Source organism: Candidatus Thiodiazotropha endoloripes (assembly GCF_001708965.1).
In the GTDB taxonomy this organism is placed as follows: domain Bacteria; phylum Pseudomonadota; class Gammaproteobacteria; order Chromatiales; family Chromatiaceae; genus Thiodiazotropha; species Thiodiazotropha endoloripes.
In genome coordinates this window covers 1094618-1152288 of sequence record NZ_LVJW01000003.1, presented here as the reverse complement: position 1 = coordinate 1152288, position 57671 = coordinate 1094618, and the positions used below count along the sequence as shown (strand labels likewise).

Genomic DNA, 57671 nt, shown 5'->3' with positions numbered 1-57671 from the left:
GCTTGAAAGCGCTGATTTGTGAAGTAAACAATACCTTTAAGGAGCACCATTTTTATCTGATTCATAATCAGGGAGACAAACTCAGCTGGCCGGTGAATGCCACCAAAAAGAAGCAGTTTCACGTATCCCCTCTGATCAGTATGAATGGTGAATACCATTTTTCTTTTCATAAACCGGGCAAACGTATTGGTGTGGTAATTCGTGAATATCAAAATGATCGCTTGATGCTTACCGCAAGCCAGGCTGGCTACTCATACCCCTTGATAGACAGTCGATTGCTATATGCATTGGTTAGAACCCCACTGATGACCTTTAAAGTCGTGCTTGCCATCCACTGGCAGGCATTGAAGATTTGGCTTCGTGGAGCAAAATTTTTTCCAAAGCCCAAACCGCCGAAGGAGCAAATATCCATATGAGCACACTTCAGACTCAAAGCATAGAGCGCTTAAATCTCTACAAAGGCGTACTCGATGATTTTCTCAGTCGACTGGATTGCCTCGAACAGGGAACATTGGAAATTGAGACCAACGGGCATCTGTTTATCCTGAATGGCAAAGTGCCAGGCAATACCGCACGGATCAATATTCGGAATTTTACCGCGTTTATCAAACGACTCTACACCAAAGGGGATCTTGGTTTTGCGGAATCCTATATGGCTGAAGAGTGGGATACGCCGGATCTGACCACGCTGTTGGTGCTACTGGGTGAAAACAGACATCGTTTCACCAGGCTGCGCAGAGCCTCACGACTCTCCAATCTGGCAAACCGGATCCATCACTGGTCAAACCGTAATACCCGCCAGGGAAGCAGCAGGAACATCGAGGCTCACTATGATCTGGGTAATGAGTTCTACCGGCTCTGGCTTGATACGGGGATGACCTACTCCTGTGGTCTGTTTCACAGTGAACAAGACACACTTGAGCAGGCACAACAGCATAAATACCAAAGGATACTGGATCTTATACAACCTAAAGTCGGCGCCTCTGTGCTGGAGATCGGTTGCGGCTGGGGTGGATTTGCCGAAATGGCAGCGGCAAACCAGATCAAAGTGGATGGTGTCAGTCTTTCACCAGCGCAACTTGAATGGGCCAATCGTCGTATCCAGCGTCAGGGTCTGGCTGAATCAGTTGAATTGAAACTGACAGACTATCGTGACCTCAGCGGTCAATATGACCATGTCGTATCAATCGAAATGTTCGAAGCGGTTGGCGAAGCTTACTGGGACGAGTACTTCGGCAAACTCAGTACGCTCCTGAAGACAAACGGAACTGCTGCTTTACAAGTCATTACCATTAGTGAAGAGGCTTACACCAGTTACCGAAAGAAACCTGACTTCATACAGCGATACATCTTTCCAGGCGGTATGTTACCAGCGGTCTCGCGATTAAAATCACTTGCGGAGAAACACCGGTTCGAATTGGTAGAAGATGACAGTTTTGGACTCGACTATGCGAAAACCCTGGAAAAATGGCAGCTCAACTTCAATCAGGCTAAAGATAAAGTGTTCGCTCAAGGTTTTGATCCACAATTCATCAGAATGTGGCAATACTACCTAAGTTACTGTGAAGCGGGTTTTTTAATAAAACGACTAAACCTGCACCAGATTTTACTACGCAAACTCCTCTAATGCGATGAAGTTCAGAGGCAAGCAAATATACCTGTATGGCCTACCTGGATTGCCGTTGGCATTTCTCGGATTGCCTCTGGTTGTATTTCTGCCACCGATTTACGCAGAAGAGTTCGGTCTTGGGCTGACTGCGGTAGGTCTTCTGTTGATGATCTCCCGCTTTTGGGATCTTTTTTCGGATCCGATTGCAGGATATCTCGGTGACAGGATTCTGACCAGGCCGGGACGCAGGCGATTGATGATCTACAGTGGATCCCCATTACTACTGGTTTCATGCTACATGCTGTTCATTCCCAACGCTACACCTGGCGGCCTCTATTTGCTGGTTTGGTCGGCTCTACTCTATACAGGATGGTCGTGGGTGGTCATACCTTATAATGCATGGGGCGCAGAACTCTCAACGGACTACCATCGAAGATCACAAATCACATCCGTGCGGGAAATATACGTTCTTGCAGGCACAATTACGGTTGTATCTTTACCCTTTCTACTCAATACCCTGAAGGATAGCGAGATACTCGCATTGATCGGTCTGGTTTTCATCACCTTATTCATAATCTCCATGCCAGGACTTATGTTGGTTCCAGACTTAACATCAACAATGAGAAGAACCGGATTCAAGGAAGGTTACAATCTACTAGCTAAAAACAAACCCTTAAAAAAACTGCTGATTGCCTACCTGTTGAACGGAATTGCCAATGCGATACCGGCATCTCTTTTCTTACTCTATGTCGAGTATGTCCTTCAGGTGGATGAAAGCCGATGGATATTGCTTGGTATCTACTTCGCCTCCGGGGTAATAGGGCTATTGATTTGGTTACCACTTGCCAGGCATGTGCAAAAACATATCGCCTGGTCTGTTGCCATGCTTTTCTCTTGTTCAGTTTTCATATGGGTACCCTGGCTGACACCCGGGGACTTCTACCTTTTTGCATTGATCTGCCTGTTAACCGGACTCAGTTTGGGCATTGATATGTCAATACCAGCCGCGATCCAGGCCGATGTGATCGATATCGACCGGGCTGGTGGAGGCGGTGAACGGGCAGGTCTTTTTTTCGGTCTATGGGGAATGGCAACCAAACTCTCTTTGGCTTTGGCCATTGGCCTTGTCTATCCATTGGTTCAGTTAAGTGGTTTTGATCCGGCCCTACCCTCTACAATGGGCATCACAGTCCTCGCCTTGGCTTACGGTCTTCTACCGATACCATTCAAACTTACTGCCGCCTGGCTGGTTTGGCATTTTCCATTAGACAGTCGCCAACTCTCGATCATACAAAGGAGCGAAGCAGGCAATGAATCTGAAAAACGTCTGGCTGGCAAGCCTTATGTTACTGATAACCCTGGGTTGTTCAAACATGAAACCGGTTGATTACGCAGATACACTACCTGAATTCGATCTATTTGACTTTTTCGAGGGAGAACAGCAGGCCTGGGGAGTTTTTATCGATCGTTTCGGCAAGCTTCGCAAACGATTCCAGGTCACGATTATCGGTACAATAGAAAATGACCAGTTAAAACTTGAGGAGTCATTTAACTATGATGACGGAACCACTGAACATCGAACCTGGATCATAACACGTATCGACAAACACCAGTATACCGGGAGTGCAAATGACATCATTGGCATGGCACATGGAGAGGCTTATGGCAGCGCACTCCAGTGGCAGTACCAGATGGACTTGACAATTGGTAGCAGTGATTGGCGCGTGCACTTCAATGACTGGATGTTCCTGCTCGACCGAAACACGATGATGAATAAAGCGGTAGTAACAAAATTAGGTTTCAAACTTGGTGAAGTCATTCTCTTTTTCAGAAAGGAGTAGATCATGAATCGACGCAACACTTTAACATCAATCTCAATATACACATTGCTGATCTCGGCATTCATCCTCACTGGTAGTGCCAATGCAAAACAAGGCATCCAGATCAAAGATATCTACTTTCCACAGAGTCATACTTTTGAGAACCACCAGTTCGAACTCTCAGGAGCCGGTATATTGACCTGGGGAATCCTGGTTGATCTCTACGCAGCCGCTCTCTATACCTCTCGACAGGAGAAACGAGAGGATCAGAGATTGGTGATTCACTACCTAATACCCATTAAAGCAACTAAGATCAAGCAGGTGGCAGAGTCATTCATCCGTAGACAACAAGGACCAGAGAAACTTGAGCGTATGCGTCCTGCCCTGGATCAACTGCACAATGCAATGCAGGATGTTAAACCGGGTGACCGATACGTTTTGACCCTGAAGGATAACAACCGTCTGGTATTGGAGTTTAATGATTCAGAAGTCATCACACTCAATGACCCACTGCTCGCTGAGGCCTATCTGAACATCTGGCTGGGTAAGGACCCCATTGATAAATCCTTAAAAATTAGCCTGTTAGGACAAACTTGATTCATTAACCCGGTATTCACCGATTATGTCGGGATCCCCGGTAAGAACAAAGGGATTCCGATATGAATGATCGCAGAAATTGAACTAAACCCACATTCTGTAAGACTAAATCAAACGATCCGGTTGCCCTCTATTGGCAACATCTGGTGCCGGCTCCAGTGGTTTGCCTGAAAATAGAGTTTGAATCAAACAACCCCATCAACCAGATACGACCAACAAACTCATATTGGTTCAGACAAATTATTCCCTTGCATGCTGATTAACCCCTTCAATCAACCCAATGGTTGTCGTAGAATCAGATGTAAAGGGCGCTGTATCATACTGATACAGGCTTGAAAACCAGAAAGCATAAGACTGTTGGGATCGAACAATATGAAGCATTTACCAATCAGTTTGCAACTGCTCAAGCAAGCTATAGATACTGCGAATGATGGCTTGGTGATCGCTGAACGCGAGGGTGATGATACCATTCTTCTCTATGTCAATGAGGCTTTTGAAAGACTCACCGGCTATGCAGAAGAGGAGATTCTCTACCAGGATTGCCGTTTCCTTCAGGGCGACGACCGGGACCAACGGGCTCGTCAGTCGATTCGCGAGGCCATAGAGAGCAATCAGCCTTCACGAACAAGGTTGCGAAATTACCACAAAGATGGTTCGCTTTTTTGGAATGAACTGAGCATCACTCCGATCATTAATGAAGAAGACGGCCTGACTTACTATATTGGTGTACAAAAGGATGTTACCCGGGAAGTTGAAATAGAGCTTCAGCTTGAGCAAGCCCAACTAGAGATTCAGAGACTGCGTAATCAACTCTCAGAATAGTAGTGGATCAAAATATGTGATCACGCTGCTGCATCAGTCCAAGCTATTGTATCGCGACAGTTTGGTGCACAATTTTGCTTCCCTTGGGAATCGCTGACAGCTGGGTGATCAGCTCCTGGGACACTCTATTCTCATAGACAAAACCATCCAGTTGTCCCGACACTATTTACCAAATCAAATAACACTTCTCAACCGGCAGGTATCGCGTGAATTCATATTTTGGGCTGATAGTGATTGGCGATGAAATTTTGTATGGTGACCGAGCGGATCGTCACCATGACCATTTTCGCTCATTGCTTAAAAAATATGGCAAATTACTCCACAGGTGCTGGTTCATTCCTGATCAGCATGAGAGTCTGATCAGACATTTGCAATTCTCTATATCTGAGCAGTTACCCGTATTCGTCTGCGGTGGCATCGGAGCCACCCCCGATGACCTAACTCGCAGCTGTGCTGCTGAGGCATTCGATACCCCGCTTCAACGACACCCTGAAGCGAAACTGTTGATCGAATCCCAGTTTGGCGAGGCGGCCTACCCTACCCGCATCAAAATGGCCGATCTGCCAATGGGCTGTGAACTGATCCCTAATCCGTACAATCAAATTCCTGGTTTTTCCATCAATTATCACCATTTCCTCCCCGGGTTCCCGGAGATGGCGTGGCCCATGGCAGAGTGGGTATTGAGGCAAAAATATCCACAACAGGAGAGCCGTTTTAAACAAAGATCACTGTTGGTACTGAATACTCCGGAAAGTGCTTTAGTCCCGCTGATGGAGCTTATCAACCGTGAATATCAGGATCTCAAAATGTATAGCCTGCCCAAGTTTGGCACTCAGGGCCGCGTAGAACTCGGCTTGCGCGGAGATGGGGATATCGATGGTGCTTTTGAACATTTACAACAGCAACTCACCAAGCAGAAAATAACCTTTCAAATATCTACCTAACAGATTATCAGTCTGCCATTAATTGCTGAATCTTTTCATGGATAAACCGTCCATGACCTTTGGCTTGTACACCTCTGTAGATTGCTGCAATTTCACCCTGAGGATTGATGATGAAGCTGTCTCTTTTTGCGATTTTGACAGGTCCCAGCCTGAATAGTGATTCATAAGCCGATGCAACCTTTCCCTGCTGATCCGATAAAAGAGGAAATTTCAATTGATGTTTTTGAGCAAACCTCTGATGACTTCGACGACTGTCCGTGCTGATACCGAAAAGCTTTACCCCCAAAACCAGTAAGCGGTCATATTCGCTATTGAAATCACAGACTTCAGCTGTACACCCAGGCGTATTATCCTTGGGATAAAAAAACAGAACCACCCAGGCACCCAGACTATCACTCAATCGATACAAATTATCCGATTGATCGTAAAGCTCAAACGCGGGTGCGGACTTGCCAATTTCCATCACACTTATTTTTCTCGATTCGCTAAGAAGTTAATTGATTGGAGTGTACCATTTTTTGCAAAAGCCAGCTAAATACAGAGCCGATAGTTACCACATTTTCACCATGCTCTCTTGAGCCGGTTTTGCTATAAAAACCGGGACATTTCACACGGATCGACTGTCTTATGAATAGGCCGACATTCAACTCCGGAGAGGACAATGAAAATTGCTATTTTGGGTGGCACTGGATTTGTTGGGCAGTATTTGGTAAGTGAGCTTTTAAAGCAGGCAGACAGCCCCAGTCTTCTGATCAGAAACACCTCAGACAACCGTCATGAAAACAGTGAAAAGATTACCTGGTACGCCGGAAGCCTGGACGATACAAACAGTCTTAAGGCGATGCTTGAGGGTAAGGATGCTGTAATCTACAACATCGGAATTCTCAGGGCATACCCAGCTCAAGGCATCACTTTTGAAAATCTGCAATACAAGGGGGTTGTAACAACCGCCGCATTGGCCCAGGAGATGGGAGTCAAGCGCTTCATACTGATGAGCGCCAATGGGGTGGATCTTAAACTAACCCCCTACCAGTTGAGCAAAGCGGCGGCAGAAGATCACATTAAACAGTCCGATCTTGACTGGACCATATTCAGACCATCCGTGATTTTCGGTAATCCCCTAGGGCGTAATGAATTTGCATCAATGCTGAAGCGAGACATTCTCGATCCACCACTCCCCGCACCATTGTTTTTTGAAGGCATCAATCCTCAACACGCTGGAGAATTTCAGCTTTCACCTGTACATGTAGAGGATGTGGCTAAGGCTTTTGTTCAGGCCCTGCATCTACCTGAAACAATAGGCAAAACTTATACCCTGGGAGGTCCGGAGAATTTGAGCTGGCAGGAAATCCTAAAACGGATTGCTCAGGTTAATGGCAAAACAAAGGTCATGCTACCGGTACCGGTGATTGCTCCAAGCATGGCGGCAATGTTGTTTGACCGATATAGCTGGTTCCCAATCAGCCGGGATCAGATACGCATGCTGACCAAAGGAAATACCTGTCGTGGCGATGAGATTTTTAATCTTTGTGGTATCCAGCCCAAATCGTTCAGTCCGGACCATCTTCAATACCTGCTCAATAAACGTAGCACAGGAGAGGATAAAACAGCATCTGCTTACTAGGGGCTGTTAAAACGAGTCATGGCACAAGAATCAAACTACAAAACCACCCAGAGTCATCTGCCTGAGAGCCGAACCAGCCGTCTACTCAAGTTGGGTCAACTTGCGAGTAGTGTTGCTGGCGGCGCAGTGACGGAAGGATTTAAAAGGATTCTATCCGGTCGGGATAAGAGTGCACCAAGTCTTCTTCTGATCCCGGAGAATGCCAATCGACTTGCAGAGCATCTCGCGGAACTGCGCGGTGCAGCCATGAAACTGGGACAGATGATCTCCATGGAATCCGGCGATCTGCTGCCTGCAGAGTTCAGTAAAATACTCGAACGTCTGCGCGAGGACGCTCACCATATGCCATTAGGGCAGGTAGCAATGGTGTTGGATAGCAATTGGGGAAAATTATGGGAACGACAATTCAAACGCTTTCACTTCACCCCCATTGCAGCGGCTTCCATAGGTCAGGTCCATGAAGCAACAACCAAGCAAGGGGAGCACCTTGCGATCAAGATTCAATACCCTGGCATTCGAAACAGCATTGACAGCGATGTTGACAATGTAGCTACATTGCTGAGACTGTTTAGATTGATTCCTAAGGAACTGGATCTAAGCACACTGCTAGCGGAAACCAAAATTCAACTGCATAAGGAGGCTGACTACTTAAACGAGGCCGCCAATACAATTGAGTTTAAAAAACGGATTAAATCCATAAAAGGTTTTCGAATACCCTCCACCGACCTGGACCGTTCCACTCACGAAGTATTGGTAATGGAGTACCTACCTGGAAGGCCGTTGGATCAGCTGGCTTCTGACCCTGAACTGGTACGTAGAAGCGTTGCTGAACGATTGGTGAGGTTGGCACTACACGAGACATTCTGTTGGGGTACAGTCCAAACCGATCCGAATTTCGCCAACTATCGCTATGATAGTCAGAGCGACCTGCTTGGACTGCTCGACTTCGGTGCAATCCAGTTTTATGAACAACATCGTACTCAGGCTTTCAATCACCTGTTACAGGCAGCACTTGAAGGAGATACCAAACAGATGGAACTGGCTGCCGTGGATGTGGGCTACCTGGACGAACAGGCGCCAGATCGATACAAAACCGCGGTGATTGAATTACTGAAGTGTGTTACCGAGCCTATCAGAATCTCTGGTGAGTATGATTTCGCCAACTCGGATTTGATGAATCGGATGAGCGAACAGGCCATTGAACTGCGATTGAATCAAAAATACTGGCATCTGCCACCCCATGATGTGCTGCTACTGCATCGTAAGCTCGCAGGCCTCTACCTTGCCTGTGTAAGACTCAAAACCAAGCTCAATGTGAGAGCACTGGCAGTTGAACTGACGATCTAGGGCCTGTTAACACTAATCCAATAGGCCCTAGTGGGCCTTAATATTCTTATCAGTTGATGGGTTAAACCATTTGAGAAGCAAAAGCCCAACGACCGCGGACAACCCCGATCCCAACAGAATACCAAGCCTGTCCCCAATTATCAGGGCATCCTCCCCAGTCTGTTCAAATGCCAGGGAAGCGATAAACAGACTCATGGTAAAACCAATACCGCAGAGAACGGAAGTCGCGAACAAACCAAACCAGTTGGCTCTTGTAGGCAGTTTTGCAAAACCCAACAGAATTGCACCGCCGCAAAACAGCATAATACCGAGTGGCTTACCAATAAACAGACCTGCGGCAATGCCCAGGGGGACTGGATCCATCAGATCTCCGATACTCAGGCCGGACAGTGATACGCCTGCATTGGCAAAGGCAAAAATCGGCAGGATCAGAAATGCGACCCATTGATGCAAGCCATGCTCCACATCCCGCAAAGGGGACCGAGTCTCATCTTTCGGATCACTGATCGGAATCATCAATCCCAGAACCACACCGGCCAGGGTGGCATGTACGCCAGACTTCAACACGGCAATCCAAAGTATGATCCCGACAATCACGTAGGCAGACAGGCGTGTTACATGCATGACATTGAGGATTACAAGTGTGGCAATCATTGTGAACGCCAACACCAGACTGTAAAAAGAGAGATCCGCCGTGTAAAAGATTGCGATGATGATGATCGCACCCAGATCATCAAAAATAGCCAACGCCATTAAAAAGACGCGCAAAGAGACCGGCACCCGACTACCCGCCAGGCTGAGAATGCCTAGCGCAAAGGCGATATCGGTAGCAGCCGGGATAGCCCAACCATTCAGTGCCAGCGGATCATCAGCATTCAACGCATAGTAGATAGCAGCCGGTACCAACATACCACCGATCGCACCTAAACCAGGGAGGACGATCTGATCAGCTCTGGACAACTCCCCTTCAAGGAATTCCCGTTTGACCTCCAAGCCGATCAGCATAAAAAAAACAGCCATCAAGCCATCATTGATCCACAACAGTAACGGCTTAGCCAGTTGCAGCCCACCAATGCGTATCTCTACAGGTGTACTGAGAAGTCCGTCATAGACCCAGCTCAGCGGAGAGTTCACCATCAGTAATGCAAGTAGTGCAGCGAATATCAGAATAATGCCACTGGCAGAATCCTGACGCATAAAATCCTGAATCCACTTGGAAAAATCATCCGCGTATATATATTTATTTTTCATCGTTTTGTATTTCAAATGTATCTCTTGTGGTCAAAGCCTTGGATTCACCGCGATTCCAGTGAAATCCAAGCAGCATCAAATAGCAAAAACCCCATCACAGCTGATCTCAATACTATTCTCAGACATGAATGCCCAGACAGTCTCCACGGAGATTGTCAGGAATACCCAATTTCATTCAATACCCGAAACCCTTTTTTTAACCTGAGATTCTCTAATGTATTGAATCGGTTGACTTCGCGAATAAGTAATTACTCTGCCCATTATGGACAAAATCTAGGCTGGTGACATCCATTAAACCGGTATACAACTAGACGATGAAATAGTAGGAGAATTTGATGTGATTGGTAATGAGCCAATTAAAGTTTCAGCCACCGGTCTCAATACCCTTGCAAGCCACTACGATTTCATCAAACAGGGCACTCATCTGGTTAAAAGCAAATTCCGGATCAATGCTTTTTTCGAACCACGGGCATGCAATATCCAGTGGCCGAATCCGTGTTAGGAAGCATTTGCCGATCAAACCCTCAAAGGAAATCTTTTATTGCGTTGACCAGTTCCTGGCTTTGCGGCTTTATTCGACTTGGGAAACTACCCACCAACTCGCCTTCACGGTTAAGCAGGTATTTATGAAAATTCCAGGCAGGATACTCACCAGCCTTTCGAGCAAGCACCTCATATAAGGGATCAGCATTGCCCTTACGTACCCTGGTCTTTTCAAACATGGGAAATTCGATACTGTAGGTGTTACGGCAGAAGGATTGAATCTGTTTTTCACTACCAGGTTCCTGTGCACCGAAATCGTTGCTTGGAAAACCCAACACAACCAGCCCCTGCTCCTGATACTCCCTGTAGAGCTTTTCCAATCCCTCATATTGGGGCGTATATCCGCATTTACTTGCACTGTTAACGATCAGAACCACCTGACCAAGATAGGCCTCACAAAGATTTATCCGCTTTTCACCAGCGAGCTGCCGTTTGTTGAAATTCAGTGTCTCCGGGCAGTTGCTTTGTGCTGAAACCTGTGCAGCAAGTACCATCAGACCGATAAAAAGTATCCTGATCATATCAGCAAACCCTGCCTGGTATGGGCAAAACCCTGCTGCAGAGTGATCCAGTCAGGGTACTTTAGTAGAGGCTTGTTGGTCTTGAGCAGCGCGGAAGGCTCTACCCTTTCGAACAACTCGGGACGCAACTGTTGCAGGTAGCTCAGCGCTTGTTTGAGTGACATCACCACACTGCGGGAAGTCACTGTGGCGCCAGTTATCTGATCAAACAAACCACCATCCCGCTTGACACCCCACTGATCCTCAGCGGGTGAATTCAATGAACGCCCTTCAAACTGCTCCAGCCAATCTGAACGTCGTGATTCGATTTTGTCTCCTAAACCAGGCGTCTCGCGATGGCTTACAACTTCCACACCCGACAGGGTTCCGTTGGCAAGTATCCCCAACATCAGGGTGATACTACCGTTATAGCCCTTCTGAGCGTCGATACTGAGGAGAGTTGCAACGGGTTGTCCATCTCTTTTGGCCGTATAGATGGTGATCGGTTCTCCACCATTGAGCCAGTCCACCGCAGCCAGCTGGGTAGGATGATCCAGTGGTCGATTGTCGTACGCCTCTCCCCCTAGCACGCGATCAAACGCCCGATAGGTCTCTTGAAGCTGATTTTCGGCAATCTGCTTGGCGGTTTTTACATGCACCAGAGCAACCATTGAGATTCCGAATGCCGTGAATAGACCCAGGACCAGCCCAGCAGCAACCAGTTTGTACCAACGCTGAAATGCACGCTTCATGACAGTTCACCATTTAATCCCGTATCGCCTCTACCCAACCCGCATGGGACGCTAATCAAACCTAGTCGATCCCCTCATCAACCAAATTAAGGAAAATTTCATCCAGTCGACTGCCTGTTTAAGGTCAATCTCTTCGATTTCATCCTTCAGAGGGTCATAAAAACACAATCTCAAGAGCCGGCCTCATAGATCTGCCGGTATCAACCCCATTAATTGCATAGCTTTTATACTATTAAATTGTACATTATGTACAACTCATAGATTAGCTCTCCAGGACAAATAATCCAGATGAGAATGCCATGTAAAAAACAGGGAACATCGTATTCTGACAATAAGGTCCAAACGGCACTACCTTCACAGCCAGATTTCTGAGAACAACCAGTCGTTTTGTCTGACTTTTTACTGAGGCAAAAAAAAGGGGTGCCTGGCGGCACCCCGAAAGAAACCGGTAGAGACTACCGGCGGAGGATCATTTGGTTGAAACTATTTTGTGCGCTCGTCCAGCCACTTACCGATTGAAGGCGGAACCTCTTTCTGCGCTTTTCCGCTGACATAGATACCGATATGTCCGCCAGGGAAAGAGAGCTCGGTGTAGTCCTTACTGCTGGTCAGCCCGCGAAGTGCTCTGGAAGCATCCGGTGGTACCAGATGATCTTGTTCGGCATAGATGTTCAGCACCGGACAGGTGATGTTCTTCAGGTCGACCTGACGATCACCGATCTTCACACCGCCTTCGAGAAAGCCATTCTGCTGATAGAAATCCTTAGTGAACTGACGGAAAGTCTCACCGGCCTGATCCGGGCTGTCGAAGATCCATTTTTCCATGCGCAGGAAATTCTTCAGTTTGTCTTCGTCTTCCAGGACATCGACCATACTCAGGTATTTCTGACCCGTAAGACTGAAAGGTTTCAGCGAGAGAAATGTCCAGTTGAGCAACTCGCCTGGCACATTGCCCAAGGTGTCGATAAGCAGATCGACATCCATGTGCTGCACCCAGGCAGAGAGCATGTTGTCGGGGGTTTTGAAATCGACCGGAGTCACCATGGTGACCAGGTTTTTCACCTTTTCAGGGTGCATCGATGAATAGCATAGGCTGAATGCACCACCCTGGCAGATACCCAGGATGTTGATTTTATCCAGCTTGTGGCGCTTACGAATAACATCGACACAACGATCCAGATAGCCGTTGATGTAATCATCCATGGTCAAGGCGCGATCCGCCTCATCCGGATATCCCCAGTCCACCAGATAGACATCCTGACCTGCAGCCAGCAGATTCCTGACGGTCGAGCGATTCTCCTGCAGGTCGGTCATGTATGGGCGGTTGACCAACGCATAGACAATCAGCGTGGGTACTGAGCTCTGCACCACATCCGCCGGGGACTCATACCGATAGAGGCGCAGTTTGTCTTCACTGTAGACCTCCACTTTCGGCGTTACACCGGCATCAATCTTGTCTGCATTCAGTAGGTTTTCAACACCTTTGCCCAGCTTGCGGCTGTAGTCGAGCATCTCTTCGGCCAATTGATCGGGCCGCATGTTAAATGGTTGCACGTCTATTCTCCTCAATTCCTATCACTTGATGTGTACAGCGATAACCTTAGGATGCATCAGCTTTAGGCTGTGCTTTCTTGGTTGCGGCCTTCTTTTTTGCGCTGGCTTTCTTCTTTGCCGTCGCTTTCGGCTTGGCAGCGGTTTCTGCTGCAGCCGGCTTTGCTTGGCTAGTGGCCAATGAGCGCATCTCGATCATCTGCTCTTTCAGCAGTTCAATCTCGGCTTTCATCGCTTTAGACTCACGACGGGACTCCTGCAGACGATCCTGCAGGGTGCGAAGCTCGCGTCGGGTAGGCATATTCAGACCACCCAGTGCTTCGTCCACAACATGGCCCAGACGCTGCTTCAGATTCATCAGGCTATTAACCAGTGATCCATGAATCTTGGCGTACTCAGGGGTCATAACCTGCTCACCGTACACCTCTTCGCTGCTGCTGACCCAAAGGTCGTAGAGCCCGCGGGCACTGTCGATCTGCTTGCCACTCTCAGCAACATCCTGAACCTTGTCTTTCATGCGATTCGCAGCGAGCAGGCCGAGGTTTGAGAAGAACTTCATGTACTCACCAAGATTGCGCTGATAGTTGACCACCGCATGGGTCAGTTTTTTGTACTGTCCCTCTTCCTCACGCATGTAACCCAGCCCGGGGGCACTCAGAAATCGTTCCAGCCCATCCTGATGAGGCATATTGCGCAACAGGTCACCAGGCATCAGCGACAGGGAGGAGACCATGCGCTGCCAGTTGTCCATGGGCATCTCCCAGAACGCCATCATCTTGTGCATGGCATCGTCACCGGCGGTCTCCGTGCCGTTGTAAACACTCTCCAGACTGTTGCTGAACATGCTCTGCATATCACTCACAGTGCGGTTCGCCGCATCCAGCCAGTTATTGCTGTCCGAGGCATTACCGTAGTAACCCTCTGCCAGACGAAAGTAGCTCTTGGTCTGCTCCATCATCTTGCCCATGAAATCACGTGACATATCACTGGCTGATGGAGAGACGGCCTGCCACCAGTGGTCCATGGCATTCTCCAGTGGGGACTTGGGAGGCTCCATGCCCATCGCCTTGCGGCTCATATCGCTCCAGTTCTCCCAATAACTCTGCTGGATTTTCATCCAGTCTTCGTTCCAAAAAGCTGATTCACTCATGGTATGGTCTCTTGTTTATGTCTCAATAGTTCTTTAGGTGTTTCGTCAGGGTTGGACTGCATTAAGCCAGGACAGGTTGTCGTACAGAAGACAAAAGACTATAAAACCCAGCAGAGAACACTCATGCCCAATAAGCTAACAATAAAATTTGTGCGCTGCAACATTTTTTGTTAAAACATACACCAAGGTTGGCCAATTCATCATGCAGTTCGAGTGTTTCAGCCACCACATATCGATCTTTCAAGCAGACAGATCTCTACAAACAATATAATGTGAGGATTAACCAACGTGAGCGAAAACATAGTCATCGTAGGGGCAGCCCGCAGTGCCATCGGCACCTTTGGCGGCAGTCTGGCAAAAATTCCCGGACATGAGCTAGGCGCAACTGTCATCAAGGGCCTGTTGGAGCGTGCTGGCGTCAAGCCCGACCAGGTTGATGAAGTGATTCTCGGTCAGGTACTGACCGCCGGTACCGGCCAGAACCCGGCTCGTCAGGCCAGTCTGGCAGCGGGTCTGCCGGTCGAGACCCCGGCTCTGACCATCAACAAGGTATGCGGCAGCGGACTGAAAGCCGTACACCTGGCGATGCAGGCCGTTGCCTGTGGTGACGCGGAAATCGTCGTCGCCGGTGGTCAGGAGAACATGAGCCTGGCGCCCCATGTCCTGCCCAACTCCCGTAACGGCAGTAAGATGGGCGATTGGAAAATGGTCGATACCATGATCAAGGATGGCTTGTGGGATGCCTTCAACAACTATCACATGGGCACCACCGCTGAGAACATTGCGCAGAAATTTGGTTTCACCCGTGAGGCCCAGGATGAGTTTGCCGCTGCTTCCCAGCAAAAAACCGAGGCTGCGCTGAACGATCAGGTATTCAGTGACGAAATCGTGCCGATCGAAATCCCTCAGCGTAGAGGCGATCCAGTGGTTTTCGACCGGGATGAATTCCCACGGGCCGGCACTACCGCAGAATCCCTCGGCAAGTTGCGCCCCGCTTTTTCAAAAGAGGGCTCGGTAACCGCGGGTAATGCATCGGGCCTGAATGACGGTGCCGCTGTTGTTCTGGTGATGTCTGAAAGTCGTGCCAAGGAGCTTGGTCTCACACCTATGGCCAAAATCGTTGCCTTCTCATCGGCTGGCGTGGATCCGGCAATCATGGGTACAGGCCCAATCCCAGCTTCGACCAAATGTCTGGAAAAGGCCGGTTGGAAAGCCGACGATCTGGACCGTATCGAAGCCAATGAAGCATTCGCTGCACAGGCGATGTGCGTCAACAAGGAGATGGGCTGGGATACGGACAAGGTCAATGTACACGGCGGTGCGATCGCCCTCGGTCATCCGATCGGTGCTTCCGGCTGCCGGGTGTTGGTGACCCTGCTGCATGAGATGCAGCGAAGCAACAGTCAGAAAGGATTGGCCACCCTCTGTATCGGTGGTGGACAGGGTGTCGCCATGGCAGTGGAAAAAGCCTGAAAGCGTTGAACCAGCCCACCCCAACCAGGGTTGTGGGTTAATACCACCCCCAGAGGCGCTACTCTGTCCTCTGGGGGTGCTCATTGCCGACCGGCATGAGCATTTTCTCTGCAATCATTCACACTCAACACTGCTCCAGTCGATCCTGCCGGTTTTACCGGGAAAAACCACAAATCCACGCTGCACCAATAAGAACATCCAAAAGGTGGAGGTGAGATTCACGAAACGATCTCTTACGACAGATAATCCAGTTCACCTACGGTTTCTAGGTTCAATGGCCTGATTGTTGTAAACTGGTGCAATTGATTAAGCAACAGCGTCAGGAATATGTCAGATCGTCTTATCAAAAAGTATCCCAATCGCCGGTTATACGATACTGAGCAGAGTAAATACATCACCCTTTCACAGCTGCGCCAGCTGATCGTCGGCGGTGAACTCATCAAAGTCATCGACTCAACCACGGAAGAAGACATCACCCGCACCATTCTGCTGCAGATCATTCTGGAGAGCGAGTCCGGTGGTAACCCTCTGTTTACGGCCAACATGCTCTCACAGATCATTCGCTTTTACGGCGGCACACTGCAGGGTATCTTTGGTAACTATCTTGAGCAGAGCCTGGGGATGTTCACCACCCAACAGGAGCAGATCCGCAAGAACATGGGTGAAGACCCCTTTACCGCGATGACAAATCTGGCTCAAAACAATATGAAATTGTGGACCGATATGCAGAAAGATTTTTTTTCCGCGGCCGGTTTTTCCAGCCCCAAAAAGGAGGAGAAGTAAAAATACCCCTCCATTTCCAGCAATAACCGAAAACAGATAATCATCTGTTTTTATTAGATTATTTTCTTTCTTTTCTGATCATCCATCTGAGTGCACAGCGGCTTGTGCGCTACTACAGCAAAAAATTTGTGCGCCGCACAAATTTTTTCTTGACACGCCCTCGAATCTGCCTTATGCTGCACCGCAACAATGCTGCAACGCACAACCAACTAGGAGCACATACCATGGCAAACGCAAAAGAGAGTATCGAGATGATCAATGAGTTCAACACGACCGGTTACGACAGTTTCCGTCAGCTGACCGACATCAGTCTGAAAACCTGGAACCAGGTGATGGAAGCTCAGATTAACACTGTCAGTTCCCTGATGAACACCAGCATGGAACAGCTGAAACTGGTTTCTGAAGCGAAAGACTACCATGAAGTCGTTCGTGGCCAGATGGACCTGACCCGCAAGCTGGGTGAAGAGCTGATGACCAAAACCCGTGAGGCTGTTGAAATGAGCCAGAAGACCGGTGAGGAAGTCCGTAGCTGGTACGAGAGCAACCTGGCTACCGCCAACGAGCAGATCAGCAAAGTAGCCGAGAAAGCCGCTTAATTCAAAGCTGAGCAGCTGCCGTGAAAACCGGCGCCTTGTGCGCCGGTTTTTGCATACAAACAGGCTGAATGACGATTCCCGATATTCTGCACCCACCCATCACGCGGTGTTTCGACTCAACAATCGTCTTGTAATTGCAGAAATATGCGGTAGGGATTACCGAAAATCGTCACCTTGATGAAATCTGAAATTTCCAAAGATGAGGACATAGAATCATGAGCTGTAAAGACAAACTCGCAGTTGTCACAGGTGGTCTGGGCGGTATCGGTACCGCTGTCTGCCTGCGTCTCGCCGAAGAAGGTGCCAAGGTTGTTGCTACTTGTCATCCTGCCGAAGCCGATCAAGTTGACGCCTGGAAAAAGGCCCAACAGGAGCAAGGAGCTCAGGTCGAAGTTGTTGCAGGTGATGTGTCTACACCTGAGGGCGGTGAGAGCCTGATGAATGAGATTGTCGAAAAATTCGGTCAGGTCGATATCCTGGTGAATTGCGCCGGTATCACCCGCGACACCACGATGAAGAAGATGACTTCCGATCAGTGGGATGCAGTTATCGATACCAACCTCAGCAGCGTATTCTATGTCACCCGCCCTGTCTGGACCGGCATGGTTGAGCAGGGTTTCGGTCGGATTATCAATATCTCCTCGGTCAACGGTCAGCGTGGTCAGTTTGGACAGACCAACTACTCTGCCGCAAAAGCCGGTATGCACGGCTTTTCCATGGCACTGGCCTATGAAGGTGCTGCCAAGGGCGTCACCGTCAACACGGTTTCACCCGGTTATATCGAAACTGCGATGACAGCCGCGATGCGTGACGATGTACGTGAAGCGATCGTCGGTGGCATTCCAATGCGCCGTATGGGTCAGCCGGAAGAGATCGCCCAGGCTGTTGCCTTTCTTGCAGACGATGCAAGCACCTATGTGACCGGCGCCAATCTGCCAGTCAACGGTGGACTGTTTATTCACTAATCATCACTTCTCCCTCGAAAGTGATTTTTACAGCCCGGCATCCCCTGCCGGGTTTTTTTTGCGTTGATTTTTTGGAACACACCATCTCATCATCATGGAGGATCTCCATATGAGACTGGAATTGGTGGTTTTAAGGAAGCCCGGAGATAGCCCAAGAGGGGTTAAAACTCGGGTATTGAGGACGATTGATAGTCGCTAGATAGCCGCTTATCTAATTACCAGGTAGTGGGATATCGGTCTGATCCATTAGCGGCTGATGTCATAGGGGTCATCACCAAAAGGATCTGGCCATGCCGGGTCCTCGGGCCATAGGTTAAGTTGTTGATTACTGCTTAACATCTTGTCTCTCCGATTGGTTTTCTCACTTCTATACTCGCAATATCGGTGCCATAGGAAATAACTGTTTGATTTACATCAACAAAGCTAATTGAACAGTTCACACTTCACGACAAGTGTAAATAAATTCGACGCCAATACCATCAAAAAACCACACCATTTCGGTAATATTCAACAAAAGTTGTCTAGGTGGTTGATTAATCTTAGCCAGACCACCTGAACAAATTGTTAAGAATTCCGACACTTTAGTGCGAACTATTCACACAATTCGAAAAAGTCGTTCTGCTTCGCCAATAGATCCCGACACTGGGCTGTCGCATAGGTAAAGCCGCCAGGAACCGAAAACTTATCCTGTTTTTCCATAACGACCAGTTGACTGGCGGCACCGCATGACTCTCGCTCTGAGCATTGATTCTGATTCCCGCAAACCTTGAGTTGTAACTTTTCACAGGGTGTCTTTTCCCCGGAGGATCGCTCACAGGATTTAAAAAACGCCTCGTTGCCGAGCCCCTCCAGGCAGTGGGTGGAGGATTCCAGCACCATACCCGCCCAGCTCTCGTTCAGCTCTTCCCGTTCCATGGCCAACAGTTGGCGGGCAGGATCACAAGCGGGTTGATCACCACACTCGTTATGTTCACCACAGACCTTTCTCACCAGCTGCATACAGGCCGCATTGAGCCGGTCGCGCTCCTGTTCACGCTGCGCTTCGATGATTGCCACATCCTTGATGACAACCCCATTACGCACAATGATCACCGCGCCGTTATCCAGACTGTGTACGCCATCCCAGAGCGGCGAACTGACCCCTTCGGCGTTACGGGTTACCTTATTGGTATTGGGATCGATCGAGATTTGACTGCCATCCTGCAGGGCTCCCTGCCAGGCGTGGCTGTCCGCATAGATACCACCAGTAAAGAGTAATCCAACCAAAGCAAAGAGGACCGTTGGGGCATGGCTGCCTCGTATTGATCTCTCTTCAGGTTGACTCTGATTGTCTATTGAGTGGCGTGTTATCAAGCGAAGTGTTCTGATCATGCGACGCAACAGCATGGTTTCACCTCATCAGGGTTCTCTGTCGACGAATTGGGAGTCGACAGAATATCACAGATCACACCCCGCTTGAGAATAGCTTGTTCACCCTCTCCGCCAGCTATGGAAACGCTCCACCCAGGTCAGTACCCCCTCCGGTTTATGTGCCCGCTTCCATGTTCCAGCCACATACTTATTGGCTTCGAACAGGGTTGGATAGATATGTATGGTGCCAAGTATCTTGTTCAGGCCGAAACCGTGCTTCATGGCTGCGGTGAATTCACCGATCAATTCACCTGCGTTCTCGCCGACGATTGTAGCGCCCAGCACCCGGTCTTTTCCTGGTGGTGTCAGTACCTTGACCATGCCATGGGCCTCCCCTTCCGCAATCGCACGATCCAGTTCAGCAAGATCGAAACGGGTTACCTCGTATTCGATACCCTGTTGCTCGGCCTCCAGCTCATTCAGCCCCACCCGGGCTACCTCCGGATCGGTAAAGGTGGCAAACGGGATCACCGAATAGTCCACTTTAAAGCGCCGAAACAGGCCGAACAGGCTGTTCACCGCGGCATACCAGGCCTGATGCGCTGCGGTATGGGTGAACTGATAGGGACCAGCCACATCACCACAGGCGTAGATGGTGGGAATCGAGGTTTGCAGATACTCATCGGTTGCCAGGGTTCCATTGGGGTTGAGAGCGACATCCAGCTCCTCCAGACCAAACCCGGTTGTATTGGGTTTTCGTCCTACCGCAACCAACACCTGATCGAAAGCTACCTCCACCTGCTCACCATCACGATCACAGATCAAGACCTGCTCCCTATCCTCCTTGAAAAACTCCACCGCCTTATGACCGACCAACAGCTGAATACCCTCTTCGCGAAAACGTTCAGCCACCAGTTCGGCCACATCCTCATCTTCCCTGATCATCAATCTCGGCATCATCTCGACAATGGTCACCTGACTGCCGAACCTGGCAAAGGCCTGCGACAGTTCACAACCAATCGGACCTCCGCCCAACACCAACAGGCGTTCCGGCTTCTCCCGCAACTGCCAGAGATTGTCGGAAGTCAGATAGTCAATCCTGTCGATTCCTTTGATCGGCGGCACAAAGGGCCTGGCTCCTGTGGCAACGATGATGTTCGGAGTTCTGAACTCGATACCGTTCACTTCGACGCTGTAGGGTGAGGTGATCTTTGCCTCACCCTCGACCACATCCACACCCAGGCCGGTATAGCGATCCACAGAGTCGTGGGGTTCCACCTGTTTGACCACCCGCTGCACCCGCTGCATGATCTCACTGAAATCATACTTCACGTCAATCGCATCGAACCCCCACTCCTGTGCACGTCGGGATTGGTTGAGTATTCGGGAGCTGCGAATCAACGCCTTCGAGGGCACACAGCCTGTATTCAGACAATCCCCTCCCATCTTATGCTTCTCGATCAGGGTAACCTTGGACTTCACCGCGGCTGCGATATAGGCCGAGACCAGACCTGCTGAGCCACCACCGATAACAACCAGGTTACGATCGAAATCTGTGGGTCGTTGCCACCCCTTCAGGGCTTTTCTCTGTTTAATCATGGCAACCGCTTTTTTGGCCAACAGGGGAAACAGACCGAGTAGCACAAACGAGCCAATCAATGCGGGAGAGAGTATGCCGGATGCACTCTCCAGCGTGGCCAACTGGGTACCCGCATTCACATAGACAATGGTACCGGCCAACATTCCGAGCTGACTGACCCAGTAAAATGTCCAGGTGCCCAGCGGCGTCAAAGCCATCAGCAGATTGATCACGAAAAATGGAAATATGGGCACCAGGCGCAATGTAAACAGATAAAAAGCGCCATCCTTCTCGACCCCTTCATTGATCGCTTTGAGACGATCGCCATATCTGGACTGAACCATATCCCGTAACAGGAAGCGGGCAATCAGAAATGCCAGAGTGGCGCCGATTGTGGAGGCAAAGGAGACCAGTATCAGTCCCCAGATAAATCCGAACACCGCACCGACGGCCAGGGTCATGATCGCAGCACCCGGCAGTGACAGCGCGGTAACCGCAACATAGACGACAAAGAAGCTGACACTGGCCAGAAGTGGCTGTGCATCCTTCCAGGCGATAATCGCATCCCGTTGGGATTTTAAGTAATCGAGGGTCAGGTATCGGTCAAGATCGAATGCGAAAAACAGGATCACGACAACCGCGATAACCGACAGAAGAATAAGCTTGCGTGAGTTCATGGAATAAATTCCTTATCAAATTTGTTTTTGTTATTGAACTACGCTCTATCCTAGCAGATGGATTCAGACCCTAACTGAAAGAAGACAATCACAGTGTTCAGAACCACCGTGGATGATGGCTTGCTATATGGTCAGACTGATTTTAGCAGGGACATGATCACAAAATCTGTTGCGCACGTCTTGCGGTGCTTAGCATTCATTTGTGGAGTACATTACTCAACGGGCTGCAGCACTTTCTGGATCCCGGCATTCGCCCGCTATGTCGGGAATAGATACGTTTCATCTGGTTGAAAGCTATGCAGCACTTGATTTTGATGGGTATAAGCCATAGCAGTGACTCACAATCAAAGATTCATATTCTGCACAAGGCAATACAAAACAGACCTGAATGGTGCTTACTCAAACCCGATTTGGTGGGGCATGGCCCCACCCTACCACCGATTTCAGGATGTAGGGTGGGGCCATGCCCCACCGAATACGCTGATGGGCAGGCTAGTAATCAGGTGAAGCATCACCATGATCATCGAATAAACACAAACGCACTGATTTTTTCCGCACAGCAGTAAGCAATTTCCGGAACACAGAAATTTTACTGGCGCCGTCAGTTTTATTCCGTATTACCTGAACCATTAAGCAGACTGGCATGAGCGGCAGCCAGCCTGGCAACCGGTACACGGGGTGCCGAACAGGATACATAGTTCAGACCGGCACGATGGCAAAACTCGATGGAGCTGGGGTGTCCACCATGTTCACCGCAGATGCCCACACTGAGTCCATTTTTGTGCTGACGCCCCCACTCCACGGCCAGCATCATCAGCTTGCCGACACCTTTCTCATCCAGCACCTCAAAAGGGTTGTCCTTCAGGATGTCATTCTGATTGTACATGGGCAGGAATTTGTTCTCCGCATCCTCTCTGGAGAATGAGAAGGTGGCCTGGGTCAGGTCATTGGTGCCGAATGAGAAAAACTCCGCCTCTTCCGCCAGTGATTCGGCCCGCATGCAGGCCCGCACCACCTCGATCATGGTACCGAAACGGAAGTTGATCTTATGTCCGGATTTCTCCTCCACATCGGCGCGAATCTCATCCACCATCTCACGCACCTTCTTCAACTCTTCGACGGTACACACCTGGGGCACCATCATTTGCGGATGCACTTCCAGATCCTTGGCGGCACACTCGGCGGCCGCTTCCAGGATGGCGCGGATCTGCATGGCATAGATCTCTGGAAAGGTGATGCCCAGGCGCACACCGCGATGTCCCAGCATCGGGTTGGTCTCCGTCAGGACTCTGACCTTACGCAGCATGGTCTCCTTTTTCTCGATCGCTTGTTCAACCAGACTTTCATCCACCAAATGACGCAGTGAATCAGCCTCCTGCTTGGCATTTTCCGGATCCTGCAACAACATCATGCTGCCGGCCAGGACATTCATTCCCCGCACCGAGTTTCGTAGATGCTGCAACTCCTCCAGATCGAGCAGTAACTGCTGTTCAGTCGGCAGAAACTCATGAATGGGTGGGTCCAACAGACGGATGGTCACCGGCCTGGGTGACATCACCTCGAGGATCGACTTGAAATCGCCCCGCTGCATGGGCAGCAGTTTATCCAGAGCCGCCTGGCGCTGTTCCGGAGACTCCGCGACGATCATCTCGATCACCACCGGCAATCTGTCCACCGCATTGAACATGCGTTCGGTACGACAGAGCCCGATCCCCATGGCACCATATTTGAGTGCCCGCTTGGCATCGGTTGGGGTATCCGCATTGGTCATCACCCGCAGGTAGGCAACCTCATCGGCCCAACGCAGCAGGCGATTCAACTCCTCGGTAAAATCGGGTTCCACCATGGGAAGCTTGCCCAGATAGACATTACCGCTGCTGCCGTCGATGGTGATCATGTCACCTTCCCGAATCACGGTGCCTTTGGCAACCGCCTCCCGCCGTTGAACATCCACACTGATCCCCTCGGCACCCGCCACACAGGGTTTGCCCATACCCCGGGCAACCACCGCGGCGTGGGAGGTCTTGCCGCCGCGACTGGTGAGAATACCCTCTGAGGCAAAAAAGCCATGGATATCTTCCGGCTTGGTCTCCTCTCTCAACAGGATCACCTGCTGCCCCTGATCCTTACCCATTATCTCGGCCCGGTCCGCGTCGAATACCGCCACACCACTGGCGGCTCCGGGCGATGCTGGCAGCCCCTGAGCGATCGGCTCAGCCTTCACCACATTGTTCAAACGGGGATAGAGCATCTGCTCCAGATAGGCGGGATCGATGCGTAGCAGGGCCTGTTCACGGCTGATCAGCCCCTCTTCCACCATCTCCACCGAGGTGCGCACCATGGCGGTGGCATTCATCTTGCCGTTGCGGGTCTGCAGACAGTAGAGGGTCCCCTGTTCTATGGTGAATTCGAAATCCTGTACCTCTTTGTAGTGCTCCTCCAGCTTCTGTCGCAAGGTCTCCAATTGCGTGGCCATCTCCGGCATCTCATCTGCCAGACGGGCAATCGGCTTGGGGGTGCGGATACCAGCCACCACATCCTCTCCCTGGGCATTGACCAGATATTCACCGAACAGTTTGTTCTCACCGGTACCCGGATTTCGGGTGAAGGCGACACCGGTAGCCGAATCGTTACCCCGGTTGCCGAACACCATGGTGCAGACATTGACCGCCGTGCCATTGGCCATATCGGGGGTGATGTTGAACTGACGGCGATAGTCCACCGCCCTTTTGCCCATCCAGGAGCCGAAGACCGCTTTGATGGCGATCTCCAGCTGCTCATAGGGATCTTCCGGAAAGGGACGCCCGGTCTGCTGTTCGAACACGGTCAGGAAGCGTTCACTGATCTCCTGAAGATCTTCAGCGGAGAGCCCCACATCCTCATTCACATGGGCATCCTGCTTAACCGCCTCGAACTCCTCGTCGAAGGCTTCATCTGGGACTCCCAGGGCAACCTTGCCGAACAGCTGAATGAAGCGACGATAGGCATCGTAACCAAAGCGAGGGTCGCCGGTCTGTTCGATGACCCCCTGCAGAGTTTCACTGTTGAGACCAAGATTGAGGATGGTATCCATCATGCCGGGCATCGACATGGCGGAACCGGAACGCACGGAGACCAGCAGCGGATTGGCCGGATCACCGAAACCCTTGCCGGTAGAGGCCTCGACCTGCTGCATATGAGTACGCACATCTTCCATCAATTCGCTGGGCAAAACTTTGTTTTCGGTTGCCAGATAGTCGAGACAGGCTTCCGTACTGATCACGAAACCCGGCGGCACATTCAAGCCGAACTGGGTCATTTCACAAAGGTTTGCACCCTTGCCTCCGAGCAGTTTCTTGTTTTTTCCGTCGCCCTTATCGAATGCAAAGACATGTCGTGAATTACTCATGGTGTCGCTTCTCCCCTTGTTTTTTATATTCGCCCAATAGTGTTCAGGTCTCATTTGAAGCTATGATCAGCGCGATAAAAAAGACCGTCCTCCCTGGCCCTTTTTTTCACTGCAAGATTGCAACATCTGCCCTGGGGTCTGTTATCGCTGATCCGATCGGTGCTGTTGGAATATTTATCCGGGACAACACAAACAGTTTGGATTAGTGTTAACAGACCCGTGTTCAAGCAGGTTATAATACTCCTTTTTTGCTGCTACACCATTAATAGATCCATGGAAAAAACCTATAATCCACACGCCATTGAGCAAAGCTGGTATCAGACCTGGGAGGAGCGCGGCTATTTCGCACCGACCAAAACAGACGGTGACAGTTACTGCATCATGATTCCCCCACCCAATGTCACCGGCAATCTGCACATGGGACATGGGTTTAATAACACCATCATGGACACCCTGATCCGCTATCACCGGATGAAAGGTGACCAGACACTCTGGCAGCCCGGCACCGACCATGCCGGTATCGCCACCCAGATGGTGGTGGAGCGGCAGCTCGAGGCGGAACAGAAAAAGCGCCACGACCTGGGACGGGAAAAATTCATCGAAAGGATCTGGGAGTGGCAACAGGAGTCCGGTGGCAACATCACCCGGCAATTGCGCCGGCTCGGCTCCTCCCTGGACTGGCAGCACGAACGCTTCACCATGGACGATGGACTCTCCGACGCGGTCAAAGAGGTATTTGTCCGCCTCTACGAGGAGGGACTGATCTATCGGGGTAAGCGGCTGGTCAACTGGGATCCCAAGCTGCATACCGCAGTATCCGACCTGGAGGTGCTCTCCGAAGAGGAGAATGGCTACATGTGGCATATGCGCTACCCATTGACCAACGGCCAGGGGCATCTGATCGTCGCCACCACCCGCCCGGAGACCATGCTGGGCGACTGTGCGGTTGCGGTGAATCCGAACGATGAGCGCTACAAGCATATGATCGGTGAGTTGCTGGAGCTGCCGCTGACCGGCCGCCGGATCCCGATCATCGCCGACGAAGAGCATGTCGATCCTGAATTCGGCACCGGCTGTGTGAAGATCACTCCGGCCCATGACTTCAACGACTATGCGGTCTGGCAGCGTCATCGGGATGAGATCAATATCAGCGAACAGATCCACGGTGGTCTGATCAACATCTTCACCATCGATGCGGCGATTCGCGACAATGAAGCGGAGGAAGGCAGTCTGCTGCCCCAGAAGTATGTGGGTCTGGACCGCTACGAAGCGAGAAAACTGATGGTGGCCGACCTGCAGGAGCAGGGATTGTTGGAAAAGATCGAGGATCACAAACTGATGGTACCCAGAGGGGACCGTTCCGGCGCAGTCATCGAACCCTTTCTCACCGACCAGTGGTATGTGAAGATCGCCCCGCTTGCAAAACCGGCCATCGAGGCGGTGGAGAGCGGTAAAATCCGTTTTGTTCCGGACAACTGGAAAAACACCTACTACGAGTGGATGCGCAATATCCAGGACTGGTGCATCAGTCGTCAGATCTGGTGGGGACACCGGATACCCGCCTGGTATGACGACGAAGGCAACGTCTATGTGGGGCGCTCCGAAGCAGAGGTCAGAAGCAAACACAATCTTGCGGATGACTATCCGCTTCGACAGGACGAGGATGTACTCGATACCTGGTTCAGCTCCGCCCTCTGGCCATTCTCCACCCTGGGATGGCCGGAACAGACCGAGCGTCTGAAAGATTTCTATCCAACCAATGTACTGGTCACCGGTTTCGATATCATCTTCTTCTGGGTCGCGCGGATGATCATGATGGGTCTGAAGTTCATGGGCGATGTGCCATTCAAGGAGGTCTATGTGCATGGCCTGGTGAGGGACGGCGAAGGCAACAAAATGTCCAAGTCGAAGGGTAATGTGCTCGATCCCATCGATGTCATCGACGGCATCGATCTGGAGTCCCTGGTCAGCAAGCGCACCAGTGGCATGATGCAGCCTCATCTGGCGGAGAAGATCGAAAAGATGACCCGCCGAAGTCTGCCGGACGGTATCCCCGCATTCGGCACAGACGCGATGCGTTTCACCTTCGCCGCACTGGCCGCAACCGGCCGTGACATCAAGCTCGACATGGGTCGTATCGAGGGTTATCGCAACTTCTGTAACAAGCTCTGGAACGCCGCCCGTTACGTAATGATGAACGTGGAAGGCCAGGATTGCGCGATCGGCGAAATCAAGACCGGACACTCCGCGGCCGCCGGCAGCCTGCAACGCTCCCTGGCAGACCGTTGGATCCTGTCGCGCCTGCAGAAGACCAAACAGGCGGTGGCCGATGCCATCGACGGCTACCGGTTCGACCATGCTGCCCAGGCGATCTATGAGTTTACCTGGAACGAGTATTGCGACTGGTATCTGGAGCTCTGCAAACCGGTGCTCAACAATGAGCAGGCCAGTGACGAGGCGAAACGGGGTACCCGACGTACCCTGGTGCGGGTACTGGAAAATCTGTTGCGACTCACCCATCCGGTGATGCCGTTCATTACCGAGGAGATCTGGCAGCGGGTTGCCCCCATAGCCGGTGTGATTCCTGCCACCGTCGGAGAGACGCCAGCAGATTCCAGCGCAACGATCATGAATCAACCTTACCCCGAAGCACGTCACTCTCTGATCGATGAAGATGCTGAAAGTGAGATGGCCTGGGTGATGCAGTTCATCCTTGGCATCCGAAAGATCAAAGGTGAAATGAATATCGCTCCCGGCAAGCCGGTACCTGTGCTGCTGGCCAATACCAACGAGGGTGACAAACTGTATGCCGAACGGCACCGTCCGTTTCTCGACTTTCTGGCGAAGACCGAATCGATCGAGATATTGGCCCCGGAGGATAAGGAGCCTGAATCCGCCACCGCCCTGGTGGGTGAGATGAAAGTGTTGATCCCCCTCGCCGGCCTGATCGACAAGGCCGCTGAAATCAAGCGACTGGAAAAAGAGATCAGTCGTCTGCAATCCGATGCGGAGCGGACAGACAAAAAGCTCTCCAATCCAAACTTTGTCGACAAGGCGCCTGAAGCGGTGGTTCAGAAAGAGCGGGACAAACTGACTGAGAGCCGCAAAGCGTTGCAGAGCCTGCAGACTCAGCTGGAGAAGATTCAGCAGTTGTAGTCTACGAGAAACACTTTATAACCGCGGATGAACGCAAATCACCGCTAATGGCCGCAAACACTATTTTAGTTTGCGACTCTTATTTGCGTTCATTTGCGGACTGAATCGTCTTTTCCAATAGCAAGTTTTTAGCGGTGAAGTGAGCAGCGACCATGCACGGTTGATCAATCACTCACCGCACCGGCGTCATACTGTAGCGACGCAGGAAAGCCGCAAACTCCTGCAGTGCCTCCACACCGCTTGCTTCTGCCTGAGCGCACCATTGACTGAGCGCTTCGAGACGCTTCTCATGGCTCGATGCCTGCTGCTCCCAGATCTTTTGCAGTCGCAGTTTAAACTGATAGACATTGTCCAGTGCACTGTTGTGATCAAGAATATCCCGTAGTTGCTGGCGATCATTGTCAGATAACAACATCGCATCCCGTCGAACCAGACGCAGTGCATTTCGGTAGAGCCGTCGCAAAGGTTTGTCCGCCTGGCGAATCTCGGCGCGAAACACCGGTTTCAGAACCCGACGTCGATAGTCACTGAAAAGCTGCAACCGATTCACAGTCAAGGCTTTGATGGCATCCAGGTCAAGTTGCGGCCGCTCCGCAACAAAGGCCCTTTTGGGGGCCACCTTGAGTACCTTCGCCAAACGCAGATAGGCGAAGAGTTTGATATAGAACCAGCCCAGATCGAACTCGAACCAGCGATTGGACAACTTGGCTGAACTGCCAAACGCATGGTGGTTGTTATGCAGCTCTTCACCTCCGATCAGAATGCCCCAGGGAACGATATTGGTTGAGGTGTTGGGGATTTCAAAATTCCGGTATCCCCAGAAGTGGCCTATGCCGTTGATCACCCCCGCTGCCCAGAATGGGATCCAGATCATCTGTAACGCCCAGACGGTGATTCCCGCCGGACCCAACAGAATCAACTCCACCAGCAGCAACAGGCTGATGCCCAAAAAGTTATGGGGTTGGTAGAGTTTCCGTTCGATCCAGTCATCCGGGGTTCCTTTGCCAAAACGTTCCAATGTCTCCTGATTGGATGCTTCCTGTTTATAGAGTTCAGCCCCCCGCCACAACACCGTACTCAGCCCCCTGGTCTGCGGACTGTGAGGATCACTCTCGGTTTCACACTTTGCATGGTGTTTCCGGTGAATGGCCACCCACTCCCGGGTCACCATACCGGTGGTCAACCAGAGCCAGAATCGGAAAAAATGGCTGATCACCGGGTGCAGAGTGAGCGCTTTATGAGCCTGGTGACGATGAAGAAACACCGTAACCGAAACAATTGTGATGTGGGTAAGACCCAGTGTCAGGAAAATATATTCAAGTAGAGATAGATCAAACAACCCATTGAAAATCATTTAATAAGTACCTGCAAATGCGAGCGGACACCAGCCCCTGAAAAGTCTCTGTCAAGCTTTGGTTGACCCAGTTGGCTGGTCGTTTAAATTCCCCCTGAGGATCATATCCGGCTTCGACCCTCCTACACTTTATAGCTTATAAACTGGACTATGTTTTAATTTAACCAACCTCAAAACAAGTCACAATCTGCCACATCTCAGCCAAAACAGATCGCATCGACCGGAGATGACGAATAGAGTGCCACAGCTTCGAATCGGCTCAGACTGATTGGAGGATTTCGTTGCGTTTTCCGTGAAGAGGGAAGCTGATATCCCACCTCATGCCAGAGAGAGCAGAGCGGATACCAGCAGATTGGCATCGTAGTTGGGGGCACTCTCCGGGGTGATCAGAGGTACATCGATCAACTGTATACCCCAGGCTTTCCACAACTCATGCTTTTGATCAGCACTCACTGTGCCGTGCCTGCTGTCGAGTAAGACAAAATTCAGCAGTCGCTCGGGTTCTGCTGTTTGGGAAGTACCGGCCTGCAGGTATCGCATCAATTGCTGCAGACTCTGATTGAGGCTCATGTCGATCTGTTCAGGATCATCCCCCTGATTGGGTACGAACACTTTTGGACAGTCGTTGGCTGTAATCGAGGCGCCAACCCCTTGTGGTAACAGATTGGCAATCAGACTCGAATAAAAACTACCCGGTGGATAGCAGATCAGCTCAGCCTGCTCGATCAACCGCTGATTCTTTTTACGCAGCTTGACCCTGACCGGCTGATAGTCATCAAGGGATTTCGACAGGAACAGATCGGTAACATTCGACGCCAGCGGAGCCACCTCTTTGCCGGTCAGCAGATGCTGTCCGATCACCCGCTGACCATCCGCCAGTTCAGCTGCCAGATGGTAGTCCGCATTGACGATGGCGCGTACGGTCCCCTGTACGCCAACCAGCTTCTCAAACAGAAAGATAACCGGATCGAGATGCTCATGATTGTTCAGATAACCCCCGGTCAGAATCAGGTTGCCGATACTCGCTCCATTGAGATTGAAATCAACCGGCATGGCATCGTAGAAACAGCCAAGCAGGTTACGGATGATACGGCGCATGGGATTCGACACCGAATCGATCATCGGATGACGGCCTCGGATCATCATCTCCAGTTGTTTGAGCAACTCAGCCCGTTTGAGATCGGTTGGAAACCGGTAGGTAAAGAGCTTGTAGATCTCAGGATGACCGGTCACGCTCTCATCGGCCAAGGCCATCAAGCGACTGCGCAGGTCTCCGATCGATGGCATGTTGAAGGCTTTACGCAACTTTGCCGAACTTCCCCCGGAATCAAACGGGGTGACCAGATGGATCGAGTTGTGAGTGTAGTTTTTCAGTACCCGGCTCACACTGTTCAGCGCGGTACCGCCACTGAAAAAAAGCACTCTTGGGCCCAGTTCCGGTAGCCGTCGATAACGACTGATCTTGATCGGATCAGGAATGGTAATCGAGCGTGTCACCCGAATCTTGGTGTAGCTGGTCAACGGATCATCCAATGGAATTGTGGCCTGTTAGTTCCGAATGTAGCAGCTCAGCCAGAGTGATCTCATAACCGACAGAGCTAAGGGTGTGGGCTTTCGCTTCATCGCATAAGTGAATAATAAACCAGTTGGCGATAAATGTGCTCCTGGTTGACTACCCGAGTGGCCACTAGAGTGTTGTCGGCTCGATCAGCTTCGCCAGCTTGGCGGCATCGGTTACGATCACGGCGCCTCGCCGGGTCTCCACAGCCCCTTCAGCCACGAACCCCTGCATCAGACGGGCAATCACCTCACGGGTGGTACCCAGATGTCCTCCCAGAGACTGCTGGGTCATGCGCAGCACGCCCTCTTCCGAAGCATTACTGAGAATAAAGTTGGCCAGACGCTGATCCAGGTTGCAGGCATGCACCTGCTCCAACTCCTCCATCAGGCGGAACACCAGGGAGGATAACGCCTTCACCGTCAGATTCTGAACCGTCGATTCACCTTCGAACAGTTTGCGATAGAGTGCGCCAGGAATCACATCCACCTGGGTATCCCCATCGGTTTCGACCCAGGCCGGATAGCGGAGATCATTGAACAGACAGTTCAGCGCCAACACACAGGTCTCTCCAGGGTCCAGAAAATAGAGTGTCGCCTCACTCCCCTGGGGGGTGTAGGTGAAGACCCGCAGACGGCCCTGGGTGACCAGATAGGCGCCGGATACGGCCTGTCCTTTGTGAATCACCGATGTAGGCTTAGAAAAACATTTTCGCACGACACCGTTTTCAAACAGCTTCTGACCGGATGGTGTGAGGTCGAGAAATGTTTCAGTCACTGCGACTCCTTTGCTTCTGAGAACACAAAACCGCCGGCCTGTATCATCAGACCAGCGGTAGGAAATGTTAACCCATGCAAAGGGACCGGGCAAAAAGCAGCCATACCACGAAGCTGGTCAGCCGGTTCAGTGGATCGAATAGCCCCCGGACAACACTCAATGGGCCACTATGGCCTGATCGGTGCTGCCTTTTGCCAGCTTAATACGTTCGAGAAGCATATCGCTGCTGAGCGATTGCAGAAAAGCGACAATATCCTCGATCTCCCCATCACTCAAGGCCGGGCGATCGAGTTTGGTCATGACTTTATGATCGTCCGACCAGACCAGATAGCGGCCGGTATGTCCCAGCTGAACACTGGACATGATCCGCACCACCTCTTTGAGTTCACTCACTGAACCGTTATGCAACCACGGGCCGGTCAAGGCAACGTTACGCAGAGATGGCACCCGCCAGCTGCCGCGACCGCTCCCCGCCATGGCGGCGCCGGTATCCCGGGTCAACTCATACTGTTGCTCAAATGGAGTCGGATAGATTGGAAAAATTCGCAATGGAGCCCGTGAATCAAACAGACTGGCGCCACTGAAGTTGGGGCCAAAGTGGCAGTTGACGCAACCCAGGGTCTGGAATGATGCCATACCCCGTAACTGCTGCGCCGAGAGTGCATCCAGATCACCGCGCACAAAACGATCATATGGTGCATCCGGAGTGATCAAGGTCCTTTCATAGCTGGCGATTGCCTCTGCAATCCGCTCGATATCGATTGCTGTATCGGCACCGAAGGCATCGGCAAACAGGGGCACATAGGCTGGGTCGTCCAGTATCCGTTGTACGACCTCTTCCCAGGAGGGCATACCCATCTCGATCGGATTGATCAGTGGACCTTTCGCCTGCTCCTCCAGGGAAGCGGCTCGGCCATCCCAGAACAGCACTGATTGAAACGCGGCATTCCAGACAGTTGGCGCATTTCGCCCACCAAGTTGATTGTTGATGCCCCGCGATGTCGGCAGTCCGTCATCCCCGCTGCCACCGAGCACATCATGACAGGAGCTGCATGAGAGTGTCCTGTCCCAGGAGAGATTCTTATCGAAGAAGAGTCTTTTACCCAACACGACTTTCTCACTGGTCATTGGATTGTTTTCCGGTGCCGGCACCTGATCCGGCAGGGTCTGCCAGACATAGGGGGACGAGCTCCTCGCTACCTGATTAGCTGCTATTGGTTGTGAATCCAGTGATTGCCAGAGAAATCGTTTTGAGGCCGGAATCCCAAGCAGTGGATCATACTCAGAGACGACAGGCTCCACATCGGGCTGTTCAATGAAAGGCTCGATCACAGTACCGGGGAAATTGGTAACCGTGAGAATTATCATCAATTTGACAGCCAGTGACAAAATCCCTGTACCCAATGCGGTCGCCAGAAACCACTGCCCACTCTTTGCCAGCCGACCTTTAGGTCCAAGATCGTAACGCACCATGGTGAACAGCACCGCCAGTCCAACCACCAACGCAATCAGCGCCACACTCAAAAAATTCATTATTGTGAGATTCAACATCAGCTCACCCCCTTGTCCTGTAACTACTGCCCCACCACCAGACGACTGCCTGGCAGTGGGGATAGAGGCAATACCCGATATGAGTCGAGTGATTACCGATCTAAATGCTCAGACCACAGATCCCTGCTAGCCGCTCGCTCGAATGGGATGCCCTGCAATCTAGATGCTGTGTGAATCGGCAACAAGTTTCCGACTCATGCCTCGCGTCGTTGAAAAAAGGTATCACCCGGAGTCACCGTTTTAACTTCGGTAATGGAGTCGAAAGGTAATCCGACCTTCTCGTGAGCCCTTTCAACAGCCTCGGCATCCGGCGCCATCGTGAAACAGAAGGCCCGGGCATCCTCATAGTTCAAATGGATACGCAGTGGTACCACATCCTCATCCATGCAGGCCTGCTCATAACGAGTGTAAAAAACCTCGAACTGCTGCTGAGTCAGAGCAGCCGGGAATGTTTCGCTTTCCTGACTGTGGGTATCGATAAAGAATTTCATGGGTTTCATTTCTAATCACCTTTACTGTTTACCGGTGATAGAAATTACCCAAACCTGAGCAGGCTTTCAGTAGCAAATGCTACATAACCCATTCGGGACTGAAATCAACAATCCATTCGATCCCAACCGATGAATCTGTTGTACAATGGTGACTTCAAACTCAACCTTGCCGGTAACGAGTCATGATCACTGAAGCGAACCTTCAAACATGAACACTCCCATTCAAGATCAACATCAGAACCTGGAGCGGGAAGTAACACTGACCGTTGGTGTATACGCCCTGCAAGCCGCCTCCTTCCTGTTTGTGATTACCCTCCTGATCGGTGTCATCATCAACTATGTCAAACGGGATGATGTCAAAGGCACCTGGCTGGAATCTCACTTCCGATGGCAGATCCGAACCTTCTGGTTTGTCCTTTTGTGGTCAATCATCGGATTCATAACCACTGTGATTTTAATAGGTTACGTCATTCTGTTTGTTAATGCTGTATGGTTGATCTATCGTATAGCTAAAGGCTGGTTGAGCCTTCAGGATGAAAAAAGGCTCTATCCTGAAAATAGCGTCGACAGTGAGCGTTAACAGTTTTTCAAACCTGGCCGCTTATTATTGATAGGCTCCCTGACACGACATGATTTGTGTACACATTCATAGTCCGCAATTTGTAACCCACTGGTCACACAACACGACAGTTTCACAATGATACGATTTAAAGAGGCGTTGATTCGAGGTGCTATCTGGGCATTTGTCGGTCTGTTGTACGGTATGCTGTTTGTGTTCTTTTCAGCATTTGCCGAACACTGGTCTCTACCGATAAATCCTTACCTTTTTGCCGGGGTGCTCTCGGGTACCCTCGGTGCATTGATCTATAGCAGTATGCGTCTGGCGGTGTTAATGACCATCATCACCTCACCACTCTGTATCTTCTATTTCATACTTGCTGGCAAGCCGGCTAATCTCCCGGTCATTTTGATGATTGCAACTGTGGTCGGGGCGATAGTGGGGGCCTTGTATGGCGTTTTCTCAATGGGATCCCGGGTCAATCGCGCCGATGCAAAAACCCTCACGGGATTCAGTGCCGGTTGGCTTGTCTCCTTGTGTTTCCTGCTCTTTTCAAGTTTTTTCGAAGGCGTGTCGATTGCTCTGATTGTATCAATCATGTGTCCCCTAACCGGAATACTGTATGTCTTTCTGGTGCCGGGGTTCATTAAGCTCTATGACAATTTGTTGCCGCCAGTAGGTGACGGCCTGATGGTTGGAGTCGGTGTCTCCAGCTTTGTAACCCTGAGTTTCTTTATCATGATCAGTTCGATCGATAATGAGGTCGCCGGTTCATTGGTTGCTGTCCTGCAGACGATTCATGAAGAACTCCCGGGAGCCATGTTGGGCGGTGTTATTGGCGGTGGTTCCGCCGGCATTTTGTCCGGTATCCTGCTGACTGAATGGCAGGATCTCTAATCCACTGCTGATCGATACAACCCGGAATTGTGGTAATGAACCCGCTAATGTCCAGATTGTAATACCGTCACGAATCCAGCCACTCGCTATGCACGAATCCCCAATCAGGGTGATCGGTTCGCTCATAGGTATGCGCACCAAAGGCATCCCGTTGTGCCTGTATCAGGTTTTGCGGCAGTCGCTCAGTACGATAACTGTCAAAATAGTTGAGGCAGGCTCCCATCACCGGTAGCGGAATACCGGCTGTCAGCGCGAAACCGGTCACCCGGCGCCAGGCTCCCTGGAGCCCTTGCAGTTGATGGCTCATCTCCGAATCAATCATCAGGTTAGCCGGTTCGGGATCGTTGGAAAAGGCAGCTCTGATCGGATCGAGCAGGCGCGCCCTGATAATACACCCCCCTTTCCAGATCCTTGCCGTTTCCGCCAGGTCCACCGACCATTGATAGCGATCAGAGGCACTGCGAATCAATGCCATACCCTGGGCATAGGCAGTGATCCTCGAGGCATAGATCGCCCCATGCAGATCAGCCAGCATGGCCTTATGATCCACACCTGCTGAAGTACCGGGTCCCTTCAACAAATCAGCTGCAGCGACCCGCTGCTGCTTCATCGATGAGAGCACTCTGGCATCGACCGCAGCCGATATGCCGGGAACCGCGACCCCCTGTTCCAGGGCGGCCTGAACGGTCCAACGTCCGGTGCCTTTTTGTCCCGCCTTGTCCATCACCAGGCTGACCAACGGCTTTCCGGTCTCATGATCCCTGACTTTCATCACCTGGGCGGAAAGCTCGACCAGAAAAGACTCCATCGGTCCCTGGTTCCACTGATCAAATACCTCAGCGATGTCCTGCTCCTGTAATCCGAGCCCGCGCGCCATCAGATCATAGGCTTCCGCCAGCAGCTGCATGTCGGCATACTCGATGCCATTGTGCACCATCTTGACAAAGTGGCCGGCGCCATCCGGTCCTACATGGGTGACACATGGACCAGCTTCGGTTTGTGCCGTGATGGCTTCAAATACCGATTTAACCTCGGCATAGGAGTCTGCAGAGCCTCCTGGCATCATTGAAGGGCCGTGTCGGGCCCCCTCTTCTCCGCCGGAGATACCGACACCCACATAGTGCAAGCCTAACTCTCTCAGACGGGCTTCACGTCGTTGCGTATCTTCAAACCAGGAGTTTCCTCCATCCATGATGATGTCCCCCGGCTCCAGCAGAGGCAGTAGTTGTTCGATCACCTGATCAACGGGATCGCCAGCCTTGATCATCAACAGAATACGCCTGGGGCGTTCGAGCATGGCGACAAAGCCGCTCAACTCCGGATGGCCACCAAACTGCTTGCCCTGATTCTCTTGCAGAAACTCATTCAAGCTGCTGCTGCGCCTGTTCCAGACTGCGACAGGAAACCCCTTCTCCTCCATGTTGAGGGCCAGATTTCTTCCCATCACACCCAACCCGATAAGACCGATATGAAACTGTTGTGAATCAGACATTGAGGCTTCCTGTATCTCGAACTTCGAATTAATAACTATTCTGCTGGAGAGTTTGAAATGGAACGTCCGGCCAGGCTGTCCAATAACCAATCCCCATCTTTTGCCAGGGCAGCGGGTACAGTGCCATCCTGCAAGGCCCAGCGTACCGCATCGGCTTTATCATCCCCCTGCGCCATTAGCAGCAGATGGTTTGCCTGTTGAATCACTGGTGGCGTAACAGTAAGACGCTGCATCGGAGGTTTATTGCCAATCACCGGCATCACTTTTCGGGTGACTTCATCCAGCGCGGCAGAGCCTGGAAACAGAGAAGCGGTGTGACCGTCCGCTCCCATACCAAGCAGCAGCACATCGATCTGCTCCGGTAGTATCGACTCATAGGCCTGTGCAGCTTCATCCGGTTGATCCTCACCACACATACGATGAATGGTAACCCCTTCCGGTGGACCGGAGGGAAAGAGTGCCCCAAGCACACTGAAGCCGTTGTTTTCCGGCGTATCATCCGGCACACAGCGCTCATCACCAAAATAGAGTATGAGGCGGCGCCAGGGAAGATCGTGATCCTCTGTGAGCTGCTGATAAATGGGTAAAGGTGTGGAACCACCTGCCAACATCAGATGACAGTAGTCAGCTTTTTCAAGTACCTGCCTTATGGTCGAGACAATCCACTCAACGGCACGAGTGTTGAATTCACTCCGGTCGACAACCATGCGTTTGCCAGTCACTGTTTAATCTCCCGCCATTGACGGCTGTAGCGGTCCATCAAGTCGTTCGCCTCTTCTGGACCTTCACTGCCCTCGGCATAGAATCGTGGTTGCTTTTTGCTTTCCGCCTGCCAGCTCTGCAGGATCGGGGTAACAAACCGCCAGGCAAATTCAACTTCATCCCGGCGGGCAAACAGGGTTGCATCCCCTTTAACCGCATCCAATAGTAGCCGTTCATAGGCATCCTTGATCGGATGCTCGTAGGTTTCAGAGTAGTTGAAATCCATTTCAACGGAGCTGACTTCGAGATCGTCCCCCGGTTTTTTACTGCTTATCTTCAGTGCCATACCTGCATCGGGCTGGATGCGGATCGTCAGTACATTGGGCTCAAGATCCTGGCACACATCATCCCGCCCAAACAGACATAGTGGGACCGGACGGAAGAAAACAGAGACTTCAGTCATTCTATGTGAGAGGTGTTTACCGACCCGGAGAAAGAAAGGTACCCCCTGCCAGCGCCAGTTGTCGATATAACATTTGATAGCCGCATAGGTGGGTGTACGTGATTTGGGGTCAACGTTCTCCTCATCCCGATAACCCCGGTATTGTCCAAACACCACATGCTTGAAGACTTCGCTATTCTGCAGACTTCGCAGGCCGCGCAATACCTCAACACGCTTGTCACGAATATCATCCGCAGCGAATGAGACCGGAGGCTCCATGGCACACAGGGAGAGCACCTGCAGCAGATGGCTTTGCACCATGTCACGCAATACCCCGGTATTGTCATAAAACCGGCCACGCCCCTCGACACCAATCGATTCTGCCGCAGTGATTTGAATATGGTCGATATATTTTCGATTCCAGAGCGGTTCGAAAATGGTATTGCCCAACCGGGCAACCAGAATATTCTGCACCGTCTCTTTTCCCAGATAGTGGTCGATCCGGTAGACCTGGTCCTCTTGCAGGACTTCACCCACCACACGATTCAGTTCGATTGCCGAATCGAGATCCCGGCCATAGGGCTTTTCCATGATCACCCGGGTCCAGGGAACCCGGTCACCCTGCTTACCCAGCAGACCCGCCTCATCCAAACGGTGAAGGATGATTGTGGCAGCCGAAGGTGGGGTGGCAAAGTAGAAGAGCCGGTTGCCCTCACTACCGATCTGTTGCTCATATTTCTCCAGCGCATCACGCAGCCTGTGGTAACCTTCCGGATCTTCAAAATCCCCTTCCACATAGGCGACCCGTTGACTGAACTCATGCCATACCGCTTCATCGATCGGCTGGGAACGGGAATGGTGCTGGACAGCCTGGAACAGCAATTGCCGATAATCATCGTCACTTTTCGCTGAGCGACTGTAGCCGATCACGGCAAATCGCTCATCCAATGCCTTTTCCCGGACCAGATTGTAGAGGGCTGGAATCAGTTTGCGCCGGGTGAGATCACCCGCGGCACCAAAGATCACCAACAGGCAGGGTTCCAGACGATCAGCCTGCAAAAACAGCTCACTCGCCTTCAAACCTTGATGGGCCGGAAAATCGGATAACATCGTAATTGGTTCCTGTATGCGTTTTTATTATGGTTAGGATCTACAGAAATCAGCGTCCCAAGACGCTACTTCACTTAACCATATTAGGTCATATCCAGGACTGCAAGATAGGTTTGCCAAAAAATCAACCGGATAAGCTACAAATCAGATGGCTTACCTGACCTCCGTTTGAAAATCACGCTTGTTGTGAAACAACACAATCTGTGATTCATACATCTCAGTCGAAAACCTGGAAACCGGCGATGCAAAGATTGTCAGGTTTGTCACACTATATCAGGAAGATAATTCCCACTGGGATATGTTAGAGCTAAAATCGTTTCTTAGGTTATCGGTATCATTTTTTGGGACATATTGATCAAATTATTAATTTTGCCTTTGAATTCGCTGAATCCAACTCACTACCAGTTAAATATTTCAGATGTTGACGATATCGGAGATAAAACAGGCTATTTTCAGCCGATGTGCAGCTGTCCTTTTAAAATCAAATTGTTAGGGGTTCGCAAATGGCCTGAACCTGAGTAAATCAGGCTGACGGGTTTTCGGATGAACAGCAGTTCACCCCTGCAAAGCAATACATCAGACAAAGTGTCGTTATTGTTGTTGTCGAGAAAAACATAGACAAATATTACCCCGATACTGGTATTAAAATTTTTTTCTTAATTCATTGTAGAATGATCTGGATGTTGAAGATATTTTGCAATACCATGACAGCTACAGGTCCGATTGGGCCCATGCATTAAAAACGACTGATTCAGAGTAAAGACAATAAATGGTGTATTCAGGGCCATAAGAATGCACTGAACCAGAAACAGCTCTTGCAAATAGTGATTTTTTAGCCTGAGCTGCAGCTAAAAACAGGGATATTTCATACGCAATCCCTGTTTGATTGAATTCATAATGACTACTTTATATTCGCTTATCTACAGACCTTACTTTCAAGCTGCCTGTAGAGGCATTTATTGTTAATCGATATTAATTTAATAACATCAATCCTCTGATTTATTAAATTCCATTTCCCTCAAATCAATTATCTTTCGGGTAAATCACATTGCAGCAAATACTTAAAGTTGGCGTTTTTGTTGATGCCGAAAATGTACGTTACAACGGCGGCTACCAGCTCCGTTATGACATCCTAAGAATGTTTGCCGGGCGTTATGGAGGCTCTCTGGTAAGACTCAACACCTACATCGCATTCGATCAGGAACGTGCGAAAGAGGACCCAGAGTACAAAAGGCGCGCATTGACATACCAGCAGATGGTGAGGGAGTACGGTTGGAAAGTCATTGTCAAGAATGTACGCCGCTACACGGATGATGAAGGCAACGTTACCACCAAGGCCAATGCCGACCTGGATATGGCCGTCGATGCCATGCTGCAGGCTGAAAAACTTGACCTGCTGCTGATGGTGACCGGTGATGGTGACTTTCTGCAGGTCGTTACGGCGCTGCAGGATCGGGGTTGTCGGGTGGAACTGCTTGGCTTCCGCAATGTTTCGCAAGAGTTGCGACGTCTGGTTGACGACTACTATTCGGGTTTCCTGATTCCGGATCTACTGCCGATCTCCTATGAACCGAGAAATGAGTGGGGCGCGCCCGGCTCCTGTGTCCGCGGCGTCTGCTCCAAATGGTTTCCGGAAAAAGGCTATGGATTTCTGCGTTTCATCAAACGAATCGATCCAAACCTCTGGATCATCGATCCCCGTTTGGAGGACTCCCCTTACGAAAGTGTCTTCTGTCACGCCAACGAGTTGGCCGATGAGGTGACGGATGAGGTGATGATGAATCGTGACTCGATTCTGGAATTCTATATCGAGGAGAGCGACAAGGATGACGGTCTTGTGGCGAACAACGTCCGTCTGGTGCCCAGTTTTGGTAGCAACGGTCTGTAACTGACCGGTCACCATCGAATCACGGTGGAAGCCTTGGTTGAAGGCTTCCACCATTCGCGTAAAGCGAGCTCAGTCTGATGGGCTCGGAAAACCGGGTTGATCCATGATCATCTGATAACCTCGCGGATTCTGTTGGCTGCGTATGATGGTACCGCCACGCAGCGGAAACGCCCCCATCTGCCGGTCTTCGAAAAAGATTTTCAAAGACTCCCGAATCACCGGGAAGGCCATCTCCTGCCAGGGAATCTCCGATTCTCTGAACAAAGCGACTTCCAGACTCTCACTACCGGCGGCAAACTCCAGATCGAGCAGACGGCTACGGAAGATCAAATAGACCTGATTGATATGGGGTAGATTGTACAAACCATAGAGCCCTTCCACATCAACCCTTGCGGTTGCCTCTTCCAGGGTCTCCCTGGCGGCGCCCTGCTGGCTGGTCTCACCATTTTCCATAAACCCTGCCGGCAGGGTCCATAGCCCATACCTGGGCTCTATCGCGCGACGACACAACAGAATCTGATCTTCCCAGACCGGGATGCAGCCGACGACGATTTTTGGGTTTTGGTAATGAATGGTGCTGCATGTTTCACAGACATGCCTTGGGCGGTTATCCCCATCAGGAACCTTAACCTCAACCTTGGCACCGCATTGACTGCAAAAATTCATCACCCACTCCGCTGAGACCGATTGGCCATTATTAACCCGGCGACTAAGTATGTCGTGTTAGGGCCTGTTAACACGAATCCAATAGGCCCTAATAGATCTTGTGTTGCCTATTGTCACTCATAGGGAGAAGTGACCGCAAACCTAAACCCATCTCCAGTAGCAGTTTAAAAGCCACGCTTTTGAGATGGTTTGTCAGTCATCTGACAACGCCTGTCAGGGAGTGATCCTGAGTCCGGATACAAGTGGCCGATCTTTTCGGGTTATTGAAGGCTGCATTTTCTTGATATGATGCCCCCGGTTTGTATTACAGCGAGTTAGTAAAAATATGACGCAACAGCTTCCAGAGGCGGACCTGGAGGAAGCCATCGCCGCCATAGACCTGGGTTCCAACAGTTTTCACCTGATCGTAGCCCGGGTGAATGATGGGCATCTGCAGATCATCGACAAGATGAAAGAGATGGTCAGATTGGGCGAAGGTCTGACCACAGACAAGCGTCTGGATCCTGTTGTTGCTGAGCGGGCGCTCAGCTGTCTCAACCGCTTCTCCCAGCGTTTACGACCACTCCCCCCCGAGAATGTGCGGGTCGTGGGCACCAACACCATGCGTCAAATCCACCCGGCCGATAATTTCCAGGGCCTCGCTGAAAAGGCCCTGCACCACCCGATCGAGATTATCGCCGGTCGTGAAGAGGCCAGATTGGTCTATCTCGGCGTGGCTCATGGTCTGGCAGCCGATAACGACAAACGTCTGGTGGTGGATATCGGTGGTGGCAGTACCGAACTTATCATCGGTCAGGGCTATCAGCCGTTAGAGCGGGAGAGCCTGCACATGGGCTGTGTCAGCATGAGCCGGCGCTACTTTCCTGACGGTAAGATCACCAGTCAATCGATGCGCGCCGTGATGCTGGCCTGTGCGATTGAGATACGACCGGTCAGAAACGAATTTCGCGATGGAGACTGGATTCGCGCTATCGGTAGCTCGGGGAGTATCAAATCGATCCGCAACGTGGTCATTGCGCAAGGCTGGAGTGAATCCGGCATCACCCGCAGTTCCCTGCAGAAACTCACCGATCATCTGGTCGAGGTTGGCTCGGTGGAGGCCCTTTCCCTGAAAGGTCTGTCTGAGGAGCGAAAACCGGTTTTCGCCGGTGGTGTGGCGGTGTTATCCGCCGTCTTCGAGCATATCGGTATCGATCACATGGAGGTCTCATCCGAAGCACTCAGAGAGGGCCTGATCTACGACATGATCGGCAGAAGCCAGGATGAGGATGCCCGAGAAAGAACCCTGAAAACCCTGATCAAGCGCTACAACGTGGATCAGGATCAATCAAAACGTATCGAAGAGACCGCCCTCAACCTGCTGGATCAGGTCAAGCGAAGCTGGCAACTGGAAGTCCCCAAATATTCAGCGATGTTGACATGGGCTGCAAAAGTCCACGAAATTGGTTTGACTGTCGCCCACAGCCAATTCCAGAAACATGGTGCTTATCTGATTGAAAACTCCGACCTGTCCGGATTCTCCCGCCAGGAGCAACGGGTCCTGTCGGCCATGGTGCGAGGCCATCGAAGAAAATTCCCAAGCTCGGTGTTCGAACAGCTGCCCAGTGAGGTTGTCACCTGTACCAAACACCTCTGCGTGCTGCTCCGGCTTGCGGTGTTGAGTCACCGAGCCCGCTCCGCCGTTGCCAAACCCATTCCCAGAATCGAGGTGGAAGAGAACCGTATCTCACTGGTATTCCCGGAAGATTGGATCGAACACCACCCGCTGACACAGGCAGAACTGGAACAGGAGGCGAACTATCTGGAATCTGCCGGATTTCTACTCAGATTTTCCTAAACGCAGAACCTGGCGAGTACCGCAATCAAAGCAGTTCCCGAACAGCGGCCATCAACGCCTCCAGATCGGTACCATGAGGCAGGATCTTTGCCAGTTTCCCGTCTGTATCGATCAGATAGGTATCTGCGGTGTGATCGACGACATAGTTGTCATCGCCCTGTTTTGCATGGATCTTGTAAGCTGCACCATACTGCTCGCTCACCTCGGCAAGGGCAGACAGATCACCGGTCAATCCAAGCAGACTGGGATGAAAATACTCCACATACTCCTTCAGTCTCTGCACACTGTCTCTGGCAGGATCCACACTGATGAATATCGGCTGTACTCTGACCCGTTCTGCCTCCGGGATCTCGTCCAGAATGGCACTGATCATGGACAGGTTGGTCGGGCAGATATCCGGGCACCAGGTATAACCGAAATAGAGCAGCACCACACTGCCACGAAAATCCTTAAGGCTTACTTCACCCCGATAGGAGTCAAAACTGAAATCACCACCCTGGGGTGTGGCCTGTAGCGGAATAGTAGCGTGCTTTTCATCCTGAGGTTGCCAGAACAGCAGCATCCAAACCAAGGCAGCCGCAAGCGTCAACGTAACTACGATGAGTATCGGTCTTTGCATCACTCAATTTCATTCTGAACATTCAAAATCGATAGACACACATCCATCAGCTGATTGTAGCTAGCCAGCTGCAGTTGCAGCTGATTGTAATCCTCCAATAACTCAAGCTTGCCCGGCTCAGGGTTTTCCTGCTCCCGCTCGATCATGGACATGACATAGTTTTCACCAGCATGCAGGTTGCGGCTTTTTCGGCGCAGACTATCCGCAAGAAAATGGGCTCTCATCTCATTGAAGCGATTCCCTCTATGCATGAGGATCAATCGCTCCAGATCCTTTTCTGACTGGCTGATGCTGCGTTCGATGGCATGTATCTGTCGTACGTCAAACTCGACTCGTGAACGCACCTTCCTGAGTTGAACTCTCAATTGGGGCGCCAGGGTTTTCATCTCATCAAGCTTGGTTTGCAGTTGTTCAACATCCGTATCAACCAGTTGTTGAAACTCAGCAGCCTGTACGACTGAAGCCAGTGAGAATATGAGTAGCAGAAGAGTTACTGAAACCGACCGAAATGGAGCAGGTCGGTGGTGCTGGTATTTGCAGTTATAAATATTCATCGGTATCGAAAACTCAAATTCTAGATTTCTACAAGATCGCCCTTTTTCTCCAACCATTTTTTTCGATCAGATGCCCGTTTTTTGGCCAACATCATATCCATGACCTTGTTGGTGCTGTCCCCGGTCTCTACCGTCAGTTGGATCAACCTTCGGGTATCCGGATGGATGGTCGTCTCACGGAGTTGCATCGGGTTCATTTCACCCAGGCCTTTAAAGCGCTGTACATTGACCTTGCCCTTCAGCTTTTCCGCCTCGATCCGATCCAGAACCCCCTCTTTCTCGGAATCATCCAGGGCGTAAAAGACCCGCTTGCCCACATCGATCCGGTAGAGCGGCGGCATAGCTATATAGACATGGCCCTGCTCAACCAGTTGCCTGAAATGTTTCAGAAACAAGGCACACAGCAGGGTTGCAATGTGCAGCCCGTCTGAGTCCGCATCGGCCAGAATACAGACTTTGCCGAATCTTAATCCGGACAGATCACTGCTGCCCGGTTCCACACCGATCGCCACTGAGATGTCATGTACCTCCTGGGAGGCCAGCACATCGGCCGGATCCACTTCCCAGGTATTGAGAATCTTACCCCGCAAAGGCATGATCGCCTGGTATTCTCGATCCCGGGCCTGTTTGGCGGAACCGCCAGCCGAGTCACCCTCCACCAGAAACAGCTCACTGCGGGTTGGATCCACCGCACTGCAGTCTGCCAGCTTACCCGGCAGTGCCGGCCCCTGGGTCACCTTCTTCCTGGCCACCTTGCGCCCGGCCCGCATCCGTCCCTGAGCCGAGGTGATCGCCAGTTCGGCAATACGCTCGCCAGCCTCGGTATGCTGGTTCAGCCACAGACTGAATGAGTCTTTGACCACACCGGATACGAAAGCCGCGCACTCCCTGGAGGATAGACGCTCTTTGGTTTGACCGGAAAATTGTGGGTCCTGGAGTTTGACAGAGAGCACATATGAGACCCTGTTCCAGACATCTTCAGGCGTTAATTTCACACCACGGGGGAGTAGATTGCGGAATTCACAAAACTCCCTCACCGCATCGGTGAGGCCGGTTCTCAGGCCATTGACGTGGGTTCCACCCTGGGCGGTGGGAATCAGATTGACATAACTTTCGGTCACCAGTTCGCCCGTATCAGGCAGCCAGACAAGCGCCCAGGCCGCCGCCTCCCGATTACCTGCCATCTCACCGACAAAGGCGTCATCGGGAATCCGCTCGGCCTCTTCAAGGGCATCCAGAAGATAGTCCCTTAATCCATCCTCATAGAGCCAGGTCTCCTTGTCACCACTCTTTTCGTCGTGGAAGGTTACCTTGAGACCGGGACAGAGCACCGCCTTGGCCCGCAGCACGTGACGCAATTGACGAATAGAAAATCTAACACTGTCGAAATACTGCTCATCCGGCCAGAAGCGTACCCGTGTCCCGGTATTGCTGCGCCCGACCTTGCCGACCTCTTCCAGATCCGAGATCTTCTCACCACCGGCAAAGGCGATGTTGTACTCCTTGGAACCGCGCTTTACCCACACCTCAAGGTGTTTCGACAGGGCATTGACGACAGAGACACCGACACCGTGCAGGCCGCCGGAAAACTGGTAACTCTTGTTGGAGAATTTGCCGCCCGCATGGAGCTTGGTCAAAATAACTTCCACACCGGGCACCCCCTGTTGCGGATGCACGTCAACCGGCATGCCGCGACCGTCATCGACCACTTGCAGGGACCCATCCTCAAACAGGGTGACCTCGATCGTCTTGGCAAATCCGGCTACGGCCTCATCGACACTGTTGTCGATCACCTCCTGCGCCAGATGGTTCGGGCGGGAGGTGTCAGTGTACATCCCCGGTCTTTTGCGAACCGGCTCGAGACCACTGAGTACTTCGATATCAGAAGCGTCGTAACTGCCACTCATATTGGGTTATCAATCCTATTACAAACTGTTGACACCGCGGGGAGTTTACACATCTGGGCATTGGCTGGCGAGTCCATCGACACCCTTCCGCGTGAAAATTGACCCGGCCAGATCAGACTCTCTCGTGCTATCCGTCTGAATGAGTTCCAGATTATCATTGACCCCCCTATCTGGGGTGGGTTAGTTTTACAGGCTGTAAACATAAAATAAACAATCGGCGCTGCATCAACCGACCCTAATTACCGTGCCCAGAAAACCGAAAACACCGACCTTTGAAGAAGCCTTGAAAGAGCTTGAGAGCCTGGTTGAAACCCTGGAGCAGGGCGATCAATCCCTCGAGGAGTCCCTGAAATCATTCGAACGGGGCGTCTCATTGACCCGACTCTGTCAGGAGGCCCTTAAGGAAGCTGAGCAGAAAGTTCAGATTCTCAGTGGAGAGCAACAGTCATCCGAACTGGAATCTTTCTCTAATGACAGCGAATAGCCCCCTGGAAGCCTATATCGAGCAGTGCAAACAGCGGGTTGAGGCGGCACTTGATCAACGCCTGCCCGCTGAAACCACCCTGCCCGCCCACTTGCATCAGGCGATGCGCTATAGCTGCCTGAATGGCGGCAAGCGGGTGCGTCCCCTGTTGGTCTACGCCTCCGGTCAGGCTCTCGGTCTGCCACTGGATTCACTCGACGGACCGGCCTGTGCAATCGAGCTGGTGCATGTCTACTCCCTGGTCCACGATGACTTGCCGGCTATGGATGATGACGATTTGCGGCGCAACCGTCCCACCTGCCACAAGGCGTTTGATGAGGCGACTGCCATTCTGGTGGGGGATGCCCTGCAGACCCTCGCCTTTCAGGTGCTCTGCTGCGATCCGAAGATTCCAGCCGATGCGGAGACCCGCCTGGCGATGGTGGAGACCCTGGCCCGGGCCAGTGGATCCCGAGGCATGGCTGGCGGACAGGCCATCGATCTGCAGGCCGTAGGCCAGGAGCTCAATCTTGCTGAGCTGGAGAATCTGCACATCCATAAAACCGGCGCACTGATTCGCGCAGCGGTTCGCATGGGCGCTCAACTGAGCTCCAACGCCAGCAAGACCCAGGTATCCCACCTGGACCGATATGCCAAATGCATCGGTCTGGCATTCCAGATCCAGGACGATATTCTGGATGTGGAGGGGGACCCGAAAACCCTGGGTAAGACCAAAGGCAAGGATCTGGCCCAGGAAAAACCCACCTATCCCTCGATCATGGGTCTGAAAGAGGCCAAAGAGAAAGCCTCGGGACTGATCGAGGAAGCCTTGAAGAATCTTGAGATTTTTTCCGATGAAGCGGATTCCCTGCGCTGGATCGCGAACTACATCATCGACCGAACCTACTGACCGTATCCTACCCCCCGAGAATTGACTCGAACCCTTGATTCTGGAGATAATTTGCTGTTCGACCCAGCGGTATTGGGCTACGAGGTGGTTGCACCGGCCCCGATAACCGTTTGATATCAAGGTAATAAATACCTGATGTTCTCCCTGTTGTCCCTACCCGGCAGCGGGGATAACCTTGGAACAATACGATTAGACTAGCGGTCCACATCCAATATATGGCTGGACAGGAAACACCGAAATGCTCGATAAAACACCAGTTAATGGTTCACAGATTGCCGATGTCCAGAACAGTGCCGATACACGGCAGATTGCCATTAACAAGGTAGGTATCAAAGACATCAGCCACCCGATGCGGATCCGGGACCGCAGTGAAGGCGAGCAACACACCATTGCCAACTTCAACATGTACGTCAACCTGCCCCACAACTTCAAGGGCACCCACATGTCCCGTTTCGTGGAGATCCTCAACAGCCACGAAACCGAAATCACCGTCGAGTCCTTCAAGGATATGCTGGCGGAGATGACCGAACGCCTGGAGGCGGAATCGGGTCATATCGAGATGAATTTCCCCTTTTTCATCAATAAAACCGCCCCGATCTCCGGGGTCAAGAGTCTGCTCGACTACGATGTCACCCTGATTGGTGAGATCCATGGCGGCAAACCGATCATCGAGATCAAGGTTGTGGTGCCGGTAACCAGCCTCTGCCCCTGTTCGAAAAAGATCTCGGACCGGGGGGCGCACAACCAGCGTTCGCATGTCACCGTACAGGCCAGAACCAACGGTTTCATCTGGATTGAAGAGATCATCGACATGGTTGAGAAACAGGCCTCCTGCGAGCTGTACGGCCTGCTGAAACGCCCAGATGAGAAGTTTGTCACTGAAACCGCCTATGACAATCCGAAGTTTGTGGAAGACATGGTTCGGGACATCGCGGTTCAGTTTAACCGGGAAGACCGGATCAGTGCCTATGTGATTGAATCGGAGAACTTCGAATCGATTCACAACCACTCGGCCTATGCCCTGATCGAACGGGATAAGACCACGGACCCAGACTGACAGGCTGTTTGCTGAAAACGTTCAGAAACGCTTCTCAAGCACCAGCACATCCCCCTGGTCATCCATTTTGACCCGGTTGAGAAAACTCATACCGAGCAATACCCGACCAGGCCCGGAGCCTTCGATGACGAAGCCTTTGACCCGTCGCAGCGTGATGTCCCCCACTTGAACCCGATCCAGGGTCACCTCATAGCCCTTGGTGACCCCGTTGGCGGTGTTCACCATGATCGGCTTGCCTTTATAGCGATACTGAACGCCCAGACGCTTCGCCTGACTGGTATTCATCGCCACGGCTGTGGCGCCGGTATCGACCAGGAAATTCACGGTCAAGCCGTTGATGGTGCCCACCGTGGAGTAGGCGCCTGCCAGATCACGCCAGACTTTGGCGGTCACCTGTTCCGGCTTACTGAATTGGCTGGAGATATGTCCGCCCAGCTGGTAGGTATCGCGCTTACCGTCCACCTCGATCACGGCTTGCTTACTGGAAGCAGAGATCAGCAGCACCCCTTCCGGTGACGGTTTGTTGAGTTTCAGCAACCTTCTGACACCGTCGATGCTGACCATCGCCTTATCGGCAAACAGCGCCTCCACCACAATCCGCTCTACCCCAATAGCCGGTGAGGCAGTAAGCGAGAGCCAGAGCAGGCAGATCAGCAGACATCGGTTTGTCATTCAGAACCACTCCCATTGATTCAGTAGCGCCAGACAGATGGCAGCAAAAACCCCGGCGATCAGATCATCCACCATAATGCCGAAACCACCTTCCACCCGCTGATCGACCCAACGGATCGGCCAGGGTTTCACAATATCGAAAAAGCGGAACAGAATGAAACCGACCATCAGCCAAAACCAACCGCTGGGGGCAAATGTCATGGTCACCAGATAGCCGACGATCTCATCCCAGACAATCCCGCCGTGGTCATGCACACCCAGATCCCTGGAGGTCTGCCCACAGAGCCAGATGCCAATCAGAAAAGCCACCGCTGTAATGGTTAGATAGTAGACCAGTGGCAGAGGTTGCATGGCCAGGTAGACAGGAATGCCGACCAGGGTACCGAGCGTGCCCGGCGCCTTTGGCGACAGTCCGAAACCAAACCCGAAGGCCAGCAGATGCACAGGGTTGCCCATGTTCGGTGGATTGCTTTGCTGTTCGCTACTCATTTTCAACCAGGGCCTGTTAACACCTATCCAATGCGCCCTGCTTTGACCATTTTTCGTCCAGCGAGGCAGAATGAGTGAATGATAACGCAGCTGAGCGGAAAAGAGCTCCAGTCATTTCATAAAAGCGCCAACAGACTACGTCTAAACCATGGAAAATCGACTCATCCTCCCAGTCAACAAAGTAAACCAAAGCTCCATAGCGGTTACTTGATTATCTATGGGTAATAGCAATGATGCGCATTTATTACACATCCATGTCTGATCACTTCTTACACTCAATCAAATCTTGTGATCAAAATGTCCATTTTCCAAAAAAAACACGATCTGATAAATCACTGTATCGTCCCGCATGATAAATGTATGCCCGGATTCTACCCTGATAAAATCCTTCATTTCTGGTAGCTTGGTACGCTCAACAGCGACTTTGCCATCATCGGCACCGGGTATTTCCGGTAGAAACCAGGAATCTCCGCCTGCCTCTCCTGCAATTATCCCAATTTCACCCTCGATCGGCTTAAGGCGGTTTGGCAGGCTATTCTCATCGGTTCCCAGCACCTGGGCATTGGGCCCCATAATTGTCTGATAAAGAAACCCGTCTTTCATCTCATCGGCCACTTCGCTGCCCTTATTGGGTGGCGCCAACATCACGATGCGGCCCAGCTCGTCTATCTGATGATCCTGCAGATAATAGCGCACGATAATACCGCCGAGGGAGTGTGTGACGAAGTGAATTGATGCCGCCTGACTGTCTCGACAGTATGTTATGGCCGATTCCACCATCGGCGTGGTGAATTGTTCCAGGCTCTGGGTCAGACTCGGATAACCTTCATTCCATACCGTATATCCCTGTGCTGTCAAAGCATCCTCGATTAAGCTCATCGACAGGGAGGTGCGGCCCATGCCGTGCAGAAGAATGGCACAATCGCCTACGCTCTGGTCTGCCGGTGTGGGCATAGGTAACAGCAAAAGCAGCGCCGCGATAAAAAGTAACTTTCTTTTCATTTGATCGACATGAATATTGTTCAGTGGTTTGAGAGTCGATTGGCTATCCTGACCATTTTGGCCAGCTCCTTTTCCAGTGCCTGCCGTTTTTTCCACAGGTAGCTCTTTAGATCTCGCTTTCTCAGGAACAGAACAAATACCCGGATATTTTCGATAATCCTCTGTTTTTCTCCGCGCACCATCAACAGTACTGCACTACTGATAACCAGTGTCACGATATAGAGAATCGTCCATTGCCAACCGAAGTATTGAAATATCAGGAAAACCTGTAGGCTCCACACGGCCGAAAAAGAGATCAGTCCCAATACCATTTGGGTGGTATCGTACTGATTCGTTCCCCTGGCGAAACGACGTGTTAAACGTTTCGTAATTTGATACGGGATATAGCTGTTGATCATACCCCAAAGCGCAATTGGGAACACGATCAACAGCATTCCTACCATTCGTAGTAGATAGAGTACGATCAAAGTAGGTTTGTAATCTATCGAAAGCTGATAGTCTTTGACACCGCAATAGTGGCAGATCCGTTCGAAATGTTTGAGCTGGATGATCAGCGCCCTGACCCGATCAGGTTCATAGTTTCTAAGCAGCTTTTGCGCATCGATGATACGTTGCTGGGCGCGAAATCGTTGCTGCAGGTTTCGCCGATGATATTTTCCGTGACGCATGGCGAAAAACTGTTCGATCCTGTTGACGAGATGAATCTCTTCCCAGCTTTCAGCATTCAGCGTGAGTGATGTCAAACCCTGTCTGATTCTCTCGGTAAGTTCGTTGGTTTTCTGCTCATCGGTATAGTTTTCAGGAAACCTGAGCTCAACCGGCATACCAAACTGCACCAATACAGCACTTCTGAATTGACCCTTTTGCGGAAATGTCAGGCCTACGGGAATGACTGCCGGTTCGACGCCGGTCACATCAATTGTTCCTAAAGCCAGGCGCGCCGCACCTGTCTTTAACTCGCTTAACCGAGAGTCATCGTGACTTTGTCCCTCAGGAAAGATAATCAGGGTTTCACCTTTTGAAAGCAACCCGTAACATTTTTCAAAGGTATCGGTGTTTTTACTGACATCGACTCCCGGGTCGGCTCGACGATAGATCGGCACGGCACCTATGTGTTGCAGAACCGGCCTTAACAGGGGGTTATCGAATAAACCGCTGCGTGCCAACGGTCGAATGGCCTTTTTGGTCGCTGCCTGTAACACCAGCGGGTCGGCCAGGGCATTGACATGATTGGCGCAGAGCACAATGCCTTGGTTCTCTGGCAGATTTTCCAGCCCCGAGACCTCGAATCTGCGATAAAAGATCTTGACCACCCATCGACAGAAGGTCTGCCAGATTTTTTCAAACCAGCTCAGCCTTGTTACTCCTGATCCTTTCAAGGTTTCATGTTCCATGAGTCGATTCTCAATCCTTTCATATTTTGCATAACCATTACAATTAGACAAAATTAAGCGCGCTGAATCCCGATTCCGCTATTGATCTTGACTGGCTGGGGTTAATAATTCTCCAATATGTTTATTAATCCGGCAACGAAACATCCCGTGTCAATAACGGGAACCACTTTGATCCCTAGTGGCTGCAATTACAGGTGGTGGTAATTATAGTCTTACCAGATTTTTAGGATGCACAACAGAGTTCCACATCCGTCCAGGGGTGGATATCTATCGCTCAAGACTGGATTGGGTTTTCCTTATAGGACAACTCGTCGCGGATTACTGCGGACATGTTATTCGGGGCTGTCAACACTAATCCAATAGGCCCTAGTAGGCAGGTTATGTTTCGAAGCTTAGGTTGAGCTGCATTGACGAATAGATGGAGACAAGCCCCATCTATTCCACAGACGGCTTACCAGTTAACCGGCGCACCGACATCGATCAGGATACTGCCATAGCCTTCATCCACGCCATTTTGTGTAGTATGACGGGTATCAGCATATCCGCCAGTGTGGAGGATGGAGCTACCGTATGAATCGCCAATGCCTGGCTGTACGGCTGTCGCGAGTTGGGTCGATTCTGCTGTTCCCTCATACAGATCGGGATTTTGGCCCGTGACATCAAATGCACCGGCGTACAAGTTGGTTGAAAGGATCATGGCTGCAGTGAGTATAATTTTATTCATGGTTTCATTCCCGTGTTTTAGTTTGGATTCGCAGAAATTGCTGCGTTCAGTTACCTTTACGCAGGTCGTTACGGATTGGATTCAAAAAACATTTCCGAGAGATGAAAACAATCAAGACCATCTGATTATTGCTGGATCGAGAGTGTGGTGAGGCGGATCTACGGGGTAGTGACGAGGGAGCTGATTTGTTCAATGATATCTGGTGCATTCCACACCAGGACACCAACGGTTCGGGTAACGATCAAGCCTTGCCTGTTGAGAAAAAAGACCCTTCGCATAGTAAGTATCTTCCATCTGCTCATGATGTCTGAGACTGATCCATAAAGATGGGGAGACCGGTAGGCATCCGCTTGTTCAAGTGCTCAATATCTTGACTCTAATTTCCAGCATTGATGGTCGAAACAACAATCTCCTCCGATCAGCAGGCCAGCTCGGGTAGTGACGAGGTCAAAAAACTGTTACTGCGGATTGACAATGGCCATACGCAACTCAGTCCAGAAATTCCTGCCTTAATCTCAACTGTATTGATTTGGCCTGTCTGAACGCCTCTTTCAACATTTGACGCTGGGTTATACTGAGGTTTTTCGGATTGATCCGATTGACCTCATCGTAATCACCGCCGGCCAACTGCCTCTGAATGCGCAGGCGCTGAATGAAATCAAACGCCTCAATCGAAGCAATGGTATCCGTAGCGGCACGCTCCATAGCCTCGCCTGCTCTGCGCAAGCGCTCTGACGTATTGGTGGACCAGATACCATGTTTCAAGGACCAGATTCGTGCCGCATCCACGAACGGACGGCTTCCGCGTTTCTTCAAATCGATGGTATGGGGATAGCGATTACCGCCGTCATAGGTAAAGCCACCCAACCAACCCAGCGACGGGACACAGGTCAGGGCTTCCTCCGCCATCGCATACAGAAATCTTGGATGTTCGGCCGGTTGAGGTAATAGCCAATGGTGTAGATCATCAACCAGCTCGTCTTGTCCGTAGAGTGGTCGGAAATCGAAGAAAATAGTGGCATTCAGTAAGGCCTTGGGATCAGGTGTCGACATCCACCCCAAATAGCACTGTTGCCACTCCTCGACTGACAAACACCAACTGGGATTACCTGCCATGATCCCCCCGCGACAGAGTGCAAATCCGCAGTGATCGAGGGCTTTGTTTACTGCCTTGGCAAACTCCAACAAGGCAGCACGGATTCTGGGCGTATCCGACTCGTTCTCCGGTTGAAAGATCAAGCCGTTATCCTGATCCGTTGCGAAGGTCTGCTCCAAGCGCCCTTCCGAGCCGAAGGCCATCCAGCACCAGGAGACCGGCGGCAGATCGAACTCATCGGCAACCAGTTCAATCACCCGCATACTGATCAAGTCATTCAGACCTGACATCCATTGACACAAGGCCTCCACTCCCATGCCATTGGAAAAGAGCTCACTACCCCGTTGCCGTACTGCAATCGTGGCCTTGGCCATACTATCCACGTTATTCGCTAATTCGATGCTTTGAATCAGGATTTCGGCACCCCCCTCGCGAAATCCAGGTAAGTCGGCCGGTGACAGCAGATTGAAAATCTGACCATCCGCCTCCACCAGCACCAGGTGATTCACGCGTCCGCGGGTCAGAGCGATTTTTGCTCGGTGTGCCGCCGAATCGACAGGCAGGGTTACCGGGGCGGCAGTCATGAAGGCGAACACTGGATCGTCGAGACTTGCGCCCAAAAAGGTAATTGCATCGATCAGATCGTGTAAGGTGACGATACCCAGCGGCAGGTCACCCTGCTCAGCCACCACACCGGCATGTGCGCCAATCCGATTCAGCTCAAACATGGCATTGCGCAGGGTAGCGTCGGGACTGAATATCAACAGCTGTTGCCTGACCAGGTCACGAAGACGAATTTCACCGATACCCATGGTGCTATGCATGGCACGGAGCTCGTCCAGCGGCTTTGGCGTTTTTGGAGGTGTGGAAGGTTGTATTGCAGGCATCATCTGACTACTCCTCCTCACTTCTTCGTTTTAGTAATTGGTCGACTTTCTCGACCAGCTCATGGGTTGAAAACGGCTTTGTGATGTAGGCGTCGGCACCAAGCGACAACCCCTTCTTTATTTCTGCATCCCGTCCCTTTGCACTCAGCATTAAAATGGGAAGATCCGCGAATCGCTGATCGTTACGTACTTCGGCACATACCTCGAATCCGTTCTTACGCGGCATCATCACATCCAGAATCATTAAATCGGGAACTTCTTCAGCGAGTGACTGAATCGCCTGCTCGCCATCCACTGCGGTTGATACCTCATAGCCGCTGCGTTTCATCAGAAACTCAACGGAGAAGACGATATTGGGCTCGTCATCGACTATCAGGATTTTCTTCGACATGGTGTTCTCCGGCGCGTAGTACTCCAACCTGCCTATTTTTCATTTACGTATAGATAAAGGTAGCAGTTTTCTCACATTTGCATTCCCCAGGCATCCAAACACTGTGCAATGAAGCGACAACTTAATATCGGGCCTGCTCTCTTCTGAATTCCACCATCTTTTCCGAAACCGCGACAGCATCGGCAAAGGTGTGGATACCCTTCGCCTGCATCAGATCGATCATGCGCAAAAAGATCTCGGCGGTAGCAATGGAATCACCGAGCGCGGTATGACGGTATTGTGCTTCGATCTCAACCCCAAAACGTTCTGCCAGGACATCCAGGGTGTGTTGCTTGGAGTGATCGTGGATATAGGCCGAGAGCAGTACCGTATCCAACACCGGATTATCAAATGCCACCCCGCAGATCGCTTCTTTCAATTGTAGAAATTTCATATCGAAAGCGGCGTTATGCGCAACCAGAACGGCATCGCCCACGTAATCATGAAAACGAGGCAACACATCAGTAATCGGTGGTTGATCGCTGACCATCGCTTCGGTGATGTGGTGAATTTCGGTTGAGGTCACTGGAATCGTGCGCCCGGGATTGACCAACTGATTGAAGTACTCCCCTGAGAGAATTCGGCCGTTGACGATCCTGACACCTGCCAGTTGAATGATCTCATCACCGTCTGAAGGATCCAGTCCGGTGGTTTCCGTATCGAAGACCACATAGGTCAACTCCCGCAGATCCCGTTCACTGAACTGTTTGTTATCTAGATTCTTCAGCAAATCAAAATCATAAAACTCCGGTCGCCCCCCCGAACCGGGCAGATCGAAACTTAGGGACCTATGATCCTCCTTGGCCAAGGGTAACGGCAGGCGCAAACAGGCCATACCCTCAGTCTGCGCTTCACTCCAGATAACAGCTTTGTGGTTCTCCAGTATGTCATGACCGGTCATTCCCTTGAGACACTCATCGAATGACTCACTCAACCAACTATCGATTGTGCCGCTACGGACCAACTCCCCGGCCCAACTGATATCGATATAGACCTTATCCTTTTCGGGTCTGGGTTCCAGCTCAAAGGTTGTTGCGGAGGTCTCCCCGGCAATTTTACGGATGATCCGCTCTGTCAGTTCCACGATCGAGAGACTGTCACAATGCATCCAGAGCGGATCACCATTGATCAGACATTGAATTGCATCTTCCGCTTTAAAGCGACGTACCACACAATTCAGCAAGGTGGATGAGTAGACATCACTCATCGGCCAGTGACCGGTAACGATCTCCCGATAGTCTTGACTGAGTTCCTGCAACCGTTTTGATAGATGATGGCTCTCCTCACTCAAAACGTTTTCAAACTGCCTGCGACCTTCATCGTCCATATTCTCGTTGTCGATCAACATCTCCGTGGCCGCACGCAAATTTGCTACCGGAGCCCGTAAACCCTCAACAGCATCACGCAGAATTCGATCCCGCTTTGCCAACTCGGCCAGCTTCTCAGTGACATCGTCGAAGGTCACGACATACCCGGTCGCAGTGCGCTCATCACTGTCGAGTATCAAGCTCAGTTGACCTTCGATGATATGGCGTCCATCACTGGTGGAGCAGACCACCTGGGCCGAAAGCTCCTGTTCCGGTTGCTGGGTTTCCAACTGGCCGGTGAGATATTCCAGGCTGTGTGCGATAGAGGGTGTACTGAGCAGATTCGAGACCGAACGATT

50 protein-coding genes (2 of these 50 running past the window's edge) are annotated in these 57671 nt (G+C 51.2%); 21 read left to right on the top strand and 29 right to left on the bottom strand.

Annotated features, from left to right (window positions below; translation table 11 throughout):
* From A3193_RS05215 to A3193_RS05185, 7 genes are all read left to right on the top strand, one after another.
* A protein-coding gene (locus A3193_RS05215) for a DUF1365 domain-containing protein (protein ID WP_069014717.1) crosses the window boundary here: on the top strand, window positions 1-416 show its 3' portion. Its footprint begins 355 nt before the window's first position; 416 of the gene's 771 nt are visible here — the last part of the coding sequence; its start codon lies off the left edge, out of view; it ends in the stop codon at window positions 414-416.
* Window positions 413-1627 (top strand): SAM-dependent methyltransferase, encoded by a 1215-nt coding sequence (locus A3193_RS05210; protein ID WP_069014251.1) that lies wholly within the window; start codon window positions 413-415, stop codon window positions 1625-1627. The genes A3193_RS05215 and A3193_RS05210 overlap by 4 nt, the downstream gene beginning before the upstream one ends.
* A 4-nt stretch (window positions 1628-1631) precedes the next feature.
* Complete coding sequence (locus A3193_RS05205; protein ID WP_069014250.1) at window positions 1632-2996, top strand: MFS transporter; 1365 nt, start codon at window positions 1632-1634, stop codon at window positions 2994-2996.
* Complete coding sequence (locus tag A3193_RS05200) at window positions 2983-3450, top strand: DUF3833 domain-containing protein (protein WP_069014249.1); 468 nt, start codon at window positions 2983-2985, stop codon at window positions 3448-3450. Before A3193_RS05205 ends, A3193_RS05200 begins: the two co-directional genes overlap by 14 nt.
* Before the next feature lie 3 nt (window positions 3451-3453).
* Window positions 3454-4026 (top strand): chalcone isomerase family protein, encoded by a 573-nt coding sequence (locus A3193_RS05195; protein WP_069014248.1) that lies wholly within the window; start codon window positions 3454-3456, stop codon window positions 4024-4026.
* Between the two features lie 372 nt (window positions 4027-4398).
* Window positions 4399-4848, top strand: coding sequence for a PAS domain-containing protein (locus A3193_RS05190; protein ID WP_069014247.1), 450 nt, complete (start codon window positions 4399-4401; stop codon window positions 4846-4848).
* Between the two features lie 206 nt (window positions 4849-5054).
* Window positions 5055-5792: a competence/damage-inducible protein A gene (locus tag A3193_RS05185; protein WP_069014246.1), complete on the top strand. Its 738-nt coding sequence runs from the start codon at window positions 5055-5057 to the stop codon at window positions 5790-5792.
* A 7-nt stretch (window positions 5793-5799) separates the two neighbouring features.
* Here A3193_RS05185 and A3193_RS05180 read toward each other — a convergent pair whose 3' ends face one another.
* The gene (locus tag A3193_RS05180) at window positions 5800-6255 is read right to left on the bottom strand and encodes a peroxiredoxin (protein WP_083218568.1); all 456 of its coding nucleotides are present in this window, start codon (window positions 6253-6255) and stop codon (window positions 5800-5802) included.
* A gap of 198 nt (window positions 6256-6453) precedes the next feature.
* On the opposite strand from A3193_RS05180, the gene A3193_RS05175 reads away from it, so the two are divergent.
* Entirely contained in the window at window positions 6454-7416 is a 963-nt protein-coding gene (locus tag A3193_RS05175; RefSeq protein WP_069005121.1) for an NAD(P)H-binding protein, read from the top strand.
* 18 nt (window positions 7417-7434) lie between these two features.
* Entirely contained in the window at window positions 7435-8763 is a 1329-nt protein-coding gene (locus tag A3193_RS05170) for an ABC1 kinase family protein (protein WP_069005120.1), read from the top strand.
* Between the two features lie 27 nt (window positions 8764-8790).
* Here the strand turns inward: A3193_RS05170 and nhaA are convergent, their stop codons facing one another.
* The 5 genes from nhaA to phaE all read right to left on the bottom strand — a co-directional run bounded on the left by nhaA (window position 8791) and on the right by phaE (window position 14510).
* Window positions 8791-10014, bottom strand: a complete 1224-nt coding sequence (gene nhaA, locus A3193_RS05165) for a Na+/H+ antiporter NhaA (RefSeq protein ID WP_069014245.1) — start codon at window positions 10012-10014, stop codon at window positions 8791-8793.
* Between the two features lie 524 nt (window positions 10015-10538).
* Entirely contained in the window at window positions 10539-11078 is a 540-nt protein-coding gene (locus tag A3193_RS05160; protein ID WP_069014244.1) for a glutathione peroxidase, read from the bottom strand.
* Window positions 11075-11809, bottom strand: a complete 735-nt coding sequence (gene rsxG, locus A3193_RS05155) for an electron transport complex subunit RsxG (RefSeq protein ID WP_069014243.1) — start codon at window positions 11807-11809, stop codon at window positions 11075-11077. Before rsxG ends, A3193_RS05160 begins: the two co-directional genes overlap by 4 nt.
* Window positions 11810-12292: 483 nt before the next feature.
* Window positions 12293-13348, bottom strand: a complete 1056-nt coding sequence (locus tag A3193_RS05150; RefSeq protein WP_414630423.1) for a class III poly(R)-hydroxyalkanoic acid synthase subunit PhaC — start codon at window positions 13346-13348, stop codon at window positions 12293-12295.
* Window positions 13349-13409: 61 nt separating this feature from the next.
* Window positions 13410-14510: a class III poly(R)-hydroxyalkanoic acid synthase subunit PhaE gene (phaE, locus tag A3193_RS05145; RefSeq protein ID WP_069005115.1), complete on the bottom strand. Its 1101-nt coding sequence runs from the start codon at window positions 14508-14510 to the stop codon at window positions 13410-13412.
* 288 nt (window positions 14511-14798) lie between these two features.
* Here phaE and A3193_RS05140 point away from each other — a divergent pair, with 288 nt between their 5' ends.
* The 4 genes from A3193_RS05140 (at window position 14799) to phbB (ending at window position 18327) form a co-directional block, all read left to right on the top strand.
* Complete coding sequence (locus A3193_RS05140) at window positions 14799-15983, top strand: acetyl-CoA C-acetyltransferase (protein ID WP_069014242.1); 1185 nt, start codon at window positions 14799-14801, stop codon at window positions 15981-15983.
* 327 nt (window positions 15984-16310) lie between these two features.
* A complete protein-coding gene (gene phaR, locus A3193_RS05135; RefSeq protein ID WP_069005113.1) occupies window positions 16311-16766 on the top strand; it encodes a polyhydroxyalkanoate synthesis repressor PhaR in 456 nt (151 codons plus the stop codon).
* 224 nt (window positions 16767-16990) lie between these two features.
* A complete protein-coding gene (locus A3193_RS05130) occupies window positions 16991-17362 on the top strand; it encodes a phasin family protein (protein ID WP_069005112.1) in 372 nt (123 codons plus the stop codon).
* 215 nt (window positions 17363-17577) lie between these two features.
* The gene (gene phbB, locus A3193_RS05125; RefSeq protein ID WP_069005111.1) at window positions 17578-18327 is read left to right on the top strand and encodes an acetoacetyl-CoA reductase; all 750 of its coding nucleotides are present in this window, start codon (window positions 17578-17580) and stop codon (window positions 18325-18327) included.
* Between the two features lie 591 nt (window positions 18328-18918).
* On the opposite strand, the gene A3193_RS05120 is transcribed toward phbB, so the two are convergent.
* The 3 genes from A3193_RS05120 to ppdK all read right to left on the bottom strand — a co-directional run bounded on the left by A3193_RS05120 (window position 18919) and on the right by ppdK (window position 25321).
* A complete protein-coding gene (locus tag A3193_RS05120; RefSeq protein WP_235614900.1) occupies window positions 18919-19713 on the bottom strand; it encodes a hypothetical protein in 795 nt (264 codons plus the stop codon).
* A gap of 84 nt (window positions 19714-19797) precedes the next feature.
* Window positions 19798-21933: a dihydrolipoyl dehydrogenase gene (gene lpdA, locus A3193_RS05115; RefSeq protein WP_069014241.1), complete on the bottom strand. Its 2136-nt coding sequence runs from the start codon at window positions 21931-21933 to the stop codon at window positions 19798-19800.
* A gap of 607 nt (window positions 21934-22540) precedes the next feature.
* Entirely contained in the window at window positions 22541-25321 is a 2781-nt protein-coding gene (ppdK, locus tag A3193_RS05110; RefSeq protein WP_069005109.1) for a pyruvate, phosphate dikinase, read from the bottom strand.
* A 273-nt stretch (window positions 25322-25594) separates the two neighbouring features.
* Here ppdK and A3193_RS05105 point away from each other — a divergent pair, with 273 nt between their 5' ends.
* The gene (locus A3193_RS05105) at window positions 25595-28477 is read left to right on the top strand and encodes a valine--tRNA ligase (protein WP_069014240.1); all 2883 of its coding nucleotides are present in this window, start codon (window positions 25595-25597) and stop codon (window positions 28475-28477) included.
* Between the two features lie 172 nt (window positions 28478-28649).
* Here A3193_RS05105 and A3193_RS05100 read toward each other — a convergent pair whose 3' ends face one another.
* The 5 genes from A3193_RS05100 to A3193_RS05080 all read right to left on the bottom strand — a co-directional run bounded on the left by A3193_RS05100 (window position 28650) and on the right by A3193_RS05080 (window position 34217).
* Window positions 28650-29828, bottom strand: coding sequence for a DesA family fatty acid desaturase (locus A3193_RS05100; protein ID WP_069014716.1), 1179 nt, complete (start codon window positions 29826-29828; stop codon window positions 28650-28652).
* Between the two features lie 321 nt (window positions 29829-30149).
* Window positions 30150-31352, bottom strand: a complete 1203-nt coding sequence (locus A3193_RS05095; protein WP_069014715.1) for a GAK system CofD-like protein — start codon at window positions 31350-31352, stop codon at window positions 30150-30152.
* Between the two features lie 166 nt (window positions 31353-31518).
* The gene (locus A3193_RS05090) at window positions 31519-32166 is read right to left on the bottom strand and encodes a Crp/Fnr family transcriptional regulator (protein WP_069014239.1); all 648 of its coding nucleotides are present in this window, start codon (window positions 32164-32166) and stop codon (window positions 31519-31521) included.
* A gap of 156 nt (window positions 32167-32322) precedes the next feature.
* Complete coding sequence (locus A3193_RS05085; RefSeq protein ID WP_235614899.1) at window positions 32323-33699, bottom strand: cytochrome-c peroxidase; 1377 nt, start codon at window positions 33697-33699, stop codon at window positions 32323-32325.
* 212 nt (window positions 33700-33911) lie between these two features.
* Window positions 33912-34217, bottom strand: a complete 306-nt coding sequence (locus tag A3193_RS05080; protein WP_069005105.1) for a DUF4242 domain-containing protein — start codon at window positions 34215-34217, stop codon at window positions 33912-33914.
* A 199-nt stretch (window positions 34218-34416) separates the two neighbouring features.
* Between A3193_RS05080 and A3193_RS05075 the strand changes: the two genes are divergently transcribed.
* Both A3193_RS05075 and A3193_RS05070 read left to right on the top strand, forming a co-directional pair.
* Window positions 34417-34788 (top strand): DUF4870 family protein, encoded by a 372-nt coding sequence (locus tag A3193_RS05075; RefSeq protein ID WP_069005104.1) that lies wholly within the window; start codon window positions 34417-34419, stop codon window positions 34786-34788.
* 117 nt (window positions 34789-34905) lie between these two features.
* On the top strand, window positions 34906-35664 hold the full coding sequence (locus A3193_RS05070; protein WP_069005103.1) for a hypothetical protein: 759 nt from the start codon (window positions 34906-34908) through the stop codon (window positions 35662-35664).
* Between the two features lie 67 nt (window positions 35665-35731).
* Here A3193_RS05070 and gndA read toward each other — a convergent pair whose 3' ends face one another.
* From gndA to zwf, 3 genes are read right to left on the bottom strand one after another with little or no spacing between them, the layout of a single operon-like run.
* Window positions 35732-37156: an NADP-dependent phosphogluconate dehydrogenase gene (gene gndA / locus A3193_RS05065; RefSeq protein WP_069014238.1), complete on the bottom strand. Its 1425-nt coding sequence runs from the start codon at window positions 37154-37156 to the stop codon at window positions 35732-35734.
* Window positions 37157-37191: 35 nt separating this feature from the next.
* Entirely contained in the window at window positions 37192-37878 is a 687-nt protein-coding gene (pgl, locus tag A3193_RS05060; protein WP_139116967.1) for a 6-phosphogluconolactonase, read from the bottom strand.
* Window positions 37875-39410 (bottom strand): glucose-6-phosphate dehydrogenase, encoded by a 1536-nt coding sequence (zwf, locus tag A3193_RS05055; RefSeq protein WP_069005100.1) that lies wholly within the window; start codon window positions 39408-39410, stop codon window positions 37875-37877. Before zwf ends, pgl begins: the two co-directional genes overlap by 4 nt.
* Before the next feature lie 1048 nt (window positions 39411-40458).
* On the opposite strand from zwf, the gene A3193_RS05050 reads away from it, so the two are divergent.
* Window positions 40459-41298 carry a LabA-like NYN domain-containing protein gene (locus A3193_RS05050; RefSeq protein ID WP_069005099.1) on the top strand — a complete coding sequence of 280 codons (840 nt, stop codon included), beginning with the start codon at window positions 40459-40461 and terminating at the stop codon, window positions 41296-41298.
* A 69-nt stretch (window positions 41299-41367) separates the two neighbouring features.
* Here the strand turns inward: A3193_RS05050 and A3193_RS05045 are convergent, their stop codons facing one another.
* Window positions 41368-41964, bottom strand: coding sequence for an NUDIX hydrolase (locus tag A3193_RS05045; protein WP_069005098.1), 597 nt, complete (start codon window positions 41962-41964; stop codon window positions 41368-41370).
* A 325-nt stretch (window positions 41965-42289) separates the two neighbouring features.
* Between A3193_RS05045 and ppx the strand changes: the two genes are divergently transcribed.
* Entirely contained in the window at window positions 42290-43801 is a 1512-nt protein-coding gene (ppx, locus tag A3193_RS05040) for an exopolyphosphatase (protein ID WP_069005097.1), read from the top strand.
* 25 nt (window positions 43802-43826) lie between these two features.
* Here ppx and A3193_RS05035 read toward each other — a convergent pair whose 3' ends face one another.
* The 3 genes from A3193_RS05035 to parE are packed head-to-tail and all read right to left on the bottom strand — an operon-like array spanning window position 43827 to window position 46881.
* Window positions 43827-44420 (bottom strand): SCO family protein, encoded by a 594-nt coding sequence (locus tag A3193_RS05035; RefSeq protein ID WP_069005096.1) that lies wholly within the window; start codon window positions 44418-44420, stop codon window positions 43827-43829.
* Entirely contained in the window at window positions 44420-44974 is a 555-nt protein-coding gene (locus A3193_RS05030; RefSeq protein WP_069005095.1) for a hypothetical protein, read from the bottom strand. Before A3193_RS05030 ends, A3193_RS05035 begins: the two co-directional genes overlap by 1 nt.
* A 20-nt stretch (window positions 44975-44994) precedes the next feature.
* Window positions 44995-46881, bottom strand: a complete 1887-nt coding sequence (parE, locus tag A3193_RS05025) for a DNA topoisomerase IV subunit B (protein ID WP_069005094.1) — start codon at window positions 46879-46881, stop codon at window positions 44995-44997.
* A gap of 244 nt (window positions 46882-47125) precedes the next feature.
* On the opposite strand from parE, the gene A3193_RS05020 reads away from it, so the two are divergent.
* From A3193_RS05020 to folE2, 3 genes are all read left to right on the top strand, one after another.
* Entirely contained in the window at window positions 47126-47365 is a 240-nt protein-coding gene (locus A3193_RS05020; protein WP_069005093.1) for an exodeoxyribonuclease VII small subunit, read from the top strand.
* Entirely contained in the window at window positions 47352-48254 is a 903-nt protein-coding gene (ispA, locus tag A3193_RS05015) for a (2E,6E)-farnesyl diphosphate synthase (RefSeq protein ID WP_069005092.1), read from the top strand. Before A3193_RS05020 ends, ispA begins: the two co-directional genes overlap by 14 nt.
* Before the next feature lie 238 nt (window positions 48255-48492).
* Complete coding sequence (gene folE2, locus A3193_RS05010; protein ID WP_069005091.1) at window positions 48493-49311, top strand: GTP cyclohydrolase FolE2; 819 nt, start codon at window positions 48493-48495, stop codon at window positions 49309-49311.
* A gap of 21 nt (window positions 49312-49332) precedes the next feature.
* Here folE2 and A3193_RS05005 read toward each other — a convergent pair whose 3' ends face one another.
* From A3193_RS05005 to A3193_RS04970, 8 genes are all read right to left on the bottom strand, one after another.
* Window positions 49333-49983, bottom strand: a complete 651-nt coding sequence (locus A3193_RS05005; RefSeq protein WP_069005090.1) for a retropepsin-like aspartic protease family protein — start codon at window positions 49981-49983, stop codon at window positions 49333-49335.
* Window positions 49984-50472, bottom strand: a complete 489-nt coding sequence (locus tag A3193_RS05000) for a phosphatidylglycerophosphatase A family protein (RefSeq protein WP_069005089.1) — start codon at window positions 50470-50472, stop codon at window positions 49984-49986.
* A 279-nt stretch (window positions 50473-50751) separates the two neighbouring features.
* The gene (locus tag A3193_RS04995; protein WP_141694759.1) at window positions 50752-51570 is read right to left on the bottom strand and encodes an esterase/lipase family protein; all 819 of its coding nucleotides are present in this window, start codon (window positions 51568-51570) and stop codon (window positions 50752-50754) included.
* Window positions 51495-52868: a 1-acyl-sn-glycerol-3-phosphate acyltransferase gene (locus A3193_RS04990; protein WP_069005088.1), complete on the bottom strand. Its 1374-nt coding sequence runs from the start codon at window positions 52866-52868 to the stop codon at window positions 51495-51497. Before A3193_RS04990 ends, A3193_RS04995 begins: the two co-directional genes overlap by 76 nt.
* A 451-nt stretch (window positions 52869-53319) precedes the next feature.
* Window positions 53320-53592, bottom strand: a complete 273-nt coding sequence (locus tag A3193_RS04985; protein WP_069005087.1) for a hypothetical protein — start codon at window positions 53590-53592, stop codon at window positions 53320-53322.
* A 489-nt stretch (window positions 53593-54081) separates the two neighbouring features.
* Entirely contained in the window at window positions 54082-55578 is a 1497-nt protein-coding gene (locus tag A3193_RS04980; protein WP_141694758.1) for a DUF294 nucleotidyltransferase-like domain-containing protein, read from the bottom strand.
* 4 nt (window positions 55579-55582) lie between these two features.
* Window positions 55583-55966 (bottom strand): response regulator transcription factor, encoded by a 384-nt coding sequence (locus A3193_RS04975; protein WP_069005086.1) that lies wholly within the window; start codon window positions 55964-55966, stop codon window positions 55583-55585.
* 121 nt (window positions 55967-56087) lie between these two features.
* On the bottom strand, window positions 56088-57671 hold the 3' portion of the coding sequence (locus tag A3193_RS04970; protein WP_069014236.1) for a 3'-5' exonuclease. The gene runs 540 nt beyond the window's last position; the window shows 1584 of its 2124 coding nt (coding positions 541-2124); the start codon falls outside the window, past its right edge; it ends in the stop codon at window positions 56088-56090.

Bases quoted from the DNA above. Each gene is read 5' to 3' on its own strand.
- A3193_RS05210 (WP_069014251.1), top strand. From the start codon at position 413: ATGAGCACACTTCAGACTCAAAGCATAGAGCGCTTAAATCTCTACAAA.
- A3193_RS05205 (WP_069014250.1), top strand. From the start codon at position 1,632: ATGAAGTTCAGAGGCAAGCAAATATACCTGTATGGCCTACCTGGATTG.
- A3193_RS05200 (WP_069014249.1), top strand. From the start codon at position 2,983: ATGAAACCGGTTGATTACGCAGATACACTACCTGAATTCGATCTATTT.
- A3193_RS05195 (WP_069014248.1), top strand. From the start codon at position 3,454: ATGAATCGACGCAACACTTTAACATCAATCTCAATATACACATTGCTG.
- A3193_RS05190 (WP_069014247.1), top strand. From the start codon at position 4,399: ATGAAGCATTTACCAATCAGTTTGCAACTGCTCAAGCAAGCTATAGAT.
- A3193_RS05180 (WP_083218568.1), bottom strand. From the start codon at position 6,255: ATGGAAATTGGCAAGTCCGCACCCGCGTTTGAGCTTTACGATCAATCG.
- A3193_RS05175 (WP_069005121.1), top strand. From the start codon at position 6,454: ATGAAAATTGCTATTTTGGGTGGCACTGGATTTGTTGGGCAGTATTTG.
- A3193_RS05170 (WP_069005120.1), top strand. From the start codon at position 7,435: ATGGCACAAGAATCAAACTACAAAACCACCCAGAGTCATCTGCCTGAG.
- nhaA (WP_069014245.1), bottom strand. From the start codon at position 10,014: ATGAAAAATAAATATATATACGCGGATGATTTTTCCAAGTGGATTCAG.
- A3193_RS05160 (WP_069014244.1), bottom strand. From the start codon at position 11,078: ATGATCAGGATACTTTTTATCGGTCTGATGGTACTTGCTGCACAGGTT.
- rsxG (WP_069014243.1), bottom strand. From the start codon at position 11,809: ATGAAGCGTGCATTTCAGCGTTGGTACAAACTGGTTGCTGCTGGGCTG.
- A3193_RS05150 (WP_414630423.1), bottom strand. From the start codon at position 13,348: ATGCGGCCCGATCAATTGGCCGAAGAGATGCTCGACTACAGCCGCAAG.
- phaE (WP_069005115.1), bottom strand. From the start codon at position 14,510: ATGAGTGAATCAGCTTTTTGGAACGAAGACTGGATGAAAATCCAGCAG.
- phaR (WP_069005113.1), top strand. From the start codon at position 16,311: ATGTCAGATCGTCTTATCAAAAAGTATCCCAATCGCCGGTTATACGAT.
- A3193_RS05130 (WP_069005112.1), top strand. From the start codon at position 16,991: ATGGCAAACGCAAAAGAGAGTATCGAGATGATCAATGAGTTCAACACG.
- phbB (WP_069005111.1), top strand. From the start codon at position 17,578: ATGAGCTGTAAAGACAAACTCGCAGTTGTCACAGGTGGTCTGGGCGGT.
- A3193_RS05120 (WP_235614900.1), bottom strand. From the start codon at position 19,713: ATGCTGTTGCGTCGCATGATCAGAACACTTCGCTTGATAACACGCCAC.
- lpdA (WP_069014241.1), bottom strand. From the start codon at position 21,933: ATGAACTCACGCAAGCTTATTCTTCTGTCGGTTATCGCGGTTGTCGTG.
- ppdK (WP_069005109.1), bottom strand. From the start codon at position 25,321: ATGAGTAATTCACGACATGTCTTTGCATTCGATAAGGGCGACGGAAAA.
- A3193_RS05105 (WP_069014240.1), top strand. From the start codon at position 25,595: ATGGAAAAAACCTATAATCCACACGCCATTGAGCAAAGCTGGTATCAG.
- A3193_RS05085 (WP_235614899.1), bottom strand. From the start codon at position 33,699: ATGAATTTTTTGAGTGTGGCGCTGATTGCGTTGGTGGTTGGACTGGCG.
- A3193_RS05080 (WP_069005105.1), bottom strand. From the start codon at position 34,217: ATGAAACCCATGAAATTCTTTATCGATACCCACAGTCAGGAAAGCGAA.
- A3193_RS05075 (WP_069005104.1), top strand. From the start codon at position 34,417: ATGAACACTCCCATTCAAGATCAACATCAGAACCTGGAGCGGGAAGTA.
- A3193_RS05070 (WP_069005103.1), top strand. From the start codon at position 34,906: ATGATACGATTTAAAGAGGCGTTGATTCGAGGTGCTATCTGGGCATTT.
- gndA (WP_069014238.1), bottom strand. From the start codon at position 37,156: ATGTCTGATTCACAACAGTTTCATATCGGTCTTATCGGGTTGGGTGTG.
- zwf (WP_069005100.1), bottom strand. From the start codon at position 39,410: ATGTTATCCGATTTTCCGGCCCATCAAGGTTTGAAGGCGAGTGAGCTG.
- A3193_RS05045 (WP_069005098.1), bottom strand. From the start codon at position 41,964: ATGAATTTTTGCAGTCAATGCGGTGCCAAGGTTGAGGTTAAGGTTCCT.
- ppx (WP_069005097.1), top strand. From the start codon at position 42,290: ATGACGCAACAGCTTCCAGAGGCGGACCTGGAGGAAGCCATCGCCGCC.
- A3193_RS05035 (WP_069005096.1), bottom strand. From the start codon at position 44,420: ATGCAAAGACCGATACTCATCGTAGTTACGTTGACGCTTGCGGCTGCC.
- A3193_RS05030 (WP_069005095.1), bottom strand. From the start codon at position 44,974: ATGAATATTTATAACTGCAAATACCAGCACCACCGACCTGCTCCATTT.
- parE (WP_069005094.1), bottom strand. From the start codon at position 46,881: ATGAGTGGCAGTTACGACGCTTCTGATATCGAAGTACTCAGTGGTCTC.
- ispA (WP_069005092.1), top strand. From the start codon at position 47,352: ATGACAGCGAATAGCCCCCTGGAAGCCTATATCGAGCAGTGCAAACAG.
- folE2 (WP_069005091.1), top strand. From the start codon at position 48,493: ATGCTCGATAAAACACCAGTTAATGGTTCACAGATTGCCGATGTCCAG.
- A3193_RS05005 (WP_069005090.1), bottom strand. From the start codon at position 49,983: ATGACAAACCGATGTCTGCTGATCTGCCTGCTCTGGCTCTCGCTTACT.
- A3193_RS05000 (WP_069005089.1), bottom strand. From the start codon at position 50,472: ATGAGTAGCGAACAGCAAAGCAATCCACCGAACATGGGCAACCCTGTG.
- A3193_RS04990 (WP_069005088.1), bottom strand. From the start codon at position 52,868: ATGGAACATGAAACCTTGAAAGGATCAGGAGTAACAAGGCTGAGCTGG.
- A3193_RS04985 (WP_069005087.1), bottom strand. From the start codon at position 53,592: ATGAATAAAATTATACTCACTGCAGCCATGATCCTTTCAACCAACTTG.
- A3193_RS04980 (WP_141694758.1), bottom strand. From the start codon at position 55,578: ATGATGCCTGCAATACAACCTTCCACACCTCCAAAAACGCCAAAGCCG.
- A3193_RS04975 (WP_069005086.1), bottom strand. From the start codon at position 55,966: ATGTCGAAGAAAATCCTGATAGTCGATGACGAGCCCAATATCGTCTTC.